58 protein-coding genes, 1 tRNA gene, 1 pseudogene and 1 riboswitch (1 of these 61 running past the window's edge) are annotated in these 57,671 nt (G+C 39.4%); of the genes and pseudogenes, 10 read left to right on the top strand and 50 right to left on the bottom strand.

Features of this window, described 5'->3' with window-relative positions:
- On the top strand, positions 1-14 hold the end of the coding sequence (locus RYO55_RS04605) for an NAD(P)H-dependent oxidoreductase (protein ID WP_314984356.1). It extends 553 nt beyond the left edge of the window; the window shows 14 of its 567 coding nt (coding positions 554-567); its start codon lies beyond the left edge, outside the window; the stop codon is at positions 12-14.
- A 137-nt stretch (positions 15-151) separates the two neighbouring features.
- On the opposite strand, the gene RYO55_RS04600 is transcribed toward RYO55_RS04605, so the two are convergent.
- The 18 genes from RYO55_RS04600 to purB all read right to left on the bottom strand — a co-directional run bounded on the left by RYO55_RS04600 (position 152) and on the right by purB (position 15,942).
- The gene (locus RYO55_RS04600; RefSeq protein ID WP_314984355.1) at positions 152-439 is read right to left on the bottom strand and encodes a DUF2695 domain-containing protein; all 288 of its coding nucleotides are present in this window, start codon (positions 437-439) and stop codon (positions 152-154) included.
- An 80-nt stretch (positions 440-519) separates the two neighbouring features.
- The gene (locus RYO55_RS04595; protein ID WP_314984354.1) at positions 520-1,026 is read right to left on the bottom strand and encodes a YfbM family protein; all 507 of its coding nucleotides are present in this window, start codon (positions 1,024-1,026) and stop codon (positions 520-522) included.
- Between the two features lie 46 nt (positions 1,027-1,072).
- On the bottom strand, positions 1,073-1,879 hold the full coding sequence (locus RYO55_RS04590) for a hypothetical protein (RefSeq protein WP_314984353.1): 807 nt from the start codon (positions 1,877-1,879) through the stop codon (positions 1,073-1,075).
- A 25-nt stretch (positions 1,880-1,904) separates the two neighbouring features.
- Entirely contained in the window at positions 1,905-2,246 is a 342-nt protein-coding gene (locus tag RYO55_RS04585; RefSeq protein WP_314984351.1) for a hypothetical protein, read from the bottom strand.
- A 12-nt stretch (positions 2,247-2,258) separates the two neighbouring features.
- Positions 2,259-2,939: a hypothetical protein gene (locus RYO55_RS04580; RefSeq protein ID WP_314984349.1), complete on the bottom strand. Its 681-nt coding sequence runs from the start codon at positions 2,937-2,939 to the stop codon at positions 2,259-2,261.
- A gap of 20 nt (positions 2,940-2,959) precedes the next feature.
- On the bottom strand, positions 2,960-3,775 hold the full coding sequence (locus RYO55_RS04575; RefSeq protein WP_314984347.1) for a DUF2262 domain-containing protein: 816 nt from the start codon (positions 3,773-3,775) through the stop codon (positions 2,960-2,962).
- Positions 3,776-3,890: 115 nt separating this feature from the next.
- The gene (locus tag RYO55_RS04570; protein ID WP_314984345.1) at positions 3,891-4,721 is read right to left on the bottom strand and encodes a DUF6630 family protein; all 831 of its coding nucleotides are present in this window, start codon (positions 4,719-4,721) and stop codon (positions 3,891-3,893) included.
- Positions 4,722-4,880: 159 nt separating this feature from the next.
- A tRNA-Arg gene (locus RYO55_RS04565) sits at positions 4,881-4,957 on the bottom strand.
- 129 nt (positions 4,958-5,086) lie between these two features.
- On the bottom strand, positions 5,087-6,103 hold the full coding sequence (locus RYO55_RS04560) for a 5'-nucleotidase, lipoprotein e(P4) family (RefSeq protein WP_314984343.1): 1,017 nt from the start codon (positions 6,101-6,103) through the stop codon (positions 5,087-5,089).
- A gap of 355 nt (positions 6,104-6,458) precedes the next feature.
- A complete protein-coding gene (locus RYO55_RS04555; RefSeq protein WP_314984342.1) occupies positions 6,459-7,922 on the bottom strand; it encodes a catalase in 1,464 nt (487 codons plus the stop codon).
- Between the two features lie 322 nt (positions 7,923-8,244).
- On the bottom strand, positions 8,245-8,529 hold the full coding sequence (locus tag RYO55_RS04550) for a hypothetical protein (protein WP_314984340.1): 285 nt from the start codon (positions 8,527-8,529) through the stop codon (positions 8,245-8,247).
- A gap of 88 nt (positions 8,530-8,617) precedes the next feature.
- Positions 8,618-10,135, bottom strand: a complete 1,518-nt coding sequence (gene dinB / locus RYO55_RS04545; protein ID WP_314984338.1) for a DNA polymerase IV — start codon at positions 10,133-10,135, stop codon at positions 8,618-8,620.
- A gap of 2 nt (positions 10,136-10,137) precedes the next feature.
- Positions 10,138-10,482: a helix-turn-helix transcriptional regulator gene (locus RYO55_RS04540; protein ID WP_004694570.1), complete on the bottom strand. Its 345-nt coding sequence runs from the start codon at positions 10,480-10,482 to the stop codon at positions 10,138-10,140.
- A gap of 539 nt (positions 10,483-11,021) precedes the next feature.
- On the bottom strand, positions 11,022-12,305 hold the full coding sequence (locus RYO55_RS04535; protein WP_314984337.1) for an adenylosuccinate synthase: 1,284 nt from the start codon (positions 12,303-12,305) through the stop codon (positions 11,022-11,024).
- 74 nt (positions 12,306-12,379) lie between these two features.
- Positions 12,380-12,652, bottom strand: a complete 273-nt coding sequence (locus RYO55_RS04530) for a helix-turn-helix domain-containing protein (RefSeq protein WP_155085801.1) — start codon at positions 12,650-12,652, stop codon at positions 12,380-12,382.
- A gap of 1 nt (position 12,653) precedes the next feature.
- Positions 12,654-13,004, bottom strand: a complete 351-nt coding sequence (locus tag RYO55_RS04525) for a type II toxin-antitoxin system RelE/ParE family toxin (protein ID WP_314984335.1) — start codon at positions 13,002-13,004, stop codon at positions 12,654-12,656.
- Between the two features lie 266 nt (positions 13,005-13,270).
- The gene (locus tag RYO55_RS04520) at positions 13,271-14,419 is read right to left on the bottom strand and encodes an MFS transporter (protein WP_314984333.1); all 1,149 of its coding nucleotides are present in this window, start codon (positions 14,417-14,419) and stop codon (positions 13,271-13,273) included.
- A 227-nt stretch (positions 14,420-14,646) separates the two neighbouring features.
- Positions 14,647-15,942, bottom strand: a complete 1,296-nt coding sequence (purB, locus tag RYO55_RS04515) for an adenylosuccinate lyase (RefSeq protein ID WP_278617611.1) — start codon at positions 15,940-15,942, stop codon at positions 14,647-14,649.
- Positions 15,943-16,235: 293 nt separating this feature from the next.
- On the opposite strand from purB, the gene RYO55_RS04510 reads away from it, so the two are divergent.
- On the top strand, positions 16,236-16,646 hold the full coding sequence (locus RYO55_RS04510) for a CAAX protease (RefSeq protein WP_314984331.1): 411 nt from the start codon (positions 16,236-16,238) through the stop codon (positions 16,644-16,646).
- A gap of 67 nt (positions 16,647-16,713) precedes the next feature.
- Here RYO55_RS04510 and RYO55_RS04505 read toward each other — a convergent pair whose 3' ends face one another.
- The 7 genes from RYO55_RS04505 to RYO55_RS04475 all read right to left on the bottom strand — a co-directional run bounded on the left by RYO55_RS04505 (position 16,714) and on the right by RYO55_RS04475 (position 24,923).
- Entirely contained in the window at positions 16,714-17,544 is an 831-nt protein-coding gene (locus tag RYO55_RS04505) for a hypothetical protein (RefSeq protein ID WP_314984329.1), read from the bottom strand.
- A gap of 4 nt (positions 17,545-17,548) precedes the next feature.
- Positions 17,549-17,953, bottom strand: a complete 405-nt coding sequence (locus RYO55_RS04500) for a biopolymer transporter ExbD (RefSeq protein ID WP_012864957.1) — start codon at positions 17,951-17,953, stop codon at positions 17,549-17,551.
- Positions 17,950-18,555 carry a MotA/TolQ/ExbB proton channel family protein gene (locus tag RYO55_RS04495; protein WP_314984326.1) on the bottom strand — a complete coding sequence of 202 codons (606 nt, stop codon included), beginning with the start codon at positions 18,553-18,555 and terminating at the stop codon, positions 17,950-17,952. The genes RYO55_RS04500 and RYO55_RS04495 overlap by 4 nt, the downstream gene beginning before the upstream one ends.
- A gap of 161 nt (positions 18,556-18,716) precedes the next feature.
- Positions 18,717-18,974 carry a hypothetical protein gene (locus RYO55_RS04490; RefSeq protein WP_012864960.1) on the bottom strand — a complete coding sequence of 86 codons (258 nt, stop codon included), beginning with the start codon at positions 18,972-18,974 and terminating at the stop codon, positions 18,717-18,719.
- Between the two features lie 346 nt (positions 18,975-19,320).
- Entirely contained in the window at positions 19,321-20,574 is a 1,254-nt protein-coding gene (gene meaB / locus RYO55_RS04485) for a methylmalonyl Co-A mutase-associated GTPase MeaB (protein ID WP_012864962.1), read from the bottom strand.
- Complete coding sequence (scpA, locus tag RYO55_RS04480) at positions 20,567-22,756, bottom strand: methylmalonyl-CoA mutase (RefSeq protein WP_295816741.1); 2,190 nt, start codon at positions 22,754-22,756, stop codon at positions 20,567-20,569. The genes meaB and scpA overlap by 8 nt, the downstream gene beginning before the upstream one ends.
- 4 nt (positions 22,757-22,760) lie before the next feature.
- Positions 22,761-24,923: a methylmalonyl-CoA mutase family protein gene (locus RYO55_RS04475; RefSeq protein ID WP_295816743.1), complete on the bottom strand. Its 2,163-nt coding sequence runs from the start codon at positions 24,921-24,923 to the stop codon at positions 22,761-22,763.
- Between the two features lie 289 nt (positions 24,924-25,212).
- Positions 25,213-25,389: riboswitch (cobalamin riboswitch) on the bottom strand.
- A gap of 168 nt (positions 25,390-25,557) precedes the next feature.
- On the opposite strand from RYO55_RS04475, the gene rarD reads away from it, so the two are divergent.
- Positions 25,558-26,454, top strand: a complete 897-nt coding sequence (gene rarD / locus RYO55_RS04470; protein WP_314984323.1) for an EamA family transporter RarD — start codon at positions 25,558-25,560, stop codon at positions 26,452-26,454.
- Positions 26,455-26,530: 76 nt separating this feature from the next.
- On the opposite strand, the gene RYO55_RS04465 is transcribed toward rarD, so the two are convergent.
- Positions 26,531-27,430 (bottom strand): DUF3829 domain-containing protein, encoded by a 900-nt coding sequence (locus RYO55_RS04465; RefSeq protein WP_314984321.1) that lies wholly within the window; start codon positions 27,428-27,430, stop codon positions 26,531-26,533.
- 132 nt (positions 27,431-27,562) lie between these two features.
- Between RYO55_RS04465 and RYO55_RS04460 the strand changes: the two are divergent.
- From RYO55_RS04460 to RYO55_RS04450, 3 genes and pseudogenes are all read left to right on the top strand, one after another.
- Positions 27,563-27,904 (top strand): annotated as a pseudogene (locus RYO55_RS04460) (EamA family transporter RarD); the annotation flags it as partial.
- 288 nt (positions 27,905-28,192) lie between these two features.
- Complete coding sequence (locus tag RYO55_RS04455) at positions 28,193-28,354, top strand: type II toxin-antitoxin system HicA family toxin (protein WP_314984319.1); 162 nt, start codon at positions 28,193-28,195, stop codon at positions 28,352-28,354.
- Between the two features lie 9 nt (positions 28,355-28,363).
- Positions 28,364-28,741: a type II toxin-antitoxin system HicB family antitoxin gene (locus RYO55_RS04450; protein ID WP_042466936.1), complete on the top strand. Its 378-nt coding sequence runs from the start codon at positions 28,364-28,366 to the stop codon at positions 28,739-28,741.
- Between the two features lies 1 nt (position 28,742).
- On the opposite strand, the gene RYO55_RS04445 is transcribed toward RYO55_RS04450, so the two are convergent.
- Both RYO55_RS04445 and RYO55_RS04440 read right to left on the bottom strand, forming a co-directional pair.
- Positions 28,743-28,955, bottom strand: a complete 213-nt coding sequence (locus RYO55_RS04445; protein ID WP_314984317.1) for a hypothetical protein — start codon at positions 28,953-28,955, stop codon at positions 28,743-28,745.
- A 2-nt stretch (positions 28,956-28,957) separates the two neighbouring features.
- A complete protein-coding gene (locus tag RYO55_RS04440; protein ID WP_314984316.1) occupies positions 28,958-29,617 on the bottom strand; it encodes a TPR end-of-group domain-containing protein in 660 nt (219 codons plus the stop codon).
- Positions 29,618-29,721: 104 nt separating this feature from the next.
- On the opposite strand from RYO55_RS04440, the gene RYO55_RS04435 reads away from it, so the two are divergent.
- The gene (locus RYO55_RS04435) at positions 29,722-29,859 is read left to right on the top strand and encodes a type I toxin-antitoxin system Fst family toxin (RefSeq protein ID WP_314984315.1); all 138 of its coding nucleotides are present in this window, start codon (positions 29,722-29,724) and stop codon (positions 29,857-29,859) included.
- A 263-nt stretch (positions 29,860-30,122) separates the two neighbouring features.
- Here RYO55_RS04435 and RYO55_RS04430 read toward each other — a convergent pair whose 3' ends face one another.
- The 12 genes from RYO55_RS04430 to RYO55_RS04375 all read right to left on the bottom strand — a co-directional run bounded on the left by RYO55_RS04430 (position 30,123) and on the right by RYO55_RS04375 (position 43,619).
- On the bottom strand, positions 30,123-32,945 hold the full coding sequence (locus RYO55_RS04430; RefSeq protein ID WP_314984314.1) for an FAD-binding and (Fe-S)-binding domain-containing protein: 2,823 nt from the start codon (positions 32,943-32,945) through the stop codon (positions 30,123-30,125).
- A 498-nt stretch (positions 32,946-33,443) separates the two neighbouring features.
- Positions 33,444-34,238, bottom strand: a complete 795-nt coding sequence (locus RYO55_RS04425; RefSeq protein ID WP_314984312.1) for a sulfite exporter TauE/SafE family protein — start codon at positions 34,236-34,238, stop codon at positions 33,444-33,446.
- Positions 34,239-34,263: 25 nt separating this feature from the next.
- Entirely contained in the window at positions 34,264-34,713 is a 450-nt protein-coding gene (locus RYO55_RS04420; RefSeq protein ID WP_314984310.1) for a GNAT family N-acetyltransferase, read from the bottom strand.
- A gap of 12 nt (positions 34,714-34,725) precedes the next feature.
- Entirely contained in the window at positions 34,726-36,270 is a 1,545-nt protein-coding gene (locus RYO55_RS04415; protein WP_287512638.1) for a ClC family H(+)/Cl(-) exchange transporter, read from the bottom strand.
- Between the two features lie 298 nt (positions 36,271-36,568).
- Complete coding sequence (gene fucO / locus RYO55_RS04410) at positions 36,569-37,720, bottom strand: lactaldehyde reductase (RefSeq protein WP_314984309.1); 1,152 nt, start codon at positions 37,718-37,720, stop codon at positions 36,569-36,571.
- A gap of 128 nt (positions 37,721-37,848) precedes the next feature.
- A complete protein-coding gene (locus RYO55_RS04405; protein ID WP_302498866.1) occupies positions 37,849-38,832 on the bottom strand; it encodes an Abi family protein in 984 nt (327 codons plus the stop codon).
- A 207-nt stretch (positions 38,833-39,039) separates the two neighbouring features.
- Positions 39,040-40,188 carry a glycoside hydrolase family 3 N-terminal domain-containing protein gene (locus RYO55_RS04400; RefSeq protein WP_314984307.1) on the bottom strand — a complete coding sequence of 383 codons (1,149 nt, stop codon included), beginning with the start codon at positions 40,186-40,188 and terminating at the stop codon, positions 39,040-39,042.
- A gap of 284 nt (positions 40,189-40,472) precedes the next feature.
- The gene (locus RYO55_RS04395) at positions 40,473-40,706 is read right to left on the bottom strand and encodes a (2Fe-2S)-binding protein (protein ID WP_004694527.1); all 234 of its coding nucleotides are present in this window, start codon (positions 40,704-40,706) and stop codon (positions 40,473-40,475) included.
- A 339-nt stretch (positions 40,707-41,045) separates the two neighbouring features.
- Positions 41,046-41,678: a site-2 protease family protein gene (locus tag RYO55_RS04390; protein WP_004694525.1), complete on the bottom strand. Its 633-nt coding sequence runs from the start codon at positions 41,676-41,678 to the stop codon at positions 41,046-41,048.
- Positions 41,679-41,687: 9 nt separating this feature from the next.
- The gene (locus tag RYO55_RS04385) at positions 41,688-42,458 is read right to left on the bottom strand and encodes a carboxymuconolactone decarboxylase family protein (protein ID WP_314984306.1); all 771 of its coding nucleotides are present in this window, start codon (positions 42,456-42,458) and stop codon (positions 41,688-41,690) included.
- Between the two features lie 89 nt (positions 42,459-42,547).
- On the bottom strand, positions 42,548-42,946 hold the full coding sequence (locus tag RYO55_RS04380; protein ID WP_038125650.1) for a hypothetical protein: 399 nt from the start codon (positions 42,944-42,946) through the stop codon (positions 42,548-42,550).
- Between the two features lie 154 nt (positions 42,947-43,100).
- A complete protein-coding gene (locus tag RYO55_RS04375; protein WP_004694519.1) occupies positions 43,101-43,619 on the bottom strand; it encodes a MarR family winged helix-turn-helix transcriptional regulator in 519 nt (172 codons plus the stop codon).
- A 256-nt stretch (positions 43,620-43,875) separates the two neighbouring features.
- Between RYO55_RS04375 and RYO55_RS04370 the strand changes: the two genes are divergently transcribed.
- Positions 43,876-44,466 carry a nitroreductase gene (locus tag RYO55_RS04370; protein ID WP_314984305.1) on the top strand — a complete coding sequence of 197 codons (591 nt, stop codon included), beginning with the start codon at positions 43,876-43,878 and terminating at the stop codon, positions 44,464-44,466.
- A 92-nt stretch (positions 44,467-44,558) separates the two neighbouring features.
- Here RYO55_RS04370 and RYO55_RS04365 read toward each other — a convergent pair whose 3' ends face one another.
- Positions 44,559-45,596 carry an HAD family hydrolase gene (locus RYO55_RS04365; protein ID WP_314984303.1) on the bottom strand — a complete coding sequence of 346 codons (1,038 nt, stop codon included), beginning with the start codon at positions 45,594-45,596 and terminating at the stop codon, positions 44,559-44,561.
- A 313-nt stretch (positions 45,597-45,909) separates the two neighbouring features.
- Here RYO55_RS04365 and pgtP point away from each other — a divergent pair, with 313 nt between their 5' ends.
- Positions 45,910-47,232, top strand: a complete 1,323-nt coding sequence (gene pgtP, locus RYO55_RS04360) for a phosphoglycerate transporter protein PgtP (protein WP_004694513.1) — start codon at positions 45,910-45,912, stop codon at positions 47,230-47,232.
- A gap of 108 nt (positions 47,233-47,340) precedes the next feature.
- Here the strand turns inward: pgtP and RYO55_RS04355 are convergent, their stop codons facing one another.
- The 7 genes from RYO55_RS04355 to RYO55_RS04325 form a co-directional block, all read right to left on the bottom strand.
- The gene (locus RYO55_RS04355) at positions 47,341-48,114 is read right to left on the bottom strand and encodes a hypothetical protein (RefSeq protein ID WP_314984301.1); all 774 of its coding nucleotides are present in this window, start codon (positions 48,112-48,114) and stop codon (positions 47,341-47,343) included.
- A gap of 582 nt (positions 48,115-48,696) precedes the next feature.
- Positions 48,697-49,050, bottom strand: coding sequence for a Spx/MgsR family RNA polymerase-binding regulatory protein (locus RYO55_RS04350; RefSeq protein ID WP_004698187.1), 354 nt, complete (start codon positions 49,048-49,050; stop codon positions 48,697-48,699).
- 86 nt (positions 49,051-49,136) lie between these two features.
- On the bottom strand, positions 49,137-49,457 hold the full coding sequence (locus RYO55_RS04345; RefSeq protein ID WP_004694508.1) for a HigA family addiction module antitoxin: 321 nt from the start codon (positions 49,455-49,457) through the stop codon (positions 49,137-49,139).
- Positions 49,458-49,473: 16 nt separating this feature from the next.
- Complete coding sequence (locus tag RYO55_RS04340; RefSeq protein ID WP_314984299.1) at positions 49,474-49,758, bottom strand: type II toxin-antitoxin system RelE/ParE family toxin; 285 nt, start codon at positions 49,756-49,758, stop codon at positions 49,474-49,476.
- 355 nt (positions 49,759-50,113) lie between these two features.
- Positions 50,114-50,830, bottom strand: coding sequence for a DUF554 domain-containing protein (locus RYO55_RS04335; RefSeq protein WP_295818008.1), 717 nt, complete (start codon positions 50,828-50,830; stop codon positions 50,114-50,116).
- Between the two features lie 349 nt (positions 50,831-51,179).
- A complete protein-coding gene (locus RYO55_RS04330) occupies positions 51,180-51,779 on the bottom strand; it encodes a DNA-3-methyladenine glycosylase I (RefSeq protein ID WP_295818005.1) in 600 nt (199 codons plus the stop codon).
- Complete coding sequence (locus tag RYO55_RS04325) at positions 51,779-52,222, bottom strand: hypothetical protein (protein WP_270279074.1); 444 nt, start codon at positions 52,220-52,222, stop codon at positions 51,779-51,781. The genes RYO55_RS04330 and RYO55_RS04325 overlap by 1 nt, the downstream gene beginning before the upstream one ends.
- Before the next feature lie 438 nt (positions 52,223-52,660).
- On the opposite strand from RYO55_RS04325, the gene RYO55_RS04320 reads away from it, so the two are divergent.
- Positions 52,661-53,995, top strand: coding sequence for a hypothetical protein (locus RYO55_RS04320; protein WP_314984297.1), 1,335 nt, complete (start codon positions 52,661-52,663; stop codon positions 53,993-53,995).
- Between the two features lie 204 nt (positions 53,996-54,199).
- Here RYO55_RS04320 and RYO55_RS04315 read toward each other — a convergent pair whose 3' ends face one another.
- A complete protein-coding gene (locus RYO55_RS04315) occupies positions 54,200-54,736 on the bottom strand; it encodes a flavin reductase (RefSeq protein ID WP_314984295.1) in 537 nt (178 codons plus the stop codon).
- A gap of 898 nt (positions 54,737-55,634) precedes the next feature.
- On the bottom strand, positions 55,635-56,894 hold the full coding sequence (locus RYO55_RS04310) for a hypothetical protein (protein WP_314984293.1): 1,260 nt from the start codon (positions 56,892-56,894) through the stop codon (positions 55,635-55,637).
- Between the last annotated feature and the right edge of the window lie 777 nt (positions 56,895-57,671).

The following is a 57,671-nucleotide window of genomic DNA, read 5'->3' as shown; positions in this document are numbered from 1 at the left end:
CCGGCAGTATATAACATTTCTAGTATACTATGATTTTTTACCAAAGATTACTTGGTTGCCAAAATCACAAATAAATTTACATTAGACTGCTTACAGTTTGCTCTAAGTCAAAAACAAGCCGTATACGAAAATCTCCCCAATTACATAGATATTACTCTTCAAATCTCTCTTCTACATTGTAGAGAACCTCACAATCACACCCGCCACCTTCATTAATAATCCAGGCTAGTACACTTTCAACATCTACGCTCTGCTTTTCCAAAAATTCTCTTGTGAAAGTCAAACTATGATCGCAACCATCATTTGTCTCTAATTTCTCATCTACATAGTCAAAAAGATTCCAAAATAGCTCTTCATCCATAGGCAAACTATCTTGAAAACTCTGTTTTTCTTTAGCTTTATAGTCTTTCAATAATTCCTTTTTACGCGCTTTGTCCATTGCAACTGTTTCCTTTACATGACCTATTTCTCATATAATTCTGGGCTCTCTAAAATAGTGCGTATTTTAATTTTGGCAGCTTAACAAATTGTAACTACTACATGGCCCTTCGCTTCTAGCACTTTTTTATAGAACACCTTCATCTGCTCGAAGTCATGGAGAAGCTCATCTATGATTTCCTCCTCTTCTTCGTCATAGTCCCAAATATTTGGGTATAACTCAGCCTCTTTACAGGCTTTCATATCGAAAGATTCGAGTGCTTGTTCTATATCAAACTGCTCTAAAGCCGCTAGGATATCAACTATTTTGGAATGTTCCGTATAAGCCATATATTCAGATAAGTCCTCAATCGACGTTACACCAAGCACAGCTTGGCTAAGTGGATTATCATCTATTATATGATTAGCGCTCACACCAGTAAGCACGAAGTGAAGGACATCCCACATCTTATCAATGTCTAGCAATAACTCGTCCTCATCACTCCACTCTTCAACGGTTTCAAAAAGCTCTTCCTCTGATGAACCTAAACCCTTGAGCTCTTTTAAATTCTTATCATTTACACAATTATAATTTGCAATGAGTCCCATAACCTAAAACCTCCCTAGATAGTTAGTGCTCTATCTCTGTCAGTAATTATTGACGAATAATATCTTTCACCAGTTCATACGTATCTATTAGCCGAAGTCTGCCTATCCTCGGTTCATCTGTAATCTCATTGTAGATATCGTCCAATGTGTCTGCCGGCGCTAGTTTCCAGAGCTTGCACGGATACAGCTCAACGGTTCCGATAATTTCCAAATCACCTAATAGCAGCCCTAAGTCCTTATGATTGAACCAACAGTCGGTGTTGATACCGAAATTTGTATTATCTTTCCGACAGGAAATTTGACTATTTAAAAAATCGTCCATACTAGGTTTGTCCGCTTGTAAAAGTCTTGTACAGGCCAAATGATATTCGATTTTTCGCGGTGATTGATCTACGTCCGACACGAAGATGGCTCCATAGTTGTCTTTAAACTTAACGGCTAGTACATCGCCCACCTTAAAATGAGGTTCTCGCTTTGTTTTAGATTTTCGAACTTTAAGAGGCTTTGGATTTTCACTTTGTAGTTGTACGGCTAATGTATCCAACACCTTTTGCCGCTGTTTGAGCGCCTTGCTATCAATTTCTAGCCAAAACTCATGAGCACCCTTCCCGATTATGTCTAAGGCTTTCCCTTTAATATCCTCAGACAGATGACCTATCTTCCACAGTGAATAAGCTACGGCAGTCCAATAAATTTCTGTATAGAATTCGTCAGTGCAAAAGTTCTGCTCTTCAGCCAATATTTCTGAAACAATTGTATCAATACTGATACCATCTCTATAGCGCTCAACAATTAAATTATAAATATCATGGCCATCATCACTATCTATGATTTTTACTCCATCAATAGCCATATAATTCTCCTTTTAAACAATACGTCTAGAAAAACAGATTATGTGATTCTGTAACGGTTCCATCATCTTCATGGAAATAACAAATATATAAAGGAGCTCGATGTGCAGCGTCATAGAATTTTTGTAATTCAGCAGCCACATTTGCTTCTAAAGGCATGCCTAGCACCTGAACAACGGTTTCCCATACATCCATTTCTGTATAAGAAGCGATTTCATCACGACCAAAAGCCTTTCCAGGTAAAGAGAAGGTGCATCGCCCTTCGGCAGTATCTCGTTCTTCCAAACCGTCTAACAGGTAAAAATCAAACAGCATATCAAACTCTTCAGCTAGCTTAGCATCATTTCGTAATATTTCTAAGTAATCCATATTGATTACCCCTTATTGCATTTCACCATGAACTGCCACAAATTCATCCTTAATCTGTTGTAGTTCTTTTTTAGCAGCCATGTACTGTTTTAAGTCAATTTGTCCCTTCTCTTTTTGTTCATCCAAGGTCTTTTCTTTGTTTATGATTCTAATCCAGTCTAATTGTGTACTAAAATCAGAATTAACGCCTTCACCGTCTTCTCGTAACGCAAGCAATGTAGAGACTTCGTCCATGCCGAGATTAAACATGTCGCTTTCAAAATCAATAGGTTCAAAATAATAACGAACCATATCCGCACCAAATTCATCGTTTAATTTCGCCCATTCCAGCCCTGAAAGCACGGTAAAGCCGAGCGTATCGTTCCCAAGACTTTCAGTAAACCAACGCACCTCATAGGCAGGCTTAACAAAGTCATTGAAATATTTGATGGTCACATCTCGATCTTGCTCATCACCGTAAGGAATTTGTAGCTTTTTATCGCCTCTTTGTAACACAATATCGTCACCATAAGCCTTGCCATTACTAACCGTTTTAATATCGATAGGCTCATCCATCATGTCATTAAAATAGCACACTACATCTTCATCGTACTCACGCCAATCAATCCAAACGACAGCTTCAGAATCGTATAAATCATTTAAATCAATGTCATTAGCGAAAAAACTTCTTACTTGATTATACATATCTTCCATCGTCTCTCTCCGCTAAATTATTATCCTGCAATATCCGCATTAACAGGATTCCCATCCGCATCAATATTGGCTATGATGCAATGACCCCAGAAAATATCATCGTCATCATAATAAACTTCTATGGAGCCATCATTGCGAAACACCAATTCACCCATCGTAATACGCTTAGCAAATATTTCTGCCGTAATCGGGTCTTGGTCGTCGTTATCTAGCCAATCATTAGCTAAATCTAGCAATGTTTCACTAATGTACACGCTAATTCGTTGTTCAAAGTCTTTGAAATTTTTAATCTTATTGAAAGCCGCCAATGCTACGGTACAGCTTTCATCAGAACCCTCGTCTACATCAAGGGTGAATGCATAATCATCAATTCTCGCTGTGTAATATTGATACTCTCGATTTAACATAAAATCACCCCTATCGGTATGAAGGTATTTAGGGGTTTTTAAATACGCAGACAATGCCTCTAATTCGCTGTGTTTAGCGTGCTCCTCTAACACCTCGAGCACATAATAGCGATTATTCCAAGAGGGACGCATATAGCCTAAATCCTCTATGGGCTTAGCTTTCTTAACTAACAATTTATAGACACCGTGCGGCTCAAAAGAATAGCCCCATCTATCGTCAAGACCCTCAATAATCCAAGTCAAAATGCCTTCGCTACGGTCAAGCACGCCAGTTCGAGTATCTAGGATAGCATCAGTAGACACCAGTGGTCTATGGTACTTCTCTAAATAAGGACTAGCCCCATGCGCATCACTACGCGGTAATGCATAGATTTCAAATACTTCAGATTCAAACTCTGCTTCATATTCTGGCAAACGTACAACACTCATATGACTCTCTCCTATTCATAACATTTATACGGTGCAAATTGTTTACAGTTAAGAATTGCATTCTTATAGGTGCGGCCACATTATAATTGTGCTACTACATCATAATTTATATTACTTACAAGCGTTCAGCTACATCGATTCTATGTAATAATTCTTTCGCTAGTTCTTGGGCTGCTTCGAATTCCTCACTTGAAAGCACCATAAGTACAAAGCTATCGGTTCCGATATCCATACCTACTAACTTATGGGCTTCCCATGTGGCATTAAGATCCGCACTCCAGTCCGTAATGCATTGGTCTTCATCTAATGCTGCTGTATCAATAGTTAGATTTTCGCTAGTATCTAAAGACTTGTTACGTATTAATTTCTGCACATTATGAATAAAATCCTCTAGTTCACACTTACAGCTTAGCTCTACGGCATATCCTTTAGATACTAGTTTCTCATAAAGGTTCCACCAACTATCTTCTAATTCTTCCATGGAGCGCAACTTAGCCTCGGTCATAAAAGATTTAGCTTGTTTAGCATCGCCTAGTAATAACGTTGCTAGCTCTGTAAATGTTGGTTTCATCTGCTCTATATCTAGATTTGCTACTTCTACATACAAACTAGGATTAGGCAATCTCCGTTTTTTCACAAAAGCCCGCATCATCTTCACCGCATCTGGATAACTTACATCATCCATACGATAGGTTTTACTATCGATGTCTAAGAATATATCAACGGAATCCTGCGTTTTTCCTACACGAGCCTTCATCGCAGTGCAACCATCGATAGCATGAGGCGGATATAGCTCTATATACATGAAAAAGCCATCTTCCATAGCCTTGAGCGTATTATCTATGCCTACTATGTTAAAACCGTTTCGATTATAATCGGGACTCTTCATGTGCCACTCTTCGTAATTGTCAAAAAGCTTTTCTTGAATCCAATTGTAAAAACTCATAAGGATACACCTTTATATAACTACCTTTTACAAACACTCTATTTAATCTAATTATAGCATTATTACAATTTAAACAGCATAACTTAAAATTCACTAACATAAGAAAATAATGGCATAAAAAATAGGCATAAGACTAAAAGCCTTATGCCTATTAATTTTTGGTGCGCCTAACCGGAATCGAACCAGTGACACGCAGTTTAGGAAACTGCCGCTCTATCCAACTGAGCTATAGACGCATGTACACTTTATTATATCGTTTTTAATAAAGTATACGCAAGGCGTCCTTATTGCTATAGATAACAGTTATTAGCTCATTGTTATAAACATTGGTTAATATCTAATTGCTATAGTCGTCACTTATAAACTTATTGTTGTAAGTATTGGTTATTTACTTGTTTTTGTTCTTCTGGGCTTAGGTTTTGGTAGCCTTTAGCTAATGCACTTACCCAAGATCCATAGGCAGGGTTTGGGAATACCACAAAGGTAGTACCAAAGTCTTCTTTATGAGCATCGATGATGCCATTTCTTTCAGCTAGTGTCTTGCCTTTTGTGCCGATTGGGAAATCACCGGCGTTATCGCCCATGTATACAACGACATAATATTTTTTAGCAATCATATCAAAGCGAGGTTGTTTATCAGAGTCTTTTTCGAATAGTAGTACATGGTCTTTATCAACAGATGGGAATCCTAGTTCTTTAAAGTTCTGTATCGTTACATCAAGGTTTACAGGTGCGTAGCGGTTTGAAACATAGAAGATTTCTACCCCTTGTTTATGTACTTCATTTAGGAAGTCAACGGCCCCAGGCATGGCTTGCGATTTTCCTTGATGCACCGCTTGACGCCACCAAGGAGCATCAAAACGACCATTGCCATTGGCGATGCTTTCACCCATCAGTTTTGTATTATCTACTACTGTTTCGTCCGCATCAAGAACAATAGCTAAAGGTTTTCTTTGATGAGATGGATCAACAACGGCCATTTTAACGGCATTCATCGCCACATTGTACCCTTGATACGCTAGTGCTCTATACTCCGCAGAGGTGCGCATCCATAACAGCCCCATCGTCTCTGTGTCAGCTTGGTACTGCTGCTTTTGCTTGAGTGCTGCCTGTTCAACCTGTGTTGCCGCATCATTCGCCGATTCACTATTAACTACCGCATTATTAGCTACTGTATTATTTGCTGCAGCACTAGCTACATCATTCTTAGCTGCTGTAACAGTAACAGGTTGAGCTGGTTGAGCCTGCGTTACAACAGCAGCAGAAACAGGGCTATTTACTTTCACCATCTCTGGAGAATTCGCCTGTACTACAGAACCCACACAAAGGCTTCCTCCAATGCAAGCCACCGCCACATACCATGCCAAACTACTAGATTTCATAATTGCCTCCTATTCACATATAACATTACGTGCAAATTTAATACATCATATAACTCTACATAATTATACTAAAATTCTTTTGAAATTTGTATATTTTCAACACAGCAAAAGGGCCCTTACTACACATCTTTGATGATTCTTAACTTAGATGTGATTAGCAAAGGCCCTTTAAAGGGTTTTATTTGTTTATAAGATAATTGGTATCAGTGTATAAAACTTTTGTGTGAATTTAGATTTTTTATAGATTTGTTTTTTATATAAGTGTAAGAGAGTTATTAGTTAAGAAAGTTCTTTTTAATCGTTAGTATTGTTTAGATTAACTGTCTTTTCTGTTGTTTAAATAGGATGTATTCCCTTATTTTACATCACTAAAATCAATGTCCATACCCAATGCTTTAGCAACGCCTTCACCATAAGCTGGATCGCATTGGTAGCAATGTTTTGCATGACGTTCTTTGATAAAATCAGGTACACCATTCATAGCCGCTGCGGTGTTATCAAACAAGGCTTGTTGTTGTTCAGGGCTCATGAGGCGGAACAATTTACCTGGTTGTGTAAAGAAGTCAGAGTCGTCTTCATAGAAGTCATATTGGTAAGCTGGACCAGATACATCGAGAGGAGGATTTTTAAATTCTGGTTGTTCAGCCCATTCACCAAAGCTATTTGGTGCGTAACCAATTGTAGATCCATGGTTTCCATCTATACGCCCTTGACCATCGCGATGATAGATATTTACAGGGCATTTAGCGGCATTAACAGGGATTTGATAATAATTTGCCCCTAGACGATAGCGTTGCGCATCGGCATAAGAGAATAAACGACCTTGAAGCATTCTATCAGGAGAGAAAGAGATACCCGGAATAATTGTAGTCGGTGCAAAGGCCGCTTGTTCTACATCTTGGAAATAGTTTTCCGGATTGCGATTAAGTTCCATCACACCAACTTCAATCAATGGGAACTCATCGTGATACCATACTTTAGTTAAATCGAATGGATTGTACGGCATATTGTTAGCTTGTTCTTCGGTCATCACTTGGATGCATAGTTTCCATTTAGGGAAATCGCCTTTTTCAATAGCCTCAAAGAGGTCACGTTGGTGACTTTCACGGTCACTAGCTACCACATTAGCCGCCTCAGCGTCGGAAAGATTTTCAATCGGCTGTTGGCAAACCCAATGGAATTTAACCCATACACGCTCATCGTTTTCGTTGATAAGACTGTATGTATGACTGCCAAAACCATGCATTGTGCGGTAGGATTTAGGAATACCACGGTCACTCATGACGATTGTTACTTGGTGAATCGCCTCTGGCAAGCTAGTCCAGAAATCCCAGTTTGCTGTCGCATCGCGAAGATTTGTTTTCGGATTCCGTTTTACAGCGCGGTTCAAATCAGGGAATTGCAATGGATCGCGGATAAAGAATACCGGTGTATTATTACCTACGAGGTCCCAGTTTCCTTCTTCCGTATAAAATTTTACGGCAAAGCCACGAATGTCGCGTTCTGCATCGGCCGCACCACGCTCACCGGCAACAGTGGAGAAACGCACGAATAACGGCGTTTGCTTGCCTACTTCAGAGAAAATTTTTGCTTTCGTATATTTTGTAATATCATTAGTTACTGTGAAAGTACCAAATGCACCGGATCCTTTAGCATGCATGCGGCGTTCAGGAATCACTTCGCGCTCAAAATGAGCTAATTTCTCCATGAGCCAAACATCTTGCATCAATACAGGACCACGTTTACCTGCTGTAACAGAGTTGCGATTATCTGGTACGGGAGCGCCAAAGGCGGTTGTTAGTTTTTTTTCATTATTCATGTTACAAACTCCTACTTAGAGATCAAAATGAAAGTAATTTACTTTACATAATTTTTTAGATTATACATCTCAATTAAGATAAATATTATTAATGGATAATTATTATCCATTACTCTGTAATTAGAATATCATATTTTTTTTAACAAAACAACCCTCAACCTTTATAAATCTTGTATACACGATATCATTTGTAAAACATAAATGAGAATTCACAGTATTGTATATACTAGTTATACCTACATACGTCTACTTCCCAACCTGAACAAAACAAAAAACACCTTGCTTCTACCAACCTGTAGATCACAAGGTGTTTTCATTCAATTTATGCCGGACGACTCCAGTCAACTTGTACGTCGATTGCTTCCCACATACGTGTTAAAGCTAACTTAAGATTATCCAAAGATTCCAATGGTTTTACGTTCAACCGTTCATACGTATCAAGACCTGTAGCATGCTCGATAGCATGTTCATTATTCAAGTAAGCGAGAACCTTATCAACCCACTCTTGTTCAGGTAAATCTACGGACACTGTTTTTGTTTCTGTATCATAGGACAAGAAACCATTGCTGTTTACGCCATAATGAATGGCCACACGAAATAAACTCATATCTATACCTCTCTTGCGGTAATTTATTAACACTACACCCATATTGTAACACGAACAATTATATTAGCGAAAGTATTCAATATAATCTTTATAAGTCCTTTTTGACGGTCTTTTTAGGTCCTTCAATAGATGGGTGTGTATCTGCAATTGTAGACCGATTAGTCTCTTTAGTTGAGACTACATCAACATTAATAGACTCCCCATCCTCTTGATCAGGCTGTGCATCCACTGCCGCTTTCAACTCTAACCGTTTTCTGCGTATTCCATTGTCTCCGTGAAAGCGTTGCCATAACGCCCCACTCATGACAGCGGTTTCACCAAATTTAGACTCTAAGGAGTCTAACACACTAGATAGCTTATCCTCTGTTTTATCCTGTGGGGATTCAAAGAGACTGTCCTGCATAGGAACCTTCTCATCGAGACCACTCACAGTAAGGCCTAATAAACGGATAGGACCAGGCGGATCCATAAAAGTAATCTCACTGGAACTACTATATTTAGAACCAATATGGTTAGAACGATTATCTTTAGAACTACTATATCTAAAATCAGTAGATTTCACTTTCATAGTTGCCCCTAGTGCTTCTACGTCTTTCTTTGTACCTTTCGGATTCTTACTCGTTTTATCTTGCATGAGCTTATTCCACAAGAGCAGCGCAGTTTCAAAAAATACATGCTCATGATCTGACGGCGTATCTAACCGCTTCTGCCGTGATACGGTAGTGAAATCATCATACCGAACCTTGATAGATACAGTATGTCCATAAAGGCTACGTCTCCGAAGCCGTTTCGATAAACGGTTTGCAAAGTACCTAAATTCTAATTCGATAGCACGGCCCTCTGTGAGATCTTCTTCATAGGTTTCCTCAGCTCCAATCGATTGTATCTTTCGGTCTGTTTCAACAGGTCTATCGTCGATACCATTCGCAAGTTCCCATATGCGCTTTGCCTGATTTCCCACAAGAGGAATTAAAGTACTTTCATCAGGCAAAGACTGAATATGACGTATCAGATGAAAGCCACCAGCTTTCAAAATTTTCTCTGTCCGAGGGCCAACACCCCAAATACGTTTAATAGGCAAAGGAGCTAGCACCTCTTTTTCACGACCGTATGGGATGACCACAAGACCATCTGGCTTATCTAAATCAGAGGCTAATTTAGCAAGAAATTTATTGGGTGCTAAGCCTGCAGAGATAATAAGTCCTGTTTTCTCGAATACACGATCTTTAATGGATTGTCCTAGTGCTTTAGGACCACTATACATGGTAGACATGCCGCTCACTTCAAGAAAGGCTTCATCAATAGATAGAGGCTCAATATAAGGGGTGAATTCTTTCATGATGGAAAAAATTTGGTTCGATACTTCTTTATATCGATCCATCCGAGGATATACATAGATGCCATCAGGACAGAGTTTCTTAGCCCTCGAGATTGGCATCGCAGAGTGAACACCAAATTTTCGAGCCTCATAGGAACAGGTAGCTACAACACCACGTGAAGAAAGACCACCCACGATTACGGGGTGGCCTTTATACTCTGGATGATCCAGTTGTTCTATGGACGCGAAAAATGCATCCATATCAACATGCATAATCCAACGTCTCATTGTTACGCTTCTTTTTCGTGCTCAGAAATGCGGCAGTATTTAATCTGCGCACAAATGCACTCATCTTTAGTTTTATATAATTGAGGGAGAATATCTAAAATATCGGCAAATGTAGCTTCATTAATGGAGTAACGCGTCCATAAACCATTACGTTGAGAGTTGACTACACCTGCATCAATTAAGATTTTCATGTGGTAACTCAACGTAGATTGAGACAAATTGAAGCTCGCTAAAATATCGGCTGCACATAATTCATTGCAAGACAACATATCGATGATGTGTAATCTTGTTTCATCACTTAATGCCTTAAAAATCGTCGCTAAACGTTCGTAAGAAACTTCAACCATATCTTTAACTCCTCAGATCCTTATCAAAAAATATCAATCTACTTCTTGGTACTATTATATACTATTTCTTAATGTAAATCTATTTTTTTCTTTATATTTGTATCTTAATAATTTATTATGAATACAAAAAAATTATAGATAAGTAAATTTCGTCTCATTATAAACTAATTTAAGCACGTATCTCTTTGTATAAAATGAATATTTTAAACAAATTTTCATTTTATAGATTTATTTGAATATACATTTTTCTGTATATATAACAATTGTGTTCTATTATTTATTATATATTTCTCGATATACTCACACTTTAATAACTATATAGCATACTTCGATATACCGCACCACTGTAGCAACCTAAAGGATTAGATATAGAGTATCCACGTTTATATTCTACATCTATTCAACACAAAAGACCCCTCTACGAGGGGTCATATCTGTATAATTCTATAAATCGATTGCATAGCAAAAAATATTAAAATGTATAATATTATATCAATGCTACCAAATACAAATTTCCTATTATATCAAATTAGTATAGCTTAGAATACATTTACTAAGTCGATAGTTTGGCTACGGTTAGGGCCAACGGATACGATACCCAAAGGTACACCTGTTACTTCAGCAATGCGTTCTACATATTTACGAGCATTTTCAGGCAATTTGTCATATTCACGAATACCAGAGATATCAGTTTCCCAACCTGGCAATGTTTCGTACACTGCTTCGCATGCTTCAAGATCTTTCAAGTTAGCTGGGAAGCCTTCTACGTCTTTACCATTTAATTTGTAACCTACGCAGATTTTCAATTCTTTGAACGTATCAAGAATATCCAAGCGAGTAATAGCCAAATAATCAAGGCTGTTAAGACCTGCTGCGTATTTTACAACCATCAGGTCTAACCAACCACAACGACGAGGACGACCAGTTACAGTGCCGAACTCATGACCAAGCTCACGAAGGTTATCGCCAGTTTCGTTAAGAAGCTCTGTAGGGAACGGACCTGCACCAACGCGTGTAGCGTAAGCTTTTACTACACCGAAGATGTTTTTCAAGTAGTTAGGACCTACACCAGCGCCTGTGGAAGCACCACCTGCAATTGGATGAGAAGATGTTACGAATGGATATGTACCATGATCAAGGTCGAGCATAGTAGCTTGAGCACCTTCAAACAATACCTTTTTATCCTCTTGAATGGCTTTAAGAACAGCCGCATTAGTATCTGTTACATAAGGCTTCAAGGCTTCTGCGTATTTGGTGTAATCCGCTAAGATTTCATCGTAGTTAACAGGTTCAGCATCGTATACCTTCGTAAGCATTTTATTTTTGAACTCTACGTTGTACGCTAATTTTTGTTTAAATGCTTCCATATCATACAAATCGCAAATACGGATACCGATACGATTGATTTTATCAGCGTAACAAGGACCAATACCATTTTTAGTAGTACCGATTTTAGCATCCCCTTTAGATGCTTCTTCCGCAGTATCTAGAGCGATATGGTATGGCATAATGACATGTGCACGGTCGGAAATTTGAAGGGATTTAGCAGATCTGCCTTGCTTTTCAAGGCCTTCAATTTCTTGTAACAGAACTTTAGGGTCGATAACAACACCAGTACCCACAATATTTTGTTTGTTATCGTATAAGATACCACTTGGTAAAAGGCGAAGCGCAAACGCTTTATCATCAACTACAACAGTATGACCCGCGTTATTACCACCTTGACTGCGCACCACAACATCCGCACGTTCTGCGATCCAGTCAACAATTTTACCTTTCCCCTCGTCACCCCATTGAGTGCCGATAACCATACTAGTTGCCATATCTATATCCTCCATGTAACAGTCGAAACAATTCATTTTTATTATACAACAATGTTCGGACTCTGTGAAAGTATTTATACAAATTCAATCTTTAATTTCTTCCCAAAAGCACGGGCTATTTTCTGCAATGTTTTCAAAGATGGATTTCCATTTCCATTTTCAATCTTGCTAATATCGGATTGTGTAATACCGGTTAATTCAGATAATTGCATCTGAGTCATATGTGCTGCTAATCGCGCCTCAACTATATTCTGAATAATTTGATACTCATCATCTAACGCATCCCACTCTTTTTTAAACTTCGGATTTTTTAATTGTTTCTCTAAATATTGATTTAACGTTTCCATATTATGTATACCTCTCAATATAGTCATTTTTATATTTAACAGCTAATTCAATTGCACTTTTAGGCGTTTTCATAGACTTCTTTACAAAACCATTAGTTAATACAATTCGTCTACCTACAAAAAAGAAATATAATATCCGAGAAATATTCGAGCCTTGCTTTGTTCGTAACTCATAAACACCATCTTCTAAATATTTAGACTGAGGTTCCCTCAAACGATTGCCATATAATTCAAGTATCTTTAGATCTCGAATTGTTTTAGCTCGCTGCTTATCTGAAAGTTCATTTAAGAATACTTTTGCTGGTTTATCTCCACTTAGAGTTTCATAAAAAACAACAGAAAACGTATCCATGTCATTCCTCCTACTGCTAGAAGAAATCTTTACTTAATTATATGTTAAAACATATATCAAGTAAAGATATTGAGATATAGAAAGTCAAAATCTTACTATAATCAATATAGATAACTGGTTTATTAAAGTAAACACATGGGAGGTGACCATTGGTCACCTCCCATGTATTGACATTTTAACGAGTCAAAATATTCTATTTTAGTTCTTTCATACAATTTAGCTACTTACCTACCATTACATCTTTAATATGATTTATTGCAGCGATATTATTTTGGTTCTTTAAGCCAAAAGCTCATCAGTAGCCCCATCAATCCTACAGGCACCAGGGTCATCAACGCTGTTTGTACATCGTAAATATCTGCTAAGTGCCCAATATAAGGTGCCACAAGGCCACCAAGAGTTATCCCTAACCCCAAAGTAACGCCCGACGCAAAGCCTGCATTTTTAGCGAGGTATTTTTGCCCTAAAACGGTAATGGGACCGTATTGTGAGAATACGCCAAAGGCCATCGGTATCATGGCACCGAAGAAGCCCCATATATTTGGTACAAAGATAAATACTAAAACAGATGGCAAAAAAATAAGATTCCCTAAGCATACCGTTTTAAGGAAGCCTAATTTATCGGACAAAGCCCCGCCCATATAGGTAAGGACTGCGCCCATGGCAAAATACATAGTAAGAGCCAAACTCGATGCACTGGCTTCGCCGTTAATAACGGTAATATACAAGATTGGAATAAAGATTGACAAGACGGAAAATAGAATCGATCGAGAAGCGATGACAAAGAAAAGTTTACCGAAACTCACCCAATCATTTGTACCAGCACTAGTGGCTTTGGTAGGACTTTTACTTTCACCAGCATTTGGCGTACTGGTCACCCCAGTAAAGGCGTATAGATATAGTAGCACACCGAGTATAGCGATAGCAGTAAAAACCCATAAAAATTGCCCGCCGAAAACGTAAACACCACCAGCGATGAGAGGACCCAAAGCAAAGCCCGCACTACCACCGACTGCAAAGCGTCCCATAGCATTACCAAGCTCATGAGATTGCGTACGATTTACCAGTAGAGCTGCCTCAGGATGGAATAATGCTGCCCCTACCCCCGCCAAAAGCGACAGAGCAAGAATCATTTCATAACTCGTAGCCATTGCCATGGCGCTAATGGACACGAGAGTCACCGTAAAGCCAACGGGAATAAACCAGGGCACGCGCCACCGATCCGCCACATAACCCAATATGGGCTGTGCGATGGAGGCCACCACGGTGTTACAGAAGATAATGGTCGCCGATTGATAGTAATTAAGGCCAAAGTTAGCGATAAAAAACGGAATGAGCGCCGCTAAGGAACCTTGTCCAAAATCATTGATGCAATGAAAAATAGGCGGTCCGTACTTTCGTATCATACGTTTCATATAACCTCCTAAAACAAATAGATAATTTCTAATGTAAGACGAGTATACAAAAGCCTGCTAGGAAACTAATTTATAATTATCTGTTAAAATAATATACTTCTATCTAAAATGGTATATTGCTTTTAAACAAAAAGGGTAGATATAGCCAACACCTAATGCATGTGCCATAGGCTTGTTGGTCTATACCTACCCTAGTCTTTCATATGTTATGTGGGAAGTCCCTACAATTATAGGCCAAAGCGAGCCATGATTGTATCTACATGTCTTAGCAATTTATATGGGTCGAAGCATGCATCGATTTCCTCATCAGTCATGTATTTCTTAATATTTTCATCAGCTTTTAAACCTGTTGCAAAGTCTTTGCCTTCAAGCCAGCGTTCCATAGCATGTTTTTGAACCCAACGGTATGCTTCGTCACGTACCGCACCTTTATCTACAAGGTTTGTCAAAATTGTTTGGCTAAATACGAGTCCCCCTGTGAGGTTAAGATTTTTAAGCATGGTTTCAGGGTATACCAACAACTTATCGATGGTGCGAATTGTTAGGTGCAACATATAATTTAATGCGATTGTCGCATCCGGCAAGATCACGCGTTCTACAGAGCTATGAGAAATATCGCGTTCATGCCACAATGCTTGATCTTCGTAAGCAGATTGTGCATAGCCACGAAGTAAGCGCGCCATACCGCAGATTCTTTCACAAGTAATAGGATTCCGTTTATGAGGCATCGCAGAGGAACCCTTTTGTTTAGGGCTGAAATATTCTTCTGCTTCGCGTACCTCTGTACGTTGTAAGTGACGGATTTCCAATGCGATTTTGTCTAATGTACCGCCTACAACAGCGATGGTAGACAACAACTCAGCATGGCGGTCACGTTGTACGACTTGCGTAGCGATTTTAACAGGTTCAAGTCCTAATTTTTCGCATACATATTGCTCTACGAATGGATCGATGTTGGAGTAAGTCCCAACAGCGCCGGACAATTTACCAACGGCTACGCTTTTACGCGCATGCTCCATGCGTTCAATATCACGTTCTACCTCTGCCATCCACAACGCCAATTTCAAACCGAATGTAGTTGGTTCGCCGTGGATGCCGTGGGTACGGCCGATCATAGGAGTATATTTGAACTCAGCTGCACGACGACGCAATACTTCGTGCAAACGCTTTAAGTCATCAATTAAGATATCGCAGGCTTGTTTCATCATGTACCCAAGCGCCGTATCTTTCACATCTGTAGAGGTAAGGCCAAGATGGATATATTTTGCCGCTTCAGGACCTACGTATTCGCCCACTGCTGTTACGAAGGAAATAATATCGTGGTTCGTTTCCTTTTCAATTTCATGAATGCGCTCAACGTCGAAATTGCCCTTTTCACGAATTGTTTTTGCCGCTTCTTTAGGAATAACGCCCAACTCAGCTTGTGCCTCAGATGCGAGGGTCTCCACCAATAACATTGTGTCGAATTCGTTGCGTTCGCTCCAAATATGGCCCATTTCTTCTCGTGTATAACGTGGTATCATGATGTCTCCTTTGCATGATAAAAGCTAGATTTATAGGATTATTGTACCATATGTGAAAGCTCCATTCAACGAAAGCGCCTAAATTTTCCGAATGATAATTATATTAATTTTACTTATCGTTCGTGTTTGTTGGTAATTTTATATTTGGTTGTAATCAATTATTTATAGCAGATACAGTAACTATCAGAATTCAGTTATATTAATGCTGTCTCTATGTATTTACCCGAATAAAATGATATACTAGAATCATCTGAAATATACATGGACTTGTATATCATTACTGGGAGGCTTTCATGGCAAATTTAAATCGAAAAGAGCGCCGTGCACAGCGCAACGAATCTAATACTATAGGTATTCTATTACGTCTATTCTTTGGGCTCAGCTTTATCGGCTTGGCGGTAGTCCTTTTGGGCGAGTTTGATTATAACTTCATCTTCCCCATCTTTACCGCAGATATTGTGGTGTCTTTAATTTACGTAATGATGAATAAATCCCGCATTACTACATCATTAGCGGTACATACTAACGTACGCGTTATCATCGCATTTCTCATCATGCTCATCACCATGTTCTTCTACGCTTTTGCATTATGGCGTGCCGATCAATTTAGCGCGCCTATGCAAGTCACATTATTCATCGGCGGCGCCATCGTATATCTAGCCGTCTTCAACTCTACGAAAACGATGCTTACAAATCAAAATTAATACAATCATTTATTATAACCATAACAAAGAGGCATATCACATACTAATGTATGTAAGATATGCCTCTTTATTGTCCTAAAACGACAGGAACTGCTAGATATACAGGTTCTCCTCTTCGATTGATAATAGAACCACTGCTTTTAACGATACGCATTGCTTCCTCTTTTACAGGTTGCGGCACATCTTCTGCGATGAGCGGTGTATGTTCTCCCACGATGACATGTCCATCAACATCAAAGTTAACGCGCACTACAACCCTACCTGTTACGATTGAACCCTTCCCCTGTTCTTGTACAGTTCTTAAATATTCTTGGGGGTTGATATCCGACTTTTGTAAAAGCGCTTGTTGCCCTGGCGTTAGAAGCCCCCAAGCAAGATCAGATAGGAAGGATAAATCACTAGCTTCGGCAAAGCCATTTCCATTGGCATTAGGATCAGATGTTATATCCTTACCCATAGGAGCATTGTCAGGCTTAGAAAATTTACCATCTTTAGAATCATTTCCACCCATAACTACAGCTTGTTCATTATTAGTTGTTTCCGATTCTATGGCCTTTGGAACGGCCCATTCGCGACGAGCATTAGATGTAGTCTTATTGGCATTTAAATTGTGAATGCTTTCATCACCTGTATTTTCCGTTACAAGGGGATCCACCTTAGGCGCAGGCCCTTCCGGAGTCGGAGGTTCAACCGATGGCTTATCCTTAGGTGTAGGCTCAATAGCGGTAGTTTCCGCATCACTTTCACTATCATCAGGCAGATGAAAGCTAACCTCTGCTGCATCATAAGCCACACCTGTTCCAACGATACCACGTAAGGAAAGCCCCATACCAGAGATAAGCATGATTGTAATGCCTAAAGACACAATAAAAGGTTTCAGATAATGTGATTCAAACATGGAATCACTTCCGTTCCGTAGCGACGCTAATGTATTTAGCACCGTTCACCTTGAGCATATCCAAAAGTTCAATAACCTCGTTATAATACACATCTTTTGAGGCGCGGATAACAAAAGCTTGTTGAGGAGCTTGTGTAACGATAGATTTGACCTCTTGCGCCAAACGATCCGAAGAAATTTCCTGATTATCAATATATAGCGTGTGCGTTGTAGTCAAGGTAATGGTGATAGGTTCGATAGACTTTGCCGTAGACGTCGATGCAGATGGTAAATTTAGCGGAATTTGTTGCTCTGTATTCATATACAGCGTGCCTACCATGAAGAATACGAGTAAGAAAAATACGATATCAATCATGGGAATAATCATGATGGTAGGCTCTTTTTTAACCCCTAATGTGCGTCGTCTCATATATCATGTTCCTCATTGTACGCATCAAGGATATTACCGCACTCATGTTCTAATGTCGCCACAGAATCGTTGACCTTTGCCGCACAGTAACTATGAAAGCCAAGCGCAATAATGGCCACGGTCAAACCTGTAGCCGTTGCCACTAAGGCCTCAGAAACACCACCTGTAATAATAGTTGGGGCCCCAATATCGCCACCTACCACAGCAAACGCACGAATCATGCCGAGGACCGTTCCCAACAAGCCCAACAACGGAGCCATTGTTACAACCATACTGAGCCAACTAAGGCCTCGTTTTAAACGTTCATCAGCGTACGACACTACATCTTGAAGGCGGTTTTCCAAGCCATTATAATTCTTTGCACTGCGGATAGCACGGGCAAATAAAGGACCAAGTTCCTCTGTATCACGTTCCAAAACACTTGGTAACATAATCCAAGATTGGTTCTTTTCTAAGACCTTATTAAAACGGCGCAAGTCCTTTGTAAACTTGCGATATAAAAAGATACGTTCAATGCCAATCATCAAGGTAAACAGTAAAAAAATCACTAGCGGATACATAACAAATCCACCAGCTGCAAATAAATGCCCTATACTACTCATACTAACCTCCAAAAGCCACATACCTTTAGGCTCTATCCGGGTTAATTATACCACGTTTTATCCCCTCTAAAACAGATAGGGAGCGCAAAACTAAAGGGCAAAAAGGCTGCACTAGAAATGATATATATTCTAGTACAGCCTTTTATGCGTTTCTAAATAGATTAGTCTTTTTTAATAAAGCCTACAATGAAGCCACCTACTGACAGTGCAATTCCTAAACCGCTACAGAACATGCCGATAGAATACCACAATGTGTAAGATTGGTTATTCTCAGAAATCGCCTTTGCTGCCGCTTGAGCATTTGTAGCGTTTCTCGCAATTTCCAAATTAGCCGCCGATGGATCTGGATTTAATAATAGAATCACAATACCAATAATTAGAACAACTACACCTACAGGTAATAATAATTTTTTGTTCATTTGAATGCCCCTCTCGTAACATTAAACGATAAATAAATATTATAACTTAATTATACACTGACTTTTGCATTTTAAAAAGATGAACTTATATATTAATCATCTTTTATTAAACAATTAATCAGAACTAGTTATTATGACAGAGAAAAAGGCATAGTATACAACTACTATTGATCTAAATCCAACAGTGAAATTGATACTATGCCTTTTACAAATACATCTTTAATTATATCGAAATGCATACGATTGCTAACAGAGTTCGTATTAAGATAAGTTATGCCGGCTTATCTAATATGTATTTAGCAATACAATACATATTTAACAATACAATATGTATTTACCGATCTACTTATTGCAAAGACTTATCGAAAACACCAATTAATTCTTCAACGGCTTGAGATTCGCTCATTTCACCGTCTAAGACAGCATTTTCGACTTCGCCCATACGACCTTGAATGACTACATTGTTAAAGAATAGGTTGTGCAAGTGTTCGTCAATCATATCACGTACCCAACGGAGGGATTGTTCTTGACGGCGTTTTAAGAAGACCCCATTTTCTTTGCCTTGTTCAGTGAACTCTTGGATAACATCCCACAATTCATCGAGGCCATCCTTTGTGACAGCTGAACATGTGTAGGCTTGAGTCTTCCATTTTTCCGTAGCCGGACGGATATAATGCAACATACGGTCGTAGTCGCTACGAGCAATGAGAGCTCGTTTGAGATTATCCCCATCAGCCTTGTTGACCACAATAGCATCAGCAAGTTCCATAACACCTTTTTTAATGCCTTGCAATTCATCGCCTGCCCCCGTCAAAACGATGAGCATAAAGAAGTCTACCATGGAGCGCACAGTAACTTCACTTTGCCCAACCCCAACGGTTTCAACGAGAATGATATCGTACCCAGCAGCCTCGCAAAGTAGCATAGTTTCTCTACTTTTACGAGCCACACCGCCTAGCGTACCACCAGCCGGCGATGGACGAATATAAGCCTCAGGATGTTTCGTCAACGTTTCCATCCGCGTTTTATCACCCAAAATACTGCCTTTTGTGACTTGGCTCGTAGGGTCTACAGCCAATACGGCAACCTTGTAACCCGCTTCAATGAGCATGTTACCGAAGGCTTCAATAAACGTACTTTTGCCGGCCCCAGGCACACCAGTAATACCGATGCGCAATGCCTTGCCCGTACGAGGCAATACCGCTTGCAACACTTGTTGAGCTAGTTTGAAATGGTCCTTATTATTACTTTCTACTAATGTGATAGCCCGTGAAAGTATAACGCGGTCCCCCTGCTCGATACCGCGTACATAATCAGCGACAGTTAATTTCTTTCGCCGCTGTACGGGACGTACCGCTGGAGCCAGATGAGCAGAGCTAGATAAGAGGCCGTCATGCATTTCCTTGACGCCTTTCATTACATGACACGCATAAGTGTCATCTTTCTTCGCTTCTTCTGGCACCCAGTCGGGACGATAGGTACTACCCTCTGTGCTTGCGTTTTTTACACCTAATTCAGGGGCCTTGCCTTCACCAGTGGTGAAAGTTGCGTCCTGTGTATTGCGCAATTCATCCGGAGTAGACCGTTTGTTATCAGTCATGAGACTCGTCTTGAACGTGACTAGTCAATGTTTCTAGTAATTTTTTCGCCGCTACTGGCAAAACTGTACCAGGGCCAAAGATAGCCACTGCGCCATGTTCGCGTAGGAATTCATAGTCCTGAGCAGGGATTACGCCGCCGATGGCAACTAAAATATCTCCACGGCCCCGCTTGTTGAGTTCCTCTACAAGTTGAGGCAATAATGTCTTATGCCCCGCCGCAAGAGAACTAAATCCGACAATATGAACGTCATTATCCACCGCATCTTGTGCTGTTTCTTCTGGAGTTTGGAACAAAGGTCCGATATCCACGTCAAAGCCCATGTCCGCGAAGGATGTAGCGATAACTTTGGCACCACGGTCATGACCGTCTTGGCCCATCTTCGCAATCATGATACGAGGACGACGACCTTCGAGTTCTTCAAAGTTATCCGCCATTTGACGTACTTCTTTGATTACATCGTCATCTTCAAATTCACTAGAGTATACACCGGAAATAGAGCGAATAACCGCTTTATGACGACCGCATACCTTTTCAACAGCAAAGGAAATTTCACCCAAGGATGCACGGGCACGAGCCGCTTCAAGCGCAAGAGCAAGCAAGTTGCCTTCGCCCGATTCTGTAGCCTTTGTGATCGCTTCAAGACAGGATTGAACTTTTTCTTCATCTCGGTTAGCACGCAATTGTTCGAGACGACGAATTTGCGCTTCCCGTACAGCCGTGTTATCTACGTCGAGGATATCCAATGGGTCTTCTTTATCTAGACGATATTTGTTGATACCAATAATCGCTTCACGACCAGAGTCGATACGAGCTTGGCGACGTGCAGCAGCTTCTTCGATACGCATCTTAGGAAGCCCTGTATCGATAGCTTTCGCCATACCGCCAAGAGATTCGATTTCTTGAATATGACCCCAAGCGCGACGAATCAATTCATCTGTCAACGCTTCTACATAGTAGGAACCGCCCCATGGGTCGATAACCTTACATACCTTAGTTTCATCTTGGATGTAAAGCTGAGTATTACGCGCAATACGTGCGGAGAAGTCCGTAGGCAACGCAATGGCTTCGTCAAGCGCATTCGTATGTAGAGATTGCGTATGGCCCAAAGCCGCGCCCATCGCTTCCATACATGTACGAGCCACGTTGTTGAACGGATCTTGTTCTGTAAGAGACCAACCAGATGTTTGGCTATGTGTACGAAGTGCCATGGATTTAGGATTTTCAGAGCCGAAACTATTGATAATCTTAGCCCACAACATACGAGCTGCACGCATTTTTGCCACTTCCATGAAGTAGTTTTTACCGATTGCCCAGAAGAAGGACAAGCGTGGTGCGAACTGGTCAACGTGAAGTCCCGCATTAACACCGGTACGGATATATTCGAGACCATCGGCCAATGTGTAACCTAATTCGATATCCGCAGTAGCGCCCGCTTCTTGCATATGGTAGCCGGAAATGGAGATACTATTGAACTTAGGCATGTACTGGGATGTATACGCAAAGATATCGCCGATAATGCGCATGGACGTAGCTGGAGGATAAATATAAGTATTACGTACCATGAACTCTTTCAAGATATCATTTTGGATTGTACCAGCCATAACCTTTTTATCTACACCTTGTTCTTCACCAGCCAAGATGTAGAACGCCATTACTGGCAATACGGCGCCATTCATGGTCATGGATACAGACATTTGATCAAGGGGGATACCGGAGAATAAAATTTCCATGTCGAGGATGGAGTCTACCGCAACACCCGCTTTACCAACGTCACCTACTACACGAGGATGATCGGAGTCATAACCACGGTGAGTAGCAAGGTCAAAGGCGATAGACAAACCCTTTTGGCCCGCTGCCAAGTTACGACGATAGAACGCATTGGATTCTTCCGCTGTGGAGAAACCAGCGTACTGACGTACTGTCCAAGGACGCGTTACATACATCGTGGAATAAGGTCCGCGCAAATACGGAGGCACACCGGCCATGTAGTCAAGGTGTGTCATTCCTTCATAATCCATCTCCGTATAGAGCGGTTTCACCTGGATCTGTTCCATCGTCGTATTGTATAACTCTTCAAAGCTTTTTCCTGTTTCTTTTTGAAGTTCAGCAAGCCATGCATCGCGAGATGTTGCTGTCTGAGATTCCAAGCCAAGAGAGGAGAAGTCTGGATTTTTAAACATGAGCTCACATCCCTTTCTTATCTTGTAACTTATTCAAGATTTCGTAACAATTTGCACGAACAGAAATGAAGTCGTCCACGCCAGCTTCACGGTACACAGGTTCTAAGTCCTTAGGAGGTGCCCCTGCTAAAATAACCGTTACATTCGGCATAGTTTCTTTCAATTCCTTAGCAAGTGGTGGTACCAATTCTGGATATGTATCATCTGTAGAACAGATAACGACAACATCAGCACCACTTTCACGAGCAGCTTTCGCAGCATCAGCCGTTGTTTCATGACCATCATTTTTGATAACTTCAAAAGCACCTACTTCGAAGAAGCCTGTGGAGAAGTCCGCCCGAGGTTTATGTTGAGGGATTGGGCCCATATTGGCCAAGAATACCTTCACATTATCTTTCGTACGTTGTTTATAATTCTCAGTGCGCATGCGAAGTGCTTCAAACTGTTCAGTCCAGCGATGAGCTGCAATGGATTCAATGGTTTCGGAAGCAATATCACCAGCATCTAAAGCCTTCCGGATTTGACGTATTGTTAATTTTTGTAATGCACCGAGTTCAATAAGACCAATCAAAGCGCCTGGCTCTGTAGTACCTGCTTCTAGGGTAGCCTGTGCTTTCACAACCGCATCTGGCTCCGCACTTGCCAAGTACTCCTCGATTTGAGCAACCCGTTTTTGACGCAATGTTTCTTGATTTTCTGGTTTTGGATCAAGCAATTCTTCAGTCATGTTCGCATACATGTTATTACCTACAGCCACATCTCTGCGGAATGCAAGGTTTTTGAAGCGTTCGTCAAGAACAGCTTTAACTTGAGCTTGTGGATAGCCTTCTTTCAAAGCTGCTACGATACCACCTTTAGCCTCAATAGTTTGGAACTCAGCCCAAATTTTTTCACATAATTCGGCTGCCAATGTTTCCACATACCAGGAACCGCCTACAGGGTCCACAGGTTGACGCAACTCGAATTCAGTTTGCAACATAACTTGGATGTTACGGGCAATACGGCGAGAGAAGTCGTCAGCTTTGCGAATTGGTTGGTCAAATGGAGATACTTCAAGGCTATTCAAACCGCCTACAACGCCGGAGAATGCCTGTGTCGTGTTACGCAACAGATTTACATACGGATCGTATACGGTCTTTGTGAAAGCCGATGTTCTGCCGTGTACATGAACGGCACGGTCAGCTTCTTCTGCACCAAAGGCCTCCATAATGCGCGCCCAAAGCACGCGCAATGCACGTAGTTTAGCAATTTCCATGAAGAAGTTTGCCCCCAAGGAGAATGTAAACATCATGCTTTTAGCAATAGTATGAATATCGATGTTCCGTTGTGCTAATTGACGCACATAGCAAACTGCTGTTGCCAATGCATAGGCAACCTCTTGCACATCATTAGCGCCACCATTAGCGTATACATCGCCAGATACAAGTACAGTTTTAAGCTCTGGAGCTTGTTCTTTAGCCCATACAACAGTATGTGCCATTTCATCAAAGGCTGTATCTAAAGACATATGCAATGTACCATCTTTAGCCCAAACACCAATAGGGTCTGCGCCAACGAGACCTTTCAAGTCAGAGGTCTGTTTTTTAGAGCCTTTCACCGTAGCGGCTAACATACCGAGCAAGATAGCTGCAGAAGCACCTGTTTCAATGTATAAAGGATTTTCCTTTAAATTAAAACGTTCAATCAATTGGCTACAATCATCCATAGTAGACAGAGATGTACCGCCGATACCAACAGCTGCGCCTACTTGCACATCTTGATCATGGCGTGTTGCTTCATCAAGGCGAATATTGTGAATGGTGCCACCTTTTACAATTTCGTATAAACTTGCATGGTTAGCATCCTTAGGAAAGGATTCGTCTACATATTGGGATACGCCCCAAGAGTCTTTAATATACCCACTTGCCTTTGTGCCACGTAGGAACTCACCTGCTCCAGGATATACACCCTTTGGAATTTTTTCTCCATGCAATGCAGGCGTGTAAATTGGTTGTAACGTAATTCCCTCATAGGTTTTAGTGAACATCTTCTTATGGAAGTCGCCACCTTTTAACGCTTTTTCAACCTCGGCCTGCCATTGTTCATACGTAGGTTTCTTAAACTCATCAAAGGATACAGGTGCTAATAAATCACGTTCAGCATCCTTTGAAGTCTTTTTGTCAGACATATATGTGCCTCCTTTTCAACTCGAAACCATACCGAGAAACAGCGCACCGTACCTGCGAATTGTTAGATATATGAATCACTCGAGCTTTATCTTATTGGACCACATCAACCTCAAAATGTGTCCATCGGTTTAATGTCTATAAAACTTGACGCATATACTCAACATCCACTCTAAGGGCAATAAAAAACGTGCCACCTAAAGTGACACGTAAGGTTTCTTATTGAAAGGTACACTAAAAAATACTGTAGACAGCATACCCCAATCCCCTTCCTATCGCTCGTAGGTACATAACGGTGATTATCAAATAGGCAGTTCTCCTGGCTCGGGATCATCACCTCGCTTTCGCCTTCCCAGATTACTCCAGTGACATATATGAAAGCAGGCTCATCCTTACAGTGGCGGGACCGCATCGGCTTATACCGATTTCTCTATTAAGTCTTACGACACCTATTCTCTATATTCGTTGTTCTAAGTCCAATATAGTGTAACAATATGCACAAAGTCAATGAACATAACATTTAATCATAAGTACCAAAACCAAAGTTATAACTGAAAATCATATGTAATAACTAAAACGCATGGGTTAAGAATTTAAGAATTAATGATATAATAAGTGCTATCACGAGGAGGCATTATGGACCATACAAGTAAAAAAGGGTTAATCACAGCCCTTAGTTGTTATATAATTTGGGGCTTACTCCCTCTATATTGGGCATTATTAAACCATGTTTCACCGTATAATATACTGGCACAGCGCATTATCTGGTCAGGTATTTGCATGGCTATCGTTGTATTTGGCCTACATTTTAAACAATTTAAAAAGGACTTTCAATTACTAAAAGAACAACGTTCACAACTATTCCTACTTTTAGTTGCGGCAGTCATCATCAGCGTAAACTGGTTCACCTACATTTGGGCCATCGCCAATAATCAAGTTATGAACACGAGCCTTGGCTATTACATCAACCCACTCTTCAATGTAGTATTAGGTGTCATCCTATTTAAAGAGGTTCTATCTATACCAAAAAAGCTGAGTGTCCTTATCGCTACCATCGGCATCGCCTTACTCACCTATCAAGTAGGATCCTTGCCGTTGGTATCGATGATCCTCGCCGTTTCCTTCGGTCTTTATGGGGCCGTAAAAAAGAAACTACTCATCTCTCCCTTTACGAGCATCGCCTTTGAGGCCTGGCTATTAACACCGCTAGCCTTACTATATACGACCATGATCGATAATACAGTATGGTCTTATTTCAGTACAGACTGGTATACATCCATTCTGCTCATAGCCTGCGGTCTAACTACATCTGTTCCATTGGTGCTATTCTCCTATGGTGCGCAACTATTGCCGCTCAACCTACTAGGCTTCCTGCAATATGTATCCCCTACCATTGCCTTGTTGCTAGCCATCTTTTACTTTGGTGAAAGCTTTGGCACACCACAAATGATCGCCTTCGGTTGTATCTGGATAGCCTTAGTATTATTTTCCTTATCAAGCCAAATTACAACGCGTATTAGCCTAAAAAAGTAAGATATATCGTATATCAACTAAAAAGCTGTATCAAATGACATTCTCATTTGATACAGCTTTCTTTTATATAGACTTATTAATCTAACTCATTCATATTGGTCGTATTCATATTAGAAATATAATGGTTATAGGCCTCAATCATACGATTATAGTCGTTATCTTGTTTTGATCCCATATAGGTACGAATTGCACCAATTGTAGAGTTTACAGAAGTCTTAACAGAATCATACTTAGGACTAGTAATGCCATTTGATACATCACCAATAGCTTGCAACTCTTGATTGATAGCATTTACATCTAGTTGTTTTTCACTATCAATCTTTTCTAGGACCGCAGTAAGTCGCAAATGAACCTCTTGTGCTGCAGCTGCATTTTTCTTGCCTGCATCACGCAATTGTTGTAACCGTTGTTGCAAGCGCTCCGTATTGATTTTATGCATAACATTATCAAAGTCAGCATAAACAGGAACAAATTGTTCATACAATTGAACATATTTAGGACCTAATTGTTGCTCCTTAGCATAGTTATCTGTGGTATACCCTTTAGATTTATAGTATGCATCGAGCTCTTCGGCCACCGGTGTAATTTCATTCAATTTTGAAAGCAACTTATCTAAAGGCTCCTTCATTTCATCATAAGGAATACCGGCTTGCTTAGCCTCTTCTAATTCTTTTTGTAGCTGCTTAAAGTTCGGCGCATTAAAAACAGTTAAATGCTGCCCAGCTTTTAACTCATTAAGAGTTGGCGTATTCGCATAATCAAACATTACAGCCATGCGATTGTATCGGCTTACAGCTTTCACATATTGATTAAATAACTGCACCTGATCTTGCTCAGACCGTTGCGCAATTTCCTTACGGCTCTGTTCAGTACCCTGCCATAACTCTGACATACTACAACCGCTCAAAAATAATGGGGATGTTAATGTCGCCGCACACAACACAGCCATTGCTACCCTTTTACCAAATAGTTTCATGATGAATCCTCTCCTTTCATCAATACACAACCTAATTTATACATATTAATTATATCCTAATATGATTTTTATGAATAGGATTAATATATAAAGATCATATTTGATAACTAAAATGAATACGTAGTGCTAGGTGCCGTTGAAGCTTGGCTCTTAACACCGCTAGCCTTGCTATACACAACTGTCTTCGATACTACCTCTTGGTCTTATTTTGGCACAGACTGGTACACTGCTTTGCTCCTCATGGGCTGTGGTTTAACTACAGCAGTTCCTTTTATCCTTTTCTCCTACGGAGCTCAACTATTACCACTCAACCTACTAGGCTTTCTTCAATATTTAGCTCCTACAATTATATTTTTACTATCTATTTTCTATTTTGAAGAAAGCTTTGATATACCAAACATCATTGCCTTCTCCTGTATTTGGATAGCACTTGCCATATACACCATGTCCAATCAACCAAAGCAAACGAAATAATTAGCTATACAAAAAGCTGTATCAAATGACATTACCATTTGATACAGCTTTTTTACACACTAATATTACACTTATTTAATTTACCTCTTAGCCCTATTTATTCAATTCATGCTATTCATTATACAAAACTATATTGTCAAGTGACTAATAGGAACATAGGTGACCAATAGTCACCACTATAATGATACAAACGATGCTAGACTACAAATGAATAAACTATACGCCTAGCCATTGTTTAACACGTATATACGTGTTATAGTAAAAGGAGAACCTATGAAGGATAAAGATTTGCTTAAACTACTTCTACAAAATGGTTGGAAGGATGTACGGCAACGCGGTAGTCATCATCGTTTGAAAAAAGATGATCAAGTGGAAGTCATTGCCGTACACGGAAAAGATGTTCCTACAGGTTTATTACATGCTATTCTAAAACGAACAGGACTAAAATAAGGAGGCCCTATGAAATTTATATACCCTGCTATAATCCATGACGATGCCGATGGTTTCTGGGCTGAATTTCCCGATCTCGAATACACTAGTAGCACCGGCTCAACACTAACAGAATTAATAACCAATGCACAAGAGGCTATGGAGCTCTATATATTAGGTGCTTTAGAAGATGGACAAACTCTACCTACCCCCACATCTATTCGCAGCTTACCATGTACCGAAACAACATATCCTACATTAGTTCAAACAGATATTGATTTAGCTAAAAACAGTAAATCCGTAAAGAAAACCCTAACGATTCCTGCCTGGCTAAACGATAGAGCATTAGCTAAAGGAATTAACTTTTCTCAACTTTTACAAGAAGCATTAGTAGAGAAAACAATGTAATTTACATCATCAATTGCTCAGCCAAAATAGAGCTACTGTCCATAAAATAACTGGTAAAGTGAGGTACATGATGCAAAGCATCCACAGAATCGTTACGAAATAGAGCAATAAATTTTAGTACATATAACACATCAAACCATACGCTATGACAATCCTCTAATGTTGCCATATATACGGAGAGATGCTTCACAAAAAATGGAACTTTCACATCCATATCTATAATCCAACTAATGTTTTAAATCGTCCGTTATTGTGAAAGCGTTCAAAATGGTCTTGTTCGGCTGCAACAGCTTTTACAGAAGGATCAATTTTTATAGCCTTTTCTAGCCAATCAAGGGCCTTAGTATCGTCTCCTTGGTCTGCATAAATGGTAGCAATACCATACACAGACCAGGTGTTACTAGGGTCCTTTTCTAATACCTTTTCAAACCATTGTTTAGAATCATCTAACTGACCTTGTAGCTTATAGACCATGGCCATGTTATAGTAATTAGTCACATTGTTAGGATCTAAATCATAAGCCTTCTTAGTATCTGTCAAACCTTTAGCCGCATCACCGTTTAATGCTGTTGCAAAGCCCCGTACAGAATAGGCTTCTGCATTATTAGCATTGTCCTTAATGGATACGTTAGCTTCTTCTATGGCTTTCGCATACTCACCAGCGGATAAGGCTTGCTTTGCTGTAATTAGATGGTCATCTTTCTTAACAGCTTTACTATTTTCCGCACCAGATGTAGAGGAGCCTGTTGCAGTAGCGGAACTAATTGCATTTGATTCTGTTTTATTGCCATTCCCATTGTTACTACTCGTATTTTGATTCAATCCACATCCCGTAAGGGCTGTTATTAAAAGAAAGAAAAGTATAATTTTCTTCATTCAGAATTCTCCATTCTTAAATCCTATGCAAGTCTCCATATTTAAATCATATGTAAGACTCGATATTTAATCATATACAAGACTCCATAGCATGATGATATAATATGAAATACCTCCCGAAAGGAGGTGGTATATTGCAGGAGCTGTTTTATGCACTCTGGGGCACCTTGCTTGCCCCTATTATTGTTGCCTTAGTTGTAACTACCTACAGCTACTGGCTTAACAATAAAAACAAAAAATAAGCAAGAAAAAGGACGAGCTGCCACTCGTCCTTTTTTTTGGTTATATTGCAGGTAATTTCATACACTCTACTACCTACGTTTAGTATACCACATTTCTTAGAAAAATAAAGAATTAGCAATAAATCTCATAAAACCCCTAAAAAACTATTACTAGTTTTAACATAATTTGCGAGCAATATTAAAGCAGCATTAATATAAACTACCAGTTACTTTAACATAAACTACTAGCAACGTTAACGTAAATAGCAATAGATATATAAGACTTATTTCTTAGCCTTAGAACAACGATCTAATAAAAATGCAACGCCAACGAATGGGATGCCACCGTTTTCACCAAGACCGATTTCACAGGTAGAGCTGGAGCTTACGCCTAGTGTTGCACCGTATTCAGCGATTTCAGCAGCAAGGTCTTTGGTAGCACATTTGTTAAGTTCTGGTGTAAAGAACCCTTTTTGACCTGCAAAGCCATCGCATGCAAAGGATTTAATGTTGAATACATGGTCTGTACATAGACGAGCCAAATCTTCAATATATTGAGATTTATTCAAGGATTTAATCTTACATTGTTTGTGTACGATGACCCGTTCATCGCATTTTTCAATATCGAGATGAGGCACAACGTATTTACACAAGAATTCAGAAATATCGTTGATTTCTAAGTCTGGCATGTGTTTGAAAGCATGGTTGAAACATGCACTATGATCGATCACAATTGGATATTTACCGTTTTGAGATGCTTGCATCAATGCATCGTGTAAGTCCTTAACAGCGCGCTCATGAACGTCATCATAGTTTTCAAAACTCAAGCCACAGCAGAGGTTTTCGATATGTTGAGGGTAGATAATATCGATATGGGCCTTGTTGCAAAGGCTTTCCACTACTTGTTGCAAGCTGCGTTCATCGTCGTAACCTTGATTAGGTTTGAAAGCGCGGTTCGCACAAGTACTAAAGTATACAACCTTTTCAAAATTAGTCGGTTTAATACGGCTTCTCAATCTGTAACGATTGGCCTTAGGTGTAGTCTTAGGAATGTACGGAGTAATACCTGTTACACCATGTAAGCCTTCTGTAATCTTGGAAATCGCTTTTTGTGTAACGATAGAACCTGCAATACCTTCGAGACTTACGCCGGCACGAGCCATTTGAAGTGTAGTAGGGAAATTATCGTAAATCTTCTTAGCTAATTCCGGTGCTGGAGGATTGATGCGGCGCATGGATAATGCAATTTGAGCAGTATCGATGCTGAGCGGGCAAAGACCTTTACACATGGAGCACGCAGCACAGGTATCTACACCAAAATATTCATAGCCTTTTTTAAGTTCCGCAGCCAATGTGAAATTGCCTTCGTTTTCAAGGCGTTTTGTTTCACGCAACAATGCAATACGTTGACGAGGAGTCAATGTTAAATTGCGGCTTGGACAATGTTTTTCACAGAAACCACATTCCATACAGATTGTAAAAGCATCATCGATAACGCATTGAGCTTTAAGATTTTTCTTATACACATCTGGGTCATCAGTAATGATAACATCAGGATTCAAGATACGTTCAGGGTCAAAGATAGCTTTAATACGACGGTTGATTTCGTACGCTTTGCGACCCCATTCCATTTCAATAAACGGTGCCACCATGCGACCTGTACCATGTTCAGCTTTTAAAGAACCACCGAAACCAGAGACGCGTTCAGACATTTCTTTTACCAAGTCACCGAAGTTCTTAGTATCTTTAGGATCGCTGAAGTCAGGTGTGATGTTAAAGTGAACATTACCAGATAACGCATGGCCAAAGATTACGCCACCGTCTACGAAATCGTATTTGTGGAATAATTCGGTAAGCATTTCGATGCCCTTAGTGAAGTCTTCGATTTGGAAGCATACGTCTTCTGTAATAACAGTGGTGCCTTTTCTACGTTGACCACCAACGATTGGCAAAATGCCTTTACGGATAGCCCACCAAGAATCGTATTCTTTAGGATCTTGGGAGTAAAGACTTGGAATAGCTGTTGGAATATCTTTCAATTTATCTTTAATAAAAGCTAAGTTTTCATCGACAGTTTCTTTGGAGTAGCTTTCAGTTTGGAACAAGATGGCACTCGTACCTTCAGGCACTTCACGAACGAAGTCAGGCACATTATCTAAGGCTTGAACAGCGCGCAAGGACTGATAATCCATCATTTCCGCTGCAATAACCTTTTCACGACCCATATTAGCCAACGCTACAACCGCCAGGGATGCATCGTTCAATGTTTTAAAGAACATGAGACCACAGCCTTTATACGGTACGTCCTCAACAGTGTTATATACGATTTCAGACACGAAACCTAATGTACCTTCAGAGCCGATAAATAAGTGGTTGATGATATCGATAATATCTTCAAAATCAACAAGGGAGTTCAAGCCGTAACCTGTGGTATTTTTGATTTTGTACTTATGGTGAATCAAGTGTGTCAATTCTTCATCGGCCAAAATATCCTTACGCAATTGTAAGATATCCTCTACCATTTGAGGTTTTTCTTTTAGGAATTGATCAATACTCTTTTGGTCGGATGTGTCGAGAATGGAACCATCTAATAACACAACGCGAATGGACCGAATTGTTTTATAAGAGTTTTGCGCCGTACCACAGCACATACCAGAGGAGTTATTATTCAAGATACCACCTACTAATGCTGTGGCAAGCGTTGCAGGATCTGGACCAATTTTACGATTGTACGGTTTCAATAAATCATTCGCATCGGAACCGATAACACCGCATTCACATTTCAAGGCTTTCCCATCATCAATAACTTCCATTTTCTTGAAGCCATCATTACATACGATGAGCACATCTTCACTGGAGCATTGACCAGACAAGGAGGAGCCGGCCGCACGGAATGTAAATGGTGTCCCACATTGTTGACACAAACGAATAAGCCGTCTTACTTCTCGTTCATCTTCAGCTTTAACAACTACCTTTGGTAAATAGCTATAGCAAGACGCATCAACGCCATATGCATAACGACGTAAATGATCGGTGTATACGCGACCTTTACAAATCTCATTTGCCTCCTTGGCAAAACGTTCATAATCTCTAATAAGTGTACTCACTTCTATTTCCTCCTATCCTTTCTTAAGGAATCTATCACTTTTAGTATACGCCGTTCTCATTCTCCTCACTATAATTATGCATAATTTATATCCCTTCTAATAAAAATCGATATGCATTACCCTTTTATTCCCTCAGTTGAAAGTACATCTCATTAGCATTATCATATACCCATTTTTCCTCATATACAATCAAGAATCCTTATTTATTAAGCATGTATAGATATAGTCAGTAATTATATGCTAAAACCTCTCTAAATAACGATTCGTACTACCTATAATTCTATAGTAAATACATTACCAACATTATGCATAAAAATAGTATGATTTATATATTTTAAATTTTTCATTCTCATTTATAGTTTTCTATGACTTTTAGTTATACCCTTTTATAAAATGCTGAAAATACAGAAAGCCCTCTAATGATAAACGCTTACGAATCACCATTAGAGAGCTTTACTAAATTATGCTTATTAAAGATAGATTAATTATAAAACCATATTATCCCAAAATACCAGATTTAAGAATGAGGCGTACCGCCAATGCAAAGACAGCTATGCTCATGAGGGCGAGGATAGCTTTTGCTTTGAGACGTTTTGCAATACGAGCACCTACTTGAGCACCAAAGATAGCGCCAATACTAGTAGGGATAGCAATACTAAAAATGATGTGGCTTTCAATTAAATGTGTAATAACCCCCACCGTTGTTGATACGGCGAGAATAGATTGACTTGTAGCCGTTGCCATATGGGTAGGAAAGCCCATGAGATAAATCAAAGCCGGCACATGGATGAGGCCACCACCGATACCAAAGATACTCGAAATAAAGCCAACAAAAAAGCTAATACTAATACCGATAGATTTACTATAGCTCAACTGCTCAAGAGTAAGGCTTTCTTCCTTTCTTTCCCCTTTTCTAAAATTTTTAAAACCAATCAATACGGATGCACACAGCATAAAGCATCCAAAGGCGAACATAAAGCCTTTACCAGAGAACCATCCAGACATTTGGGCACCTAAAATAGCCCCCGGAAAGGTAGCAAGACTAAAGATGATAGCAGCGTTAATGTATACCTTTTTTTGCTTAAGATAAGCTATAGATCCAGAAATGGCGTTACACATAACAGAAAAAAGCGATGTTCCTACGACCATAGATGGAGACCACTCTGGGAACCAGTACATAAAGAGAGGCACAAACACAAGGCCCCCACCGGCACCGATGATGGTGCCAAGCATAGCTGCTAAAAAACCAACTACGGTAAAGAATATATAAAATATCACTATATTATCAAGCACATTAAGACCTCCCATGCCGTTTGAATTATTGTTTCTCCATATATACAAAGGATAATCCCGTGTCATCCTGTATTTCTCTAACGGCTTTATACCCCATGTTTGTATATAACTTTATATTAATCCAGCTTTTTGTACATGTATATAATACGCGCCGATCTTGGCTACATTGTTCATCCACGAATGCCAATAATTTCCGAGCCAATCCTTGTTGCCGATAGTCTGGATGCACCATCAAGCGACCGACCTCTACTACGCCAGCATCATATTGATAACGAATGCCTCCGATTATCTTCCCCGCATCATCTACCATTTTATAGGTATGCCACTGGTTGAAAGTACCTCTATAATCCTCTTCCGACTCCATCAATGCAGGGACCATTCGACTAGCAATCATTTCCGCTTCACTTTCAAAAGTAAGCAATTGTAATCGATATAATTCTAATATATCTGACTCGGTAGCTTTTACAATCTTCATCTACTAACACTCCTAGTTAGATTGGAAATACGTCTTCGCCGCTTTCAACCGGCCTCGTTCACAAGAGACTTGTAATTCATCCCCTGGTTCGAGTTTTACATCGCCTAATGGCACAATGTAGGTACCATTACGGCGAATACTTACGATCAATGTACCATCTGGTAATGCCAAGTCTTGTAACTGTACATCCGTATAGTTTGCCACCACAGGCACCTTCGTTTGAAAGAAGGTTTGCACCGATTCTAGATTGCTTTGACCACTCATGGCTTGCAACAAGGAATCGTAAATCGGCGGTTCTTTTAAAAGATCCGCCACAAGATAAGCCACTAGCGTAACGGTACCGATAGCATAAATATTAGAGAAACTATTTGTCATTTCAAGGACGAGCAAAATCGCCAAGATGGGAGTACGCATAGCTGCGGCCAACATTCCGCCCATGGCACAGATAACGAACTGTGGTACAAAATCAGGAGAAATAAGTCCTAAGGTTGAAAGTAAGCTTTCACAAAAAGCACCTGTTGCAGCACCAATCACGAGCATGGGCAAAAATATGCCCCCTTGAGCACCACTGCCATAGCAGAAGGTGGTAAGTAAAATCTTGCCTAATACGATGCCACCTAAGAGCAATACGCCATGAGATTGAAAGGCAAGCTGACCCACAAGGTCATTGCCCCCACCCAAGAGGAGCTGCGAATCAAAGCCAATGGCTGCCACCGCCACAAAGGTAAGGGCTAATTTCAAGAATCGAGAACATTTGAGCCAGTCAAAGAACCTCTTGAAAGCAAAAATCATACGGCAAAATAACACGCCACATAGCCCCATGATAACACCAACCATGAGTAGTATCGGGAAATATTCAAGAGGAACCCCTGAGGTCACCGTAAAGCCCAGCGCTGGTGTAAGTCCAAAGATACTAACTGTAATATAGTTAGAAATCAAAGTTGCCACGAAGGTTGGTACAACGAGATACGGATAAAAGCTTTTATGTACCTCTTCAAAGACAAACATCGCCCCCGATACGGGCGCACTAAAGGCAGCTGTTAAGCCTGCCCCAGCACCTGCGGATGTCAAAATACGCTGTTCTCGTAGTCCCGAATTCATCCAGTAGGACACAATCTTCCCAGCAGAGCCGCCAATCTGTACGGCTGGCCCTTCACGACCTACGGAAAATCCTGCAAAGCCGGTCAGTACGCCACCAATCATTTTAGATACTAGTGTCCGATAGGGCTTCATATCAAAGAGACCTAACATCTCCCCTTCAATTTGCGGGATACCAGAACCACCAGACAATGGGGCCCATGCGAGCAATCGATCTACAATAAACGCAAAAATGACCATTACCACAAGCCAACCTATGGCCCATTCCATAGTAATATCATCCATCAAATGCCACCTGATATGCTCTGATTCAAGTATCAAATAGCGGTATGATGCCCCAAAAAAACCTGCAATCACCCCAACAAGAGCACCCTTTGCAATGAGCTCCGTTAAGAGCACTCGATTCATGGACATATCTGCCAAGGTAGAACTACGCTTATTAAATTTCCATAATTTCATAACATCCTCCTTAGCAGTGACCAAAACCAACCGTTCCTCTGCCGACATAGGTCTACACGAACTATGCATTCATATCCTTAGTATACTTATGTAAACCACCATTTTCAAGAAAGGATTACGTATAAAAATAGCTTTCTCACGTGACACGAGATCAAAGGTCCGAATCACAAAACAATAGATAGCGCTTTAAACACAAAGCTAGCCACCTCTAAAAAGAGATGGCTAGTTTTGTTAAGCAAGTGTGTAAATGTATTTTCTTTACACATTCGGAGGCATTTGAAATATGTAAAGACGCTAATTAGAATATGGATTCATAGATGCCGATTATTTCTTCTAAAGAGGCATCCCGTGGGTTACCAGGTGTACATGCATCGTTGAAAGCAGATTCAGCTAGGAATGGAATGTCTTCCCGTTTTACGCCTGCTTCGCTAAGAGATTTAGGAATACCTACGTCATCAGCTAATTTCTGAATTACGTCGATAGCCGCTTGACGATAGGTTGCTTCATCCATAGCATCTACATTAGGAACGCCCATAACGCGAGCGATTTCACGATATTTTTCACCTGTAGCAGGAGCATTGAATTTCAATACTGCTGTTAACAACATCGCACAAGCCTTACCATGAGGGATATCGTACACAGCACTTAATGGATGAGCCATGGAGTGAACAATGCCGAGGCCAACGTTGGAGAAGCCCATACCCGCGATGTATTGACCTAAAGACATAGCTTCACGGCCTACATAATCGCCAGCCACAGCGCTACGCAAGGAACGACCAATGATTTTGATAGCTTTCAAATGGAGCATATCAGTTAGCTCCCACGCACCTTTTGTGATATAACCTTCTACGGCGTGTACGAGGGCATCCATACCTGTGGCAGCGCAAAGGCCTGTTGGCATAGACGCGGACATATCAGGATCCACGATGGCAACGATTGGGATGTCATGAGGATCAACGCAAACGAATTTGCGGTTCTTTTCAACGTCTGTAATAACGTAGTTGATAGTAACCTCTGCAGCCGTACCAGATGTAGTAGTAACAGCGATGATTGGCAAGCACGGATTCTTAGTAGGCGCTAAACCTTCAAGGCTGCGTACATCGGCGAACTCAGGGTTCGTAATAATAGTAGCAATCGCCTTGCTTGTATCGATCGGGCTACCGCCACCAACAGCAACGATAACATCGGCGCCAGCCGCTTTACAAGCCTCAACACCAGCTGTTACGTTTTCGATGGTAGGATTTGGTTTGATACCGTCGTAGACTTCATAAGCAATACCTGCCGCATCAAGCAAATCCGTAACCTTTGTAGCCACTTTAAATTCAAATAAATCTGGCGTAGATGTAACGAGGGCCTTTTTGAAATGGCGATTCTTAATTTCGTTCACAATCTCCTGAATCGCGCCTTGCCCAAAATAAGACGTGCCGTTCAACATTATTCTCCGAGCCATATACCTCACTCCTAACAAAACAAACTATACAATAAAAAATAAACCGACAGAGAATCACTTTACTTATTAATTCTCTATCGGTTTAATAAAATCCTTGAAAGCTCGTTATGTATACACTATATATTTTATTATTTTAGTGCTTCTAATGTTTGTTTCCACTGAAGCGTTAACTCCATTTTAGCAAGAACTTGATTAAACTGTATAATTGGTAAACTTTCTTTTAAAAGTAATAACTCACTTATAATCTCATCAATAATGCTTTTATATGCTATTCGTGGTAATAATAATCTCAAAGAAATCAATACTCCATATACAGAAGATTCACTCCCCTTTGGATTAGGCACAAAATAATATGTTAGTTTTTTTATCGTCTTCTTTGGACCTATAATCCTATGATTATAAAGGCGATCTCCATGTGCACATACATTTCTATATCCTACCAAAACATCTAATATTTCACTAAAAATAGGTATTAAGGTTGAAGTTGGATTCATTATAGAAATCCGATACTCAGTCATATATTCCTTATGTATGTCTTCCAAGATTTTCTCCTGTATGTTAGGAGTAATTAATTTATAAAAATTCGTAATCTCACCAAATGTAAGCTTTGTTACTAAAACCCATAAAGGTAAATCTTGATGTGTCGTTAAATAATGGGAAAACATAGTGTGTCTTGCATTACGTTGTGTAGCATTTGATAATTTTGATACCAACTCTGTAGCTTTAGGTAAATTAGTCTTAGAAAAATTATTTACATTTAAATGGCTGAATTCAGATGTATGCACTTCGGAAAAACGATAAGATACTTTCGTGCAAATATTTTGCTCTGCTTGTAAAAGAGCCTTTAATAAAATAATTCGAAGGTTACGGTCAAAACAATATAGCCCATAAATCTGAAAAAATGTTGTTCCCGTTATATAATAGTCATCTCCACTATTAACTGTAGCGTTATTATCTAAAAAAATATCTTTGTAACCATTAATTATTGAGTAATAATTATCTCTAGCTAAAATTCTCTTTACTCGACCGCCCTCAATTCCCTTTTCAATCGTAATATTCCGTTTTCTCATCAAGCGTAATAGGGAATCTAAAGACTTAAAAGGCTTAGACATAAATCCCTCCTACAAACAAAAAAACTCGCCGACCCTTGGGTCGACGAGTGTTGCGCGTTACCCGTAAGTTTCGCACAGTTTCTCTGTGTATTAACTATAACAAAGTTCTCCCTTGAGTGTCAACTCAGATTCGCCGTCCATGAATAGTATTTCCACTGTCTATATTCGTGATATACTCTTAAAATTCCTTCCTTAAAATAAGAAATTCTAAGAAATTTTATTCATTTTCATGAGCAAAATCCGTTTCACCGATTCATCGAGTCGTTCTTTCGAGATACGACCGTCTTTCACGGCTTTCATAAGGCCGTTATAAGCCTCTTGCATGTGTTCGTATTCGTGACACACGAGCAAGATATCACTGCCGGCGAGGATGGATTGCACCGCCATATCGCCAAAAGTATAGTGATTTGCAAGGGCCCCCATGTCCATATCGTCCGTTACCACAACGCCATTATAGCCTATGTCCTTGCGCAACCAATTGGTAATAATCGCTTTCGATAAACTAGCAGGATGATCTGGATCGATTTTTGGGTACATCGCATGAGACACCATGATTGTATAGGTATTCGATTTAGACTGTTTGATAAGGTCTATAAATACCTTTGTGTCCTCTGAAAGCAATGTTTCTTTAGAGGCAGGAACGATACTTGTGTCCGCGTGCAAGTCTACATCAGTCTTACCAATGCCCGGAAAGTGCTTATAGGAATACCACAAGCCCGCTTCATCGTAAGCCTTGCCAACGGCGCCTGCATAGCGAACGACCTCATCAGGGCTCGTACTATAAGAGCGACCATAGGTTAATCCTAAGTCCGCCACAGGAGCAAAGTTAATGTTAAAGCCCAAGTCTTTTAGTTCTGCACCAGACTGTTTTGCCAAGGATACAGCTTGCTCAACGGGCATTTTGCCTACCTCTTCAGCGGGAGGAACCTTGATGAGCTTATCATCCATGCGCGCTACTGCACCGCCCTCTTGGTCGATGCCGAGGAACAATGGCATTAAACCGGCGCTTTTACCAGCCTTATTAATATCTGTAATGAGCGTTTTAACTTGATCCTTAGACTCCATATTACGATCAAACAAGATGATGCCGCCCACGCGGTACTCGTTGAGCATAAATTTAGCGTCATCGTTTAGCGTTGTGCCGTGAATGCCAATCATCAACAATTGGCCCACCTTGTCTGCATCGGACATATTAGCCACTAACTTGTCCACCTTTTGCTCTGGTGAAAGCTCGCTTTGTGCCACGGACTCATAAGTCACAGGCTCTGCCTTTGAAGTAAATGGATTATGTAAACCGCAGCCCGTTGTGAGTGCTAATGCACCAATCATAGTAGCTGCTACGAAACGTCGAAACATGCATACCTCCCTTAAATCTCTAAAAAGTAATATGTATAGTATATCAAAAAATATAAACGAGCCCAACATAATCAATACACGACAAGCAGCAGTATAGTACATGCATCTTACAAAACAAAAAGATTGTTACTCGAAAACCCAACGGGTATATCCATTGAGAGAATCAAATAACAATCTTTATATGTTTCATTTTTGTTGTGTAAACATTATAGTTTGCATTTTGGAGTGTAAACTATGTATCTTACATTTTGGATGTATAAAATGTGTATGTTACATTTCGCAAATTAAATTTTGCCTTGCTCTTTCATTTCCGCTAAGAGCTTTACGATACGAGGCCCACAGCCTTTGCCACCGCAAGCGCCCGTGCCAGCACGAGTTGCTTCTTTTACTTGTGGAAATGTATGAGCACCATCTAAAATGGCTTCTTTAATCGTTTTGCGCGTAATACTACGGCATGTGCACACCTTTGTAAGCTTGTCCAGAATCGCCTCTGGCACTTGATTTTCTTCAAAATTCATATGTAATTCCTCATTTATTCACTTGAATATCTATATACGGTATTGATTTAATATATCGATTTACGTGTCGATTTAGTGTATTGATTTACATATCGATGTAGTGGATCAATTTACTCTATCAATAGTATCTAATAATACACTGTAATATTAATATATCGAAAATTTACGATTTCTGTACTTAGTATATCATACTTAGCAAATTATATCGATACTTTTTAATATAGTGAGGAATGTAAAATAAAATTTGAAAGATAGGACTTACCATAAAGTGTTTACTATATAGTATTTTCTACATAGTATTACCATATAGCTTTTACCATATCAGCCTTAATCTAAATCCTATAAAATAATGCTCACGATACGGTCAAAGAATTGTAAAATCGTTTGTTGTAATGGAATGAAAATCTTATCTGCAATAGGTGTATTAAGCAATAAGATAAGTACAATCAAGCTGACAAAGCTTAACCGTTCCAATGTAAATTGCAAATCCCTAGGCAACAAGCTTGTAATAATGCGACTACCATCAAGTGGTGGTATGGGCATCATATTGAGAATGGCAAAGTTAATATTATATACAACAATCAGTGTCAGTACTAACTCTAATGATTCATTTGTCAACAAGCCGTAGCTTTCAAGAAAACGAAGTGCTAAGTAGCCTAAAAAGGCCATCAGCACATTAGACGCAGGTCCCGCAATAGATACTAAGGTATAATCTGTGCGAGGATCGCGGAAGTTAGACGTATCAACCATTACAGGCTTAGCCCATCCAAACCCACCGATAAGAAATGCTATAGAGCCGATTAAATCAAGGTGAGCCACGGGATTCAATGTCAAGCGGCCCATGGAGCGCGGCGTAGAGTCGCCGAGCATATCTGCTACCTTGGCATGAGCAAATTCATGCCCTGCAGCTGCAATGATAAGCGCTGGAATAGACGCTAAAATCATCGTTAAACTAATACCAGAAAATAACATAAAACTCCTTTATTGTTTGGCTTCCCATGCAGTAAAGCCCTCTTGAATGCAACGAAGGGCATTTAAGGTACGGGGATAGCCGATATACGGCACGAATTGGGATGCGATATTAATCAAATATTGTTTGCTGTTCCCTACGTTCAAATTACCTTCTACATGAGCCTTGACTTGAGCTTCACAGCCACCTTGAGCCGCAAGGAAACAGAAGGTAATCATTTCACGATGAGCCACGCTAAGGCCTTTACGCGTATAGTAATCGCCGAACATATTGGCAAGCCATTTGTTGATATGACGAATATCTTCTGGTCCTTCTTGGTAAGAATTGCGCATAGACTCCCCAAAGATTTCCACTTGTTTTTCTACGCCTTTTTCAAGACGAGACTCTCCAGTGATTGTGCTGCGAGAGGGATCAGCAATAGCCTCTCCTCGATAGTCAAAAATCTTATTGGTCACCTTAAAGAATGGGCGCACACGTCCGATGCCAAGATAGGGCACCGCTTGATAAATGAGCTCTACCACTTCATCAGGAATAAGGCCAAAGTTTAATCCTGCCGGTAGCATTAATGCATATTCATCAACAGCGGAGGCGCCTACTAATGTAGCGAGAATGGCTAAGAAGCGATCCTTTGCCGGTACATTACGGCCTTCTTCGGTGATGACTTCATCAAAGGCAAAATTATCAAACAATATTTCAAACTCTGGATCAATATAACCTGCTGGGGCTGCAATATCAGGGAACATACGCTCCGTATAGGCTTGAGCAAATTCAGATTTAGACATAAAAAACCTCCATAAACAACACTGGTGAAAGCCCAAAAGGAGCTTTCACCAGCAATAGTTATGTAATTATTACGGCACGGGCCATCAGATTATAACGCTGGGAATTCGAAAGTTGTGCCGTATACTTCTTTCCAAGCAGCCATGAACATATTGAACTCATTTGTTCCAGGTTGAATTTGGTAAACTTGACCATCTGGAGCGTAACGATATACAGTATGTAAGCTTGGATTAACAAGATATTTGAACAATGTAGCTTCCCCGTATTGGTTATTATGCATGTTAATTACATTAACACCAAATACGTTGTTACGGCTGCTATCGATACCTTTAAACTCAGATGCTTTATCAAAGAAATACGTTTCTGTACCATTTGCACTATTTGGAACCTCTGGGTAGTTAGCTAACCCATTCCAGTTTGCTGCGTTTGCAACACCACCTACTAATAATGTACCGGCTAATACAAATGCACCTAATAAATTTTTATTCATAATGATCTCCTTTGTGCCACGAGAGCAAATCACGAATCAGTCATACTCTCACATGACTTGAATACAATACGCTATATGTATAGTATATCACATTTTTAATAAAATTTTTAGATTTCCAAGGTTACAGAATATATGCATATGAGATTGTATCAAATTAGCCCTTCATGTTCTCTGCTGTTTTTGCATTTGCGTTATCGATTGCTTCTAGCAATTTATTAAGCAACATACGCAATTGACGTGTCTCTTCTACGTCAAATATAGGACCTGACGATTCAGCCAAGCGGCGTGGTATATGAACCGCTACATCACGTAATGCTTTGCCCGTATCAGTAAGGGTTACCATAACTACGCGTTCATCTTGACGACTGCGTTTGCGTTTCAAGAATGCTTTGGCTTCTAATTTCTTTAAAAGCGGTGTTAATGTACCGGAATCAAGGCGCAATACTTGTCCCAATTCCTTAACGGATAAATCACCATATTGCCACAATGCCATCATTACGATGTATTGAGTATATGTCAAATTTAAAGGATCTAAGTGACTACGATATGCATTAACAATTTCCTTTGCCACTACATAGAGTGGAAAGCTCAATTGATTTTCCAATCTTAAATATTCTGAATCAGGAACATCTTCTTTATGTTTGTACCCTTCAAGTACACCAATTTCTGCCATATTCTACCTCCATATGCACACAATTATCTACTAATTAATTGTACACAATTTTACGGTAAACAGTCAACGCAAAAAGCCCACTTTGAACAGATATTTTTAAATTTGTCAATTAATTAATATTTATTTTCTTATTCGTTAAGAATTAGGCACTTCTATAGAATTAATAGGAAGAAATTATACGTCCCCTACTAGGTCCTTCCTTGTAGTATAATAAAAGAAACTCTATATCAGATTCCATTTGTCACAGGAGGCCCTCATGAATACCTTAGAATGTATTAAAACTCGTCATAGTACACGTAACTTTAAAGCTGATCAATTATCTCGAGAGCTCATCGATCAAGTGCTCGACGCAGGTCGCCGTGCTCCATCTGGTGGCAACACACAATTAACACATTACATGGTTATCACAAACCAAGATGTGCTCAACGAGTTAGTAACACTCGTTCAGGAAGAATACGGCAAAATGCCGATTACAGAAAATACTTTACCTTATATGGTGAATATCATTAAGATGTCCGCCGAAGGCAAATTTGTATTCAACTATAATGCACCTGGGCTCATCGTATTAGCTAGTCAAGCAAACTATGCTAATAATTTTGCTGATGTATCTTGTGCTATGCAAAACATGATGCTTGCTTGCAATGAACTTGACCTTGGTAGTTGCTGGGTTAACCAAATCCGTCATCTTCAAGATAATGAACGCATCCAAGCCAAAATGCGTGAACTAGGTCTTAGCGAAGACGAAAAAGTCTACGCTAGCCTTGCTATCGGCTATCCAGATATGCCAACCGGCCTTAACCGCCGCGAAATCGAACCAAAAGGCTATCCTGTAACATATATTGATTAAAGATACTATTAGTTTCTTAGCTATTCCTATAAGATAATTAGGTCAATACAAAAGCGCTATCTATCCCACAACTCTAATTGAGTTTGTAAAATCTACCATGCCCCTTCAAATACGCGTTTGCGTGCTGCTTTTACGAGTACGGAATGATCATCCTCTACTACGTGATTAGATTTGTAAGCCCATCGTAAGAGTAGTGCAGAGTTCGCTACTACGAGAAGACTACCAGCGTTATGAACAAGGGCGCCCCAAACTGGGGATAATGTACCAATCGTAGCCAAGATGATAGCTACAAAGTTTAAGATCAAGGAGAAAGAAAGGTTGATTTTAATGGTAGTCATCATGCGTTTAGACAAGGCTACGAGGTGAGGAATTTCTTTAATATTGTCATTTACGAGGACGATATCTGCTGCCTCTACAGCGATATCGCTACCAACACCGCCCATGGCGATACCCACATCGGATTTTTTAAGGGCTGGTGCATCGTTTACACCATCCACAGCAACATATACAATGGATGCACCTCGATTCAAATGCTCATGAACAGCCTCTTTCACAGAGTCAGCAATAGAAATATTAGACAAGGTCATCATTGCTTCATTACCAGCCAAAACGGCTTTATCTTGTAAAGTCGCCTCTAAGCCTTTGCCAGGAACCATACGGAAGGAATATATGGAATCGAAGCTTTCACCATAACGAGTAGCAAAGCCATTCACGATAGCTTTGCCCAATGGATGCTCAGATTTAGTTTCTACCGAAGCAACCAATCGATACAACTCATCAGTAGGCATGGAACCCACAGTCTCAACGGCGCTCACCTCAGGTGTACCATAGGTCAAGGTACCTGTTTTATCAAAGGTCATCGTATCAACCTTCGCCAAGCGTTCCATAATATTACCACGACGCACGAGGAAACCGTGTTGGCTCGCATTAGAAATAGCCGCCATAATCGCTGCCGGCGTTGCCAATACGAGAGCACAAGGACAGAACACAACGAGGATGGTTACGGCACGAATGATTTCTCCAGTTACCACATAGGTGCCAACCGCGGCCAATAACGCAATCACTACAATCCATGTGACCCAACGGTCAGCCAAGCTAACGATTTTCGCATTACCTTGTGTCAATAACAAAATATGTACAATTACTCATATACACTCAAAAGTACAGGAAAAATGCAAATTCAATGAGATTATATTATTCATGCATAGCCTCATTACGCAAATGCATGAACAGTTATTCATATATATATTTGCAAATTGATATTTTTTACATAGAAGATATTTTGATATTTTCAACCTATTCAATACTATTTCACCCTAATTAATGTTATCCATAATTCAGTTTTCTAATAACTATTTATTATAATAAAAAATTAAGTATAGTCGACTACATACCCTACATGGTATTATTACAAATGACATGTTGTAGAAAGGATGTGTAACGATGTCGATTTTCTCTCCTGCTCCTCATATTGAACGTTTACCAGAGGCGCAAATCGATTCCACCTACAAACGTCTTCGACGCGAAGTCTTTGCAGGTACATTTATTGGTTATGCTACATTCTATTTGATCCGTCAAAACTTTAGTTTAGCTGTTCCGTACATGATTGCTGAGTACGGCTACACCAAAGCGGATCTTGGTATAGTTATGACCATCTTATCCGTAGCTTACGGCGTAAGTAAATTTGTTATGGGTAATGCGTCTGACCGCTCTAACCCAAAATACTTCTCCACAGTAGGTCTATTGCTTAGTGCTTTAGTTATGTTATTATTCGGCACCTTACCAGGTGTTATGAGCAGTATTCCTATCATGTGCGTTCTTGCCTTATTAAACGGTTGGTTCCAAGGTATGGGCTACCCTCCATATGCGAAAAACATGGTAACTTGGTTCTCCCGTTCCGAACGCGGTGCTTGGTGGTCCTGGTGGAACGTTTCCCACAACCTAGGTGGCGGCATCATCGCTCCTCTTGCTACGCTTGGCATCTACCTATTCGGTACATGGCATAGTATCTTCTTCTTCCCTGCCCTTATCTCTATCGTGCTAGCGATTATTACCTTTGTATTGTTGAAAGATACGCCTCAATCTTGTGGCTTACCACCTATCGAAGAATACAAACATGAAGTCGTTCATACACATACAGAAAATGAAGAAAAAAGTACTTTTAAAGAAATCTTCTACAAATATATTTTGCATAATAAATACTTATGGTATCTTGCGATTGCAAATATCTTTGTATACTTCATCCGTTACGGCGTAGTTAGCTGGGCTCCGACCTATTTAACCGCTGTGAAAGGCTTCACAAAAGAAGGTTCCCGTTGGGCTTACTTCTTATACGAATGGGCTGGTATTCCAGGCATGCTCGTAAGTGGCTACTTGAGTGACCGCGTATTCCGTGGCCGTCGTGCTCCAGCTACGATTTGCTTTATGTTATTCGTTATCTTGGCGATCCTCGTGTACTGGTTTAACCCTGCAGGCAATATTCTCATCGATAACTTAGCACTCATCGCTATCGGCTTCCTCATCTACGGTCCTGTTATGATGATTGGCCTTCAAGCAGCAGATATGGTGCCACGCGTAGCAACAGGTGGTGCTACTGGCCTTACAGGCCTTCTTGGTTACCTCATCGGTTCTGCCGGTGCTGGTGCTTTCATGGGTCTCATGGTTGACCTCTACGGTTGGGATGGTGGTTTCATTGCCCTCGTTGGTGCATGTATCCTATCCATCGTATTCCTACTCCTCACCCTTGGAGACAAAGGACAACAATAGAATATGTACTGTATAATACGTAATGTATAAATACGTACTGTACAACTTACTGTTGTATATACAAAACTCCCCTAGTAATACTTATGATTACTAGGGGAGTTTAATTATTTATGCGATGCACAAGGAGCCGTTTAATACTTTCAAATTATACACGAGACCAAGTCGCGCCAAGCCATGCAATGCAGCAGCCGTTACAGGATTGATAGTTCCTAACACGCCAGCACCGATGATGGCAACATGGAACAAAATGGACACGATGAGTAAGCCCAAATGACATTGTTTCGCCTCTTTTGAAAGCCCCGCTGTTGGAGAGTTTTCATCTACGAGAGAACCCATCATGAGTGCCACAAGAACGAGTTCCAAAGAGCATGGGCAAAGGATAACTAGCAATGTAATGGTATGCATAAAGTTCTGCGTCAATGCATAGGAACCCATGGAAAGCAACATGACAGCCACAACAATAACAGATGAATAATTGTTGATACCCTGACGCAAGGCTACAAGCTGTGTAGGCATGGTCGGCAACATATCATCATCCAATGTATAATGTACGTCGCCCGTAATAAGCTGCTCTAAGAAAAAGCCCCCATGTACGATGAGTCCTACATAAGCCGCCGTATGATAATCTCCAATCGCAATAAGCGCCACCATGGCTATCACGATGAGAAAATTAGCATGAATCTCTAAATGATCCAAAATACTTTGCACGCTGTTAATGAGCAATGGCAAGCCACAAATGATGACCGTTACCCACGCCAAATCAATAGCTGGGTTCATAGGCTCCGTAAGCGCATCTAATATAATAAATAACAAGCCGAGTGCCAAAATAGCCCCCTGCGTACGCAGAGAAACCTGCGCTGATAAAGACTGTAAAAACTTCATATAGACCTCTCTATAAATGAGATACCGGCCTTACTTAATCCGGAAATAAAATACAAAACAATTTGTTAAATAGTAAGGTACACCCATGCAATATGACACTAATCTTGTATTAATATCGTACTAATATTAACCTAACAGTAATCAACTACCGATCTGGAGTACCTTTTGTTTCTATTCTAAATTTTATAGTACCCATAGGGGTATATCTATTGTGTAAATATTATACAAAATATATAAGTTATATACAAATCAAAATTTTTGATAAATGAAAAATATCTTAACCGTAAAAGAGATCCTAGTCGTGAGCTCTAATTTCTTTATTAAAACGTAGAAAGAACAGGTCCCTAAAAACGACTTAGCTCGCTATGGAGGTTGTTTAATATGTCCTAGTTGAAGATACTAATTTTATATTAAATGGAAAAGCCCCTATCTCTAAAAATGACTTAGCCTCCCTATAGCCCCCGGTTGTTGCTCTAATTTCATAAATTGTATAAAAAAGGAACGGACCTATCTCTAAAAATGACTTAGCTCGCTATGGAGGCTTTTAGAGATAGGTCCGTTCCAACCCAATACAATATGAAATTAGAGCTTCAATGCCTCAATCCATTCTGCTTCTTTAAATCCAACGAGTACTTTGTCTTCAAGAACCAAGATAGGACGTTTTACAAGCATGCCATTAGATGCTAATAAAGCTAGTTTTTCTTCTTCACTAAGGTTTGGCAATTTATCCTTTAATTGTTGTTCACGGTAAATCATACCAGAAGTATTAAAGAATGCTTTCAAATCCTTGCCAGATTGTGGATACCAAGCAGCGATTTCCTCTGCTGTAGGATTTTCGGACTTGATGTCACGATCTGTGTACTTAATTTTGTGATCATCTAAGAATTTCTTTGCTTTTTTGCATGTTGTGCATTTAGGATATTCAACGAATAACATAGGTTCTCCTTATATCAATATTCAATGTTGTAACAACTTACTAATTTAAGATAATTTTACCAAATACATCGAAAATTATCAATCTCTTATTGACAGTCTACGGGTTCTAATGAAGCACAATGTGTAATAGAGGATAATACTTCATCCATACCCTCACTAAGTTTTGCGGTACGCAAATCAACATCCATCTGTAAACGCAAGAAATACCCTTCCGAAACACCAAAGTATTTCGCTAAACGCAACGATGTATCTGCTGAAATAGACCGTGTACCATTCAATATTTCTTGAATCCGTGAAACAGGCACATGTATATCCTTAGCTAATCGATATGCAGATAGTCCTAATGGATCCATAAACTCTTCCTTTAATATTTCACTAATGGTAGGTGTAGGAATAAACTTTTCCATATTAATTTCCTCTCTATTAATGATAATCTACAATTTCTACATCATAAAAACTACTAATATCTTTCACTTTAAAACACAGTCTATATTGACTATTAATCCGCAAACTATACGGTCCAAATCGATCACCTTGCAACAACTCCAAGCGATTACCTGGTGGCCAACGTAAATCTTGTAATGATTCAGCATTATCTAACAATAGTAATTTACGAAGAGCTAGTCTTTGTATAAACGGAGAAAAGCGTTTGGAAAAGCTTTGATAGTAAACTTTTTCTGTTTCCTTATCCTTAAATCCGATAATCATAGAATCTCTCCTTTGATTATACCTGTTAAACAGGTATAATTCAATAACATATACTTGAAGAATAACTATACATAGAATTGAAATTATTCTACAAACAATTTTGGTAAAAGAATTCTATAAAACATCATTTAAATCCTACACTTGCGATGACTCTATTGGTCACCTATTTCGGAATGTAATAAATTTACCTTATTTTCATAATTGAATTAAAACTATCATTAATTCGCACATCTACTAAATTGATTTTAAAAAGTAAAAAGACCTACATCCTCGACCGTATCATGTACAAAGTACACATCAAAGGTTCAGAGAATATAGGTCTCTTATAAAAATCTATATATTATTGTAATGCTAATTATAGCAAAAATGTAAGCCCCATTGCCATGAAGATGGCTGGCAAAAGGTTTGCAATACGTACTTTACCAGGCCAGATGAGGTCGATACCAACGCAGAAAATCAGAATAGATCCGACGTAGGATAGGTTATCGATGGCACTAGGTGTCATCAGAGGCGCTGCAATATGTGCCATTGCCGTGATGAGCCATTGCGTAATACCTACAGGAATAAAGGAGAACAGCGCCCCTTTTCCCATAGAAGATACCATAACCATAACGATAATACCATCGAGGATGCCTTTCAATAATAGCGTTTGATAATTTCCAGTAAGGCCGTCTTGAATAGAGCCCAGTACCCCCATAGCACCTACGGTAAACGTCAAAGATGCAGTAATAAAAGCATGTGTAAACTTTGGATCACCAGCATTGCCAGTGCGAGCTTTCACCCAATCGCCAAACACGGTAATCCAATGATTAAGATCGATAATTTCGCCAATCACGGCGCCTACGACCATGCTAATAATCATCAATAGCGGCCCCGTTGTTTGTAGAGATCCGTTGACAATGACGAGCATATACCGCATGGCCCCGCTCATACCGAGGAGGAGCACGATAATACCGCTCACAATCATGAGCGTCTGCTTTAAATTTTCTTTCATAAAGCGACCAAATGCGAGGCCACATAGGCTACCAGCTATAATGAGACCAATGTTAATGGCCGTTCCCAAACCAATCATATATTTCCCTTCTTTAATTGTGAAAGTAACACTATCAATTTACTTCAGTATAACAACTACATCGAAAGAAATCAATCTAATTACTCCTCTTATAACATTATATACAGCAAAAAGCCTCTACCCAATAAGGTAGAGGCTCTGTATAGTTTATAGCGTTGAGAGAGAACTAATGATAGACCCGCTTAGGAGAGAGAGAGTATATGTGTTTATATAAAGCGGGCCAACATGAGATGAGTCGCTATCGCCTCATCAATTTTAGTGTACACCCAATTCCACATAACAACAAATTCAATTATGTAAACTCAATCATGCGCAAAAACTATTGTTAACTAATCTCTGCTTATCTCCCTTAAGCCTCATCGTCTACAGGTAAACGTACGATATCTGCTGTTTTATTAATCTCCTCAAAACAAGGGCAGTCTTTACCGTGATCATTGATGAGACCACTGGCTTGTAGGTGTGAATAAATTGTTACAGGCCCTACAAACTTAAATCCCCGCTTCTTTAAGTCTTTGCTAATCCGCGTGGATAGACCATTTTTAGTAGGAAAATGCCCTTCAGGATGGTTTTCATAAATAATCGTTTTATGATTTGTAAATCCCCAAATATAATTACAAAACGAACCAAATTCAGATTGAATACGTTTAAAAGCCGCAGCATTATTGATGATAGCTTCAATTTTAGGACGATGTTTAAGCATCCCCTCCGTCTGCATGATGCGTTCAATGTCACTTTCACCATAAACAGCCACCGCATCAATATCAAAATAATCAAAGCATTCTCGAATGATATCTCGTTTATTTAAGATCGTAAGCCAACTGAGGCCACATTGGAGGCTTTCAAGACAAATATGTTCAAATTGATGTTGATCATCATGAATTGGTCGTCCCCACTCGTAATCGTGATAATCCTGATATAAAGGCGTCGTCGGCCATTCACAAGTCGTCATCACACACCTCCATGCGCCCATACGAGAACGTCATACATGAGCGCTACTACGAGACCCATTACGAGATGACCACCCACGTAAAATGGCACCAAATAATAAATGAATAAAAGTAGGGAATGCAAGGCTTTACGAAGCCATACAATCGGCGTAGATGTGTCGCCACCCACCTTACTATCAAGCCAATTATGGACGGCATAAATAGGTGTTCCTAAACGGCGAATCCAGTCCGGAACACGTACCCCAGGATTCAAACCAGGGCAATAGAAGATCACCAAGGGCAACGCCACCACATCAATGACGAGCAGTATGGTTAGCATAAAAGCGAACCAATCTAATTCGCCTTCCCATGTAAAAGGCTGTGCCATGAAGCGGGCACCCCACAAATAGGCCTTGTATACGATATACGGTTCTAATAGCCATAATAAGGGCTTCACTACACTCATGGGACTACCTACATCAAACAAAAAATAATAAAAACTACGCATTTGCGTAGTCATTTCATATATACAACATTCCGATTATATCGACTGAATACTAAGGATATAGTCATTTTCTAGGCTAGAAAATCACTTCATACACACCATTTTTTAGTCCTTATATACGTCGATTTTTATATTAATATTATATCAGATTTTGCAGTTTTTGTGGGATTATATTTTATAAAAATTTTATCAAATCATGCTATTTATAGTAGTTATCAATAAAAGAGTTCCCTATATAAGCCATTCATTACACTTAGCTTTTGTATACTTATTTTTCATCAAATTTATGACTTATTTTGATGAATACTTGAATCAATATAGTCATTTAGTTATATAATTATACTTAATAACATAACCTATGGATTACTTACAACACCAATAGATATAGGAGATACTATCATGACTAAACTATCACTATTAGCTAGTGCTTTCATGATGAGCACCATATTATCACCAGTAGAAGCCATCGATGTTAATATTCCTGGTGCAGATCCGAAGATTCCAAAGGATGCCTACGTAAACTACCAAGCCACAAACCCTGATATTGAAAAGGATGTAGTAAACTATGTGGAAACATTAAAAGCAACTGACAAGGCTAACGGTATTAGTAAAAACGAAATTAAGTATGCTAAAGCAGCCTCTATATATCGCGGTCAACATTACCATAATACAGTCATCTCCATTCATGATCAATACAACCAAATTCGGCTTTCATTCCCCGTTGCAGGCATAAAAAGTGATTATAATATAAGACGTTACAAAAATCCAAGTCGAACCATTGAGGACTATCGAGTATTAACCGATAACGGAAGTCTCAATTTAGAAATTGACTATGCTGATTACAAAGACTATGACTGGCGTAACACAAAAATAGCTTATGAAAAACTAACCGACAAGAATGTTCGTGATTTCTTTCAGGACATGGCAAAACGTAATCCAGCAAAACACATTTCTGATATAAAAGGCACTGTATTTTCATATCCTACTGTTACCTACAGCACTTGGGATAGCATAAAAATGCCACACCTTAAAAACGGTAAAAAAACAACGCTCACCATCGACACAATAAATTTTAAATTTAAGGGCTATAACATGCGTCATCCCTTATATCACGCAGGGTTTGTCTATTATGATAACAACCCCGTTCTGAATAAGGTTCCTACAGATAAATTATTGGCTAATTATGTGCTTCCCTCTGTACAAAACCTAAATGAATTAAATCAATATTCACGCATAGAAAACTTAAACGGTGTACAATACCGTGTACCCAAAGACGCCATATACGAAGGACAAAGTAAGGCCTCTGAACACCAAGATATTAGATACTACAAAAAAGGAGATATAACATTCTTTGTTTCTACTGACAATGTTCCTAAAAACCCATATGCCCGTGAACTTGTTGTAAATGGTCATTACAATTTTAAAATTGATTTAAATACGTTCCGGGATATTTACCGTTACCATCCATCAGCATCAGACTATATCAATTACTCAGTTGTATGGAACAATAACATCCCTGGTCTATCCATACACAGCTATGAACCTAATAAGGATGATCACATTCTAAACTTTAACTCCTATGATGGCATATATAGTTTTACTTATACTATCTTCTATCCAAGTTTTTTAAGTACTGAGGAAGTTCAAAAGTTACGGAATATGATTGAGTTCTTTGATTCTACCAATAATCCTAGTTTTAAAATGCAAGAACATGTTCTATTTCCAGAAGCATAGACGATCTATATCAACACCATTATAAAATAGCTTTCATAAGCATTAATTATACAAATGTATAAATTAACTAACAAAAGTCGAGCAACTAAACGATAGAAGCTCGACTTTTTTAGTACCAGAAAACTAAAATATACTTAGTTAAGATACAGCATTCACGGTATCCCAAAGAATTGTATGTATGTCTTCATTTGTTATGTGGACAAACTAGCCCTCTATGGCATCAACTACTTCGCCAATGTACATATAATGAGGTTCCCAACGATCCTTACCAGCTTGAGTGTACATGGACGGATTGGCTGCATAATATTCCTTTACATGGGCTGCTAAATGAGATTCGTCAAATTGATGTTCATACAGTTTTTTACATACAAATGTTATATCTGCTTCTTTGAAAGTCACGCCGTTCCTTACCGCCACTGGTGTTAGTCCAGAGTTAGCTACCTTATCTTCGTCGCGGCCAGAATGAGATCCTAAGTAACCAAGAGCCTTGCGATAGCTTTCAGGGAAGAAACTAACGGTAAAGGTACCGTATTTCGCCATAAATTCCTGCGTATAGCGGGCTGGATGAATGTACACCGTCACCGTAGACATATCGCCGCCATTCGGGCCCCATACATTGCCCATACTGCCCCAACTAACCGTACAAGTGTTGAAATCATCAGGCGTACCGGCCGTAACAAGAGCCCAACGCTCCTCGAATATGGTAAAAGCTTTATAATCTTTTGTTTCAAATGGTTTCATAAGGACCTCCAGTTTATCTCAATTTGACGATATAAATCTTTACCCCTATAATATAGGTAGATAGTCAGACGAGTAGTGACGTCAGGCTCATCTCACAAACTAATAATATGTAGAAATGGCCTTTTCGTTTTATCTAATTTCCGAAGAAACGAAGGGCTATTTTGCTATTTCTAAACAAATAAGCGCCACAAGTGCTCCAAAGGATATCATGACTGATAAAATCCCAAGGATAACCATAATGATTTTATACCCACTCATAAGCACCCCTCCCTTCAAAAACGAAGAGAGGCCCAACCTTCCCTAACTATTCTAAGTCTATTATAGAGAAAACTAATATACGATACAATAAAAACCATATTATATAAATATATGAATAAACTAATAAAAGCCGAGCTACTTAATCCACATAGTAGCTCGGCTTTTGGGTTTATTTAATGTTTGATAGAAGTTCAAAAGTATATTACTGGAATGCTTAAAATAATGGAAGCTGTAATTAAGATATACACTACAAGACATAGCTTTAGCAAAAGCAATAAACTGCCAAATAGGATTTTATAGATAGGTGCTGCTTCTTTCTTAGATTGTATCCAGTCTTTAATTTCATAATATATTTTAGGCTTGTTAAAAGCCGGCGGTAATCGCTTACACCATAAGACAAGCCACAAAATACTGCATATATTACCAAAGAGAAAGAATAGAAATAGTCCGAAATCCTCTAATGAATATACTTTCAATATATAAATATAATAGAGTAGCTGAGTAAACACCCCTACGAAGTTGACCCATAGATAAATGAGATAAGATTTAAGCAAAAGCACTAATATAATTTTAATATATTTGAGTTTACTCATTAGCTCTCTCCTATCTAATAGTATACAAGCTTAAAAAGCAAAGTTTTTTATTGAGTCAACAGTTTAACCCATTCCATATACCAAGGGATAAATACTGAGCTATTTTCGAGTTTCTCCTTATATGACCCTTTCTCTCGCCATTGTGGTTCTTTTCGTAATCTTGCCGCATCATCAAATCCCACATATTCAATCATATCTCTTAGCTGTTTATGTGTATAAGACGTTTTACTTTCATCATAATTAATGCGATAACTGTAATAGTATACAGAATCTTTCACAACATGACGAAGATAAGATTCACGATTGGGCTTATAGGCATCAACTAAAGAACCTGCAATCCCATTGTTCCATACTACTGCGTACTGCGTAGGCGTCTCCAAATCATTATATTTATGTAAATAATATATTATTGGAGCCTTAATCAGCGTGTTATCTGTCTCTTTACTCCTGATTGCGCTACGTATTACCCGTATTTTAACTCCTGTATCCTCATAGGTTCTCACCTCATGTCTCTCATTTTCTACGGCTTCACTGACTAACTTAGCCGTCTTAGGAATGCGATAGTGAAAGTTCCCCCAATGCTCAATCTGGCTATAACTATCTAATCCAGCTAAGGATTCTATGGATGGAATAATATAATTACTCATCACCACTTCAGGTGCCTGATCTTGATATGGATCTTCCGTATTTACCCAACCACCATAGGTAATGCCATAGGCAGTTTTTGTATCATTCGGTGTAAATTCCGTATACATCACACGAGCATTGTTCGACATAAATTTCCAAGATGTATTCCGTAAACCTGGATACATATATTTTCCTTTACTTTCAGAATATGTATCAAGTGCTTTGCCATGCGGTGGACCTACCACTAAAAACGCACTCAAGTTTCTAACAGCAAAAAAAGGACCTTCTTTTCCAGACGGAGATTCTACAACATCACCAAGAAAGCTGATATTTGGCACGGATATTCTGATATTCTTATCCCCTTCATGAATCAATACAACCGTTGACTGAGAATAATTTGCTAACTCCAAAGCCTTAGCAAAACCAGGATGTTCCAAATTTAACTTATCAAACGTAGATGGCGGATTTTTAGGATTCGATTTTACAAATTGGCTATATAACTCTGCCTCATGCTCCGCAACCTTATTAATATGCCGATAATTCTCATACGCATTAGCAGAAATGCTCGCATCTGCCCCAGGCACAGGTGGTTGCCCTTTTGGCACTTCGATCTGCACAGCGCTTGCATTCATGGTGAAAGCAGCTATCGCTGTCATCAGTAGGAAACTTTTACGTAACATAAAACCCTCTCTCAAATTATAAAATAAATAAACACAGTCTCATTAGCATAAGTATACTATGCAAACAAGGCTGTGCCTATTATTTATAACTTTATATTTCACTATGCATGAGGTTTGTTTCTATTTAATATATGAGGTTCATCTCAATTTGACGATATAATATAACCTTACTATAATATAGATAGATAGTCAGACGAGTAGTGCCGTCAGGCTCATCTCTAAATCAGTAAAACATTAGGAAATGGCCTTTCAGTTATCTAGTTACACTAGGCAACGGAGGGCTATTTGCTTCTTGTAAGGCAAATAAGGGCTATTAAAGCTCCAAAAGCAATGACAATAGCCAGTACTTGTAAAAGGAGCATGATTATTTCATAATCACTCATAGACTTATCCCTCCCTTCAAAAACGAAGAGAGTCCCAACCTCGTCTAACTATCCTAAATCTATTATAGAACGAACTAATATACGATACAATAAGCATCATATTATATAAATATATGAATTAAACAAATAAAGCCGAGCTACTAAAACAAGGTAGCTCGGCTTTTTATGTCGTTTCACAAATTTATAATCTACTAAATTCTAATTACATTACTCTCAAACCAAATCTTTAAAGAAAGATCTAATTTGCTCGTTTTAGAGGTTTACAGAATTACACTACTCTCAAACGTGTATGTAGGCATGGCTTTTTTTATTGCAGTTTTAGAGGTTTACAGAATTACACTACTCTCAAACCGACGGATACTATCGCAAAATTTGCTAGCGGTTTTAGAGGTTT

It is taken from the genome of uncultured Veillonella sp. (genome assembly GCF_963551295.1).
GTDB lineage: Bacteria > Bacillota > Negativicutes > Veillonellales > Veillonellaceae > Veillonella.
Note: the sequence above shows the minus strand (reverse complement) of the source record. Positions and strands in the feature narration are given on the sequence as shown.

Bases quoted from the DNA above. Each gene is read 5' to 3' on its own strand.
- RYO55_RS04600 (WP_314984355.1), bottom strand. From the start codon at position 439: ATGGACAAAGCGCGTAAAAAGGAATTATTGAAAGACTATAAAGCTAAA.
- RYO55_RS04595 (WP_314984354.1), bottom strand. From the start codon at position 1,026: ATGGGACTCATTGCAAATTATAATTGTGTAAATGATAAGAATTTAAAA.
- RYO55_RS04590 (WP_314984353.1), bottom strand. From the start codon at position 1,879: ATGGCTATTGATGGAGTAAAAATCATAGATAGTGATGATGGCCATGAT.
- RYO55_RS04585 (WP_314984351.1), bottom strand. From the start codon at position 2,246: ATGGATTACTTAGAAATATTACGAAATGATGCTAAGCTAGCTGAAGAG.
- RYO55_RS04580 (WP_314984349.1), bottom strand. From the start codon at position 2,939: ATGGAAGATATGTATAATCAAGTAAGAAGTTTTTTCGCTAATGACATT.
- RYO55_RS04575 (WP_314984347.1), bottom strand. From the start codon at position 3,775: ATGAGTGTTGTACGTTTGCCAGAATATGAAGCAGAGTTTGAATCTGAA.
- RYO55_RS04570 (WP_314984345.1), bottom strand. From the start codon at position 4,721: ATGAGTTTTTACAATTGGATTCAAGAAAAGCTTTTTGACAATTACGAA.
- RYO55_RS04560 (WP_314984343.1), bottom strand. From the start codon at position 6,103: ATGAAATCTAGTAGTTTGGCATGGTATGTGGCGGTGGCTTGCATTGGA.
- RYO55_RS04555 (WP_314984342.1), bottom strand. From the start codon at position 7,922: ATGAATAATGAAAAAAAACTAACAACCGCCTTTGGCGCTCCCGTACCA.
- RYO55_RS04550 (WP_314984340.1), bottom strand. From the start codon at position 8,529: ATGAGTTTATTTCGTGTGGCCATTCATTATGGCGTAAACAGCAATGGT.
- dinB (WP_314984338.1), bottom strand. From the start codon at position 10,135: ATGAGACGTTGGATTATGCATGTTGATATGGATGCATTTTTCGCGTCC.
- RYO55_RS04540 (WP_004694570.1), bottom strand. From the start codon at position 10,482: ATGGTTGAAGTTTCTTACGAACGTTTAGCGACGATTTTTAAGGCATTA.
- RYO55_RS04535 (WP_314984337.1), bottom strand. From the start codon at position 12,305: ATGGCAACTAGTATGGTTATCGGCACTCAATGGGGTGACGAGGGGAAA.
- RYO55_RS04530 (WP_155085801.1), bottom strand. From the start codon at position 12,652: ATGGAAACGTTAAATCAATATTTAGAGAAACAATTAAAAAATCCGAAG.
- RYO55_RS04525 (WP_314984335.1), bottom strand. From the start codon at position 13,004: ATGGATACGTTTTCTGTTGTTTTTTATGAAACTCTAAGTGGAGATAAA.
- RYO55_RS04520 (WP_314984333.1), bottom strand. From the start codon at position 14,419: ATGAAACGTATGATACGAAAGTACGGACCGCCTATTTTTCATTGCATC.
- purB (WP_278617611.1), bottom strand. From the start codon at position 15,942: ATGATACCACGTTATACACGAGAAGAAATGGGCCATATTTGGAGCGAA.
- RYO55_RS04510 (WP_314984331.1), top strand. From the start codon at position 16,236: ATGGCAAATTTAAATCGAAAAGAGCGCCGTGCACAGCGCAACGAATCT.
- RYO55_RS04505 (WP_314984329.1), bottom strand. From the start codon at position 17,544: ATGTTTGAATCACATTATCTGAAACCTTTTATTGTGTCTTTAGGCATT.
- RYO55_RS04500 (WP_012864957.1), bottom strand. From the start codon at position 17,953: ATGAGACGACGCACATTAGGGGTTAAAAAAGAGCCTACCATCATGATT.
- RYO55_RS04495 (WP_314984326.1), bottom strand. From the start codon at position 18,555: ATGAGTAGTATAGGGCATTTATTTGCAGCTGGTGGATTTGTTATGTAT.
- RYO55_RS04490 (WP_012864960.1), bottom strand. From the start codon at position 18,974: ATGAACAAAAAATTATTATTACCTGTAGGTGTAGTTGTTCTAATTATT.
- meaB (WP_012864962.1), bottom strand. From the start codon at position 20,574: ATGACTGATAACAAACGGTCTACTCCGGATGAATTGCGCAATACACAG.
- scpA (WP_295816741.1), bottom strand. From the start codon at position 22,756: ATGTTTAAAAATCCAGACTTCTCCTCTCTTGGCTTGGAATCTCAGACA.
- RYO55_RS04475 (WP_295816743.1), bottom strand. From the start codon at position 24,923: ATGTCTGACAAAAAGACTTCAAAGGATGCTGAACGTGATTTATTAGCA.
- rarD (WP_314984323.1), top strand. From the start codon at position 25,558: ATGGACCATACAAGTAAAAAAGGGTTAATCACAGCCCTTAGTTGTTAT.
- RYO55_RS04465 (WP_314984321.1), bottom strand. From the start codon at position 27,430: ATGAAACTATTTGGTAAAAGGGTAGCAATGGCTGTGTTGTGTGCGGCG.
- RYO55_RS04450 (WP_042466936.1), top strand. From the start codon at position 28,364: ATGAAATTTATATACCCTGCTATAATCCATGACGATGCCGATGGTTTC.
- RYO55_RS04445 (WP_314984317.1), bottom strand. From the start codon at position 28,955: ATGGATGTGAAAGTTCCATTTTTTGTGAAGCATCTCTCCGTATATATG.
- RYO55_RS04440 (WP_314984316.1), bottom strand. From the start codon at position 29,617: ATGAAGAAAATTATACTTTTCTTTCTTTTAATAACAGCCCTTACGGGA.
- RYO55_RS04435 (WP_314984315.1), top strand. From the start codon at position 29,722: ATGAAATACCTCCCGAAAGGAGGTGGTATATTGCAGGAGCTGTTTTAT.
- RYO55_RS04420 (WP_314984310.1), bottom strand. From the start codon at position 34,713: ATGAAGATTGTAAAAGCTACCGAGTCAGATATATTAGAATTATATCGA.
- RYO55_RS04415 (WP_287512638.1), bottom strand. From the start codon at position 36,270: ATGAAATTATGGAAATTTAATAAGCGTAGTTCTACCTTGGCAGATATG.
- fucO (WP_314984309.1), bottom strand. From the start codon at position 37,720: ATGGCTCGGAGAATAATGTTGAACGGCACGTCTTATTTTGGGCAAGGC.
- RYO55_RS04405 (WP_302498866.1), bottom strand. From the start codon at position 38,832: ATGTCTAAGCCTTTTAAGTCTTTAGATTCCCTATTACGCTTGATGAGA.
- RYO55_RS04400 (WP_314984307.1), bottom strand. From the start codon at position 40,188: ATGTTTCGACGTTTCGTAGCAGCTACTATGATTGGTGCATTAGCACTC.
- RYO55_RS04395 (WP_004694527.1), bottom strand. From the start codon at position 40,706: ATGAATTTTGAAGAAAATCAAGTGCCAGAGGCGATTCTGGACAAGCTT.
- RYO55_RS04390 (WP_004694525.1), bottom strand. From the start codon at position 41,678: ATGTTATTTTCTGGTATTAGTTTAACGATGATTTTAGCGTCTATTCCA.
- RYO55_RS04385 (WP_314984306.1), bottom strand. From the start codon at position 42,458: ATGTCTAAATCTGAATTTGCTCAAGCCTATACGGAGCGTATGTTCCCT.
- RYO55_RS04380 (WP_038125650.1), bottom strand. From the start codon at position 42,946: ATGAATAAAAATTTATTAGGTGCATTTGTATTAGCCGGTACATTATTA.
- RYO55_RS04375 (WP_004694519.1), bottom strand. From the start codon at position 43,619: ATGGCAGAAATTGGTGTACTTGAAGGGTACAAACATAAAGAAGATGTT.
- RYO55_RS04370 (WP_314984305.1), top strand. From the start codon at position 43,876: ATGAATACCTTAGAATGTATTAAAACTCGTCATAGTACACGTAACTTT.
- pgtP (WP_004694513.1), top strand. From the start codon at position 45,910: ATGTCGATTTTCTCTCCTGCTCCTCATATTGAACGTTTACCAGAGGCG.
- RYO55_RS04355 (WP_314984301.1), bottom strand. From the start codon at position 48,114: ATGAAGTTTTTACAGTCTTTATCAGCGCAGGTTTCTCTGCGTACGCAG.
- RYO55_RS04350 (WP_004698187.1), bottom strand. From the start codon at position 49,050: ATGTTATTCGTTGAATATCCTAAATGCACAACATGCAAAAAAGCAAAG.
- RYO55_RS04345 (WP_004694508.1), bottom strand. From the start codon at position 49,457: ATGGAAAAGTTTATTCCTACACCTACCATTAGTGAAATATTAAAGGAA.
- RYO55_RS04340 (WP_314984299.1), bottom strand. From the start codon at position 49,758: ATGATTATCGGATTTAAGGATAAGGAAACAGAAAAAGTTTACTATCAA.
- RYO55_RS04335 (WP_295818008.1), bottom strand. From the start codon at position 50,830: ATGATTGGTTTGGGAACGGCCATTAACATTGGTCTCATTATAGCTGGT.
- RYO55_RS04330 (WP_295818005.1), bottom strand. From the start codon at position 51,779: ATGACGACTTGTGAATGGCCGACGACGCCTTTATATCAGGATTATCAC.
- RYO55_RS04325 (WP_270279074.1), bottom strand. From the start codon at position 52,222: ATGAGTGTAGTGAAGCCCTTATTATGGCTATTAGAACCGTATATCGTA.
- RYO55_RS04320 (WP_314984297.1), top strand. From the start codon at position 52,661: ATGACTAAACTATCACTATTAGCTAGTGCTTTCATGATGAGCACCATA.
- RYO55_RS04315 (WP_314984295.1), bottom strand. From the start codon at position 54,736: ATGAAACCATTTGAAACAAAAGATTATAAAGCTTTTACCATATTCGAG.
- RYO55_RS04310 (WP_314984293.1), bottom strand. From the start codon at position 56,894: ATGTTACGTAAAAGTTTCCTACTGATGACAGCGATAGCTGCTTTCACC.